This is a genomic window from Bradyrhizobium sp. CCBAU 25338, assembly GCF_028128965.1.
Classification (GTDB): domain Bacteria; phylum Pseudomonadota; class Alphaproteobacteria; order Rhizobiales; family Xanthobacteraceae; genus Bradyrhizobium; species Bradyrhizobium liaoningense.
Map to the genome: position 1 here is coordinate 56,788 of NZ_LFKY01000028.1, position 56,705 is coordinate 113,492.

52 protein-coding genes and 1 pseudogene (2 of these 53 only partly in view) are annotated in these 56,705 nt (G+C 66.0%); 25 read left to right on the forward strand and 28 right to left on the reverse strand.

What is annotated here, in order from left to right; genetic code table 11:
- Positions 1-41, forward strand: partial view of a CaiB/BaiF CoA transferase family protein gene (locus ACM42_RS09840; protein ID WP_271527731.1) — the end only. Its footprint begins 1,165 nt before the window's first position; 41 of the gene's 1,206 nt are visible here — the last part of the coding sequence; its start codon lies beyond the left edge, outside the window; it ends in the stop codon at positions 39-41.
- A 15-nt stretch (positions 42-56) separates the two neighbouring features.
- Here ACM42_RS09840 and ACM42_RS09845 read toward each other — a convergent pair whose 3' ends face one another.
- The gene (locus tag ACM42_RS09845; RefSeq protein WP_271527732.1) at positions 57-665 is read right to left on the reverse strand and encodes a TetR/AcrR family transcriptional regulator; all 609 of its coding nucleotides are present in this window, start codon (positions 663-665) and stop codon (positions 57-59) included.
- A 90-nt stretch (positions 666-755) separates the two neighbouring features.
- Between ACM42_RS09845 and ACM42_RS09850 the strand changes: the two genes are divergently transcribed.
- Entirely contained in the window at positions 756-1,403 is a 648-nt protein-coding gene (locus ACM42_RS09850) for a glutathione S-transferase family protein (RefSeq protein ID WP_271527733.1), read from the forward strand.
- 127 nt (positions 1,404-1,530) lie between these two features.
- On the opposite strand, the gene ACM42_RS09855 is transcribed toward ACM42_RS09850, so the two are convergent.
- The 6 genes from ACM42_RS09855 to ACM42_RS09880 form a co-directional block, all read right to left on the reverse strand.
- Positions 1,531-1,695, reverse strand: coding sequence for a hypothetical protein (locus tag ACM42_RS09855; protein ID WP_271527734.1), 165 nt, complete (start codon positions 1,693-1,695; stop codon positions 1,531-1,533).
- A gap of 24 nt (positions 1,696-1,719) precedes the next feature.
- Entirely contained in the window at positions 1,720-3,258 is a 1,539-nt protein-coding gene (locus ACM42_RS09860; protein ID WP_271527735.1) for a hypothetical protein, read from the reverse strand.
- Positions 3,259-3,350: 92 nt separating this feature from the next.
- Entirely contained in the window at positions 3,351-4,307 is a 957-nt protein-coding gene (locus ACM42_RS09865; RefSeq protein ID WP_271527785.1) for a hypothetical protein, read from the reverse strand.
- 326 nt (positions 4,308-4,633) lie between these two features.
- Positions 4,634-5,131 carry a TPM domain-containing protein gene (locus ACM42_RS09870; protein WP_271527736.1) on the reverse strand — a complete coding sequence of 166 codons (498 nt, stop codon included), beginning with the start codon at positions 5,129-5,131 and terminating at the stop codon, positions 4,634-4,636.
- Between the two features lie 5 nt (positions 5,132-5,136).
- On the reverse strand, positions 5,137-6,045 hold the full coding sequence (locus tag ACM42_RS09875; RefSeq protein WP_271527737.1) for a TPM domain-containing protein: 909 nt from the start codon (positions 6,043-6,045) through the stop codon (positions 5,137-5,139).
- A 138-nt stretch (positions 6,046-6,183) separates the two neighbouring features.
- A complete protein-coding gene (locus ACM42_RS09880) occupies positions 6,184-6,792 on the reverse strand; it encodes a LemA family protein (protein ID WP_271527738.1) in 609 nt (202 codons plus the stop codon).
- Positions 6,793-7,045: 253 nt separating this feature from the next.
- On the opposite strand from ACM42_RS09880, the gene ACM42_RS09885 reads away from it, so the two are divergent.
- The 3 genes and pseudogenes from ACM42_RS09885 to ACM42_RS09895 all read left to right on the forward strand — a co-directional run bounded on the left by ACM42_RS09885 (position 7,046) and on the right by ACM42_RS09895 (position 10,265).
- Positions 7,046-7,900, forward strand: coding sequence for an enoyl-CoA hydratase (locus tag ACM42_RS09885; protein ID WP_271527739.1), 855 nt, complete (start codon positions 7,046-7,048; stop codon positions 7,898-7,900).
- A gap of 5 nt (positions 7,901-7,905) precedes the next feature.
- Positions 7,906-9,054 (forward strand): acyl-CoA dehydrogenase family protein, encoded by a 1,149-nt coding sequence (locus ACM42_RS09890; protein WP_271527740.1) that lies wholly within the window; start codon positions 7,906-7,908, stop codon positions 9,052-9,054.
- Positions 9,055-9,069: 15 nt separating this feature from the next.
- A pseudogene (locus ACM42_RS09895) lies at positions 9,070-10,265 on the forward strand (acyl-CoA dehydrogenase family protein).
- A 96-nt stretch (positions 10,266-10,361) separates the two neighbouring features.
- Here ACM42_RS09895 and ACM42_RS09900 read toward each other — a convergent pair.
- The 3 genes from ACM42_RS09900 to ACM42_RS09910 all read right to left on the reverse strand — a co-directional run bounded on the left by ACM42_RS09900 (position 10,362) and on the right by ACM42_RS09910 (position 14,945).
- Positions 10,362-12,686, reverse strand: a complete 2,325-nt coding sequence (locus ACM42_RS09900; RefSeq protein WP_271527741.1) for a xanthine dehydrogenase family protein molybdopterin-binding subunit — start codon at positions 12,684-12,686, stop codon at positions 10,362-10,364.
- A 120-nt stretch (positions 12,687-12,806) separates the two neighbouring features.
- A complete protein-coding gene (locus ACM42_RS09905; RefSeq protein WP_271527786.1) occupies positions 12,807-13,898 on the reverse strand; it encodes a S1C family serine protease in 1,092 nt (363 codons plus the stop codon).
- Between the two features lie 171 nt (positions 13,899-14,069).
- Positions 14,070-14,945: a dihydrodipicolinate synthase family protein gene (locus ACM42_RS09910; RefSeq protein WP_271527742.1), complete on the reverse strand. Its 876-nt coding sequence runs from the start codon at positions 14,943-14,945 to the stop codon at positions 14,070-14,072.
- Between the two features lie 174 nt (positions 14,946-15,119).
- Between ACM42_RS09910 and ACM42_RS09915 the strand changes: the two genes are divergently transcribed.
- A complete protein-coding gene (locus ACM42_RS09915) occupies positions 15,120-16,256 on the forward strand; it encodes a GGDEF domain-containing protein (protein WP_271527743.1) in 1,137 nt (378 codons plus the stop codon).
- 15 nt (positions 16,257-16,271) lie between these two features.
- Here the strand turns inward: ACM42_RS09915 and ACM42_RS09920 are convergent, their stop codons facing one another.
- The gene (locus ACM42_RS09920) at positions 16,272-17,237 is read right to left on the reverse strand and encodes a VOC family protein (protein ID WP_271527744.1); all 966 of its coding nucleotides are present in this window, start codon (positions 17,235-17,237) and stop codon (positions 16,272-16,274) included.
- A 182-nt stretch (positions 17,238-17,419) separates the two neighbouring features.
- On the opposite strand from ACM42_RS09920, the gene ACM42_RS09925 reads away from it, so the two are divergent.
- Both ACM42_RS09925 and ACM42_RS09930 read left to right on the forward strand, forming a co-directional pair.
- Positions 17,420-18,286 carry a S1C family serine protease gene (locus ACM42_RS09925; RefSeq protein ID WP_271527745.1) on the forward strand — a complete coding sequence of 289 codons (867 nt, stop codon included), beginning with the start codon at positions 17,420-17,422 and terminating at the stop codon, positions 18,284-18,286.
- Positions 18,283-18,654, forward strand: a complete 372-nt coding sequence (locus tag ACM42_RS09930) for a response regulator transcription factor (RefSeq protein ID WP_271527746.1) — start codon at positions 18,283-18,285, stop codon at positions 18,652-18,654. Before ACM42_RS09925 ends, ACM42_RS09930 begins: the two co-directional genes overlap by 4 nt.
- A gap of 12 nt (positions 18,655-18,666) precedes the next feature.
- Here ACM42_RS09930 and ACM42_RS09935 read toward each other — a convergent pair whose 3' ends face one another.
- From ACM42_RS09935 to ACM42_RS09950, 4 genes are all read right to left on the reverse strand, one after another.
- A complete protein-coding gene (locus tag ACM42_RS09935) occupies positions 18,667-19,743 on the reverse strand; it encodes a sensor histidine kinase (protein ID WP_271527747.1) in 1,077 nt (358 codons plus the stop codon).
- A complete protein-coding gene (locus tag ACM42_RS09940; RefSeq protein WP_271527748.1) occupies positions 19,730-20,422 on the reverse strand; it encodes a response regulator transcription factor in 693 nt (230 codons plus the stop codon). The genes ACM42_RS09935 and ACM42_RS09940 overlap by 14 nt, the downstream gene beginning before the upstream one ends.
- A 100-nt stretch (positions 20,423-20,522) precedes the next feature.
- Positions 20,523-20,981, reverse strand: coding sequence for a hypothetical protein (locus tag ACM42_RS09945; RefSeq protein WP_271527749.1), 459 nt, complete (start codon positions 20,979-20,981; stop codon positions 20,523-20,525).
- 315 nt (positions 20,982-21,296) lie between these two features.
- Positions 21,297-23,633, reverse strand: coding sequence for a Tex family protein (locus ACM42_RS09950; protein WP_271527750.1), 2,337 nt, complete (start codon positions 23,631-23,633; stop codon positions 21,297-21,299).
- Positions 23,634-23,916: 283 nt separating this feature from the next.
- On the opposite strand from ACM42_RS09950, the gene ACM42_RS09955 reads away from it, so the two are divergent.
- Positions 23,917-25,029 (forward strand): ring-opening amidohydrolase, encoded by a 1,113-nt coding sequence (locus ACM42_RS09955; protein ID WP_271527751.1) that lies wholly within the window; start codon positions 23,917-23,919, stop codon positions 25,027-25,029.
- A 130-nt stretch (positions 25,030-25,159) separates the two neighbouring features.
- Positions 25,160-26,629: an amidase gene (locus tag ACM42_RS09960; protein WP_271527752.1), complete on the forward strand. Its 1,470-nt coding sequence runs from the start codon at positions 25,160-25,162 to the stop codon at positions 26,627-26,629.
- A 39-nt stretch (positions 26,630-26,668) separates the two neighbouring features.
- Here the strand turns inward: ACM42_RS09960 and ACM42_RS09965 are convergent, their stop codons facing one another.
- Positions 26,669-26,989 carry a hypothetical protein gene (locus ACM42_RS09965; RefSeq protein ID WP_028179329.1) on the reverse strand — a complete coding sequence of 107 codons (321 nt, stop codon included), beginning with the start codon at positions 26,987-26,989 and terminating at the stop codon, positions 26,669-26,671.
- Positions 26,990-27,138: 149 nt separating this feature from the next.
- Here ACM42_RS09965 and ACM42_RS09970 point away from each other — a divergent pair, with 149 nt between their 5' ends.
- A complete protein-coding gene (locus tag ACM42_RS09970; RefSeq protein ID WP_271527753.1) occupies positions 27,139-28,047 on the forward strand; it encodes a PaaI family thioesterase in 909 nt (302 codons plus the stop codon).
- A gap of 67 nt (positions 28,048-28,114) precedes the next feature.
- Entirely contained in the window at positions 28,115-28,480 is a 366-nt protein-coding gene (locus ACM42_RS09975; protein ID WP_271527754.1) for a hypothetical protein, read from the forward strand.
- Between the two features lie 205 nt (positions 28,481-28,685).
- Here ACM42_RS09975 and poxB read toward each other — a convergent pair whose 3' ends face one another.
- The 3 genes from poxB to ACM42_RS09990 all read right to left on the reverse strand — a co-directional run bounded on the left by poxB (position 28,686) and on the right by ACM42_RS09990 (position 32,091).
- On the reverse strand, positions 28,686-30,422 hold the full coding sequence (gene poxB, locus ACM42_RS09980; RefSeq protein ID WP_271527755.1) for a ubiquinone-dependent pyruvate dehydrogenase: 1,737 nt from the start codon (positions 30,420-30,422) through the stop codon (positions 28,686-28,688).
- A 108-nt stretch (positions 30,423-30,530) separates the two neighbouring features.
- Positions 30,531-31,163, reverse strand: a complete 633-nt coding sequence (locus tag ACM42_RS09985) for a 2-dehydro-3-deoxy-6-phosphogalactonate aldolase (protein ID WP_271527756.1) — start codon at positions 31,161-31,163, stop codon at positions 30,531-30,533.
- A gap of 1 nt (position 31,164) precedes the next feature.
- Positions 31,165-32,091, reverse strand: a complete 927-nt coding sequence (locus tag ACM42_RS09990; RefSeq protein ID WP_271527757.1) for a 2-dehydro-3-deoxygalactonokinase — start codon at positions 32,089-32,091, stop codon at positions 31,165-31,167.
- A gap of 217 nt (positions 32,092-32,308) precedes the next feature.
- Between ACM42_RS09990 and ACM42_RS09995 the strand changes: the two genes are divergently transcribed.
- Positions 32,309-33,406: an LLM class flavin-dependent oxidoreductase gene (locus tag ACM42_RS09995; protein ID WP_271527758.1), complete on the forward strand. Its 1,098-nt coding sequence runs from the start codon at positions 32,309-32,311 to the stop codon at positions 33,404-33,406.
- 57 nt (positions 33,407-33,463) lie between these two features.
- Positions 33,464-34,018 (forward strand): flavin reductase family protein, encoded by a 555-nt coding sequence (locus ACM42_RS10000; protein WP_271527759.1) that lies wholly within the window; start codon positions 33,464-33,466, stop codon positions 34,016-34,018.
- Between the two features lie 198 nt (positions 34,019-34,216).
- On the opposite strand, the gene ACM42_RS10005 is transcribed toward ACM42_RS10000, so the two are convergent.
- The 5 genes from ACM42_RS10005 to ACM42_RS10025 all read right to left on the reverse strand — a co-directional run bounded on the left by ACM42_RS10005 (position 34,217) and on the right by ACM42_RS10025 (position 42,937).
- Positions 34,217-36,079 (reverse strand): sigma-54-dependent Fis family transcriptional regulator, encoded by a 1,863-nt coding sequence (locus tag ACM42_RS10005; protein ID WP_271527760.1) that lies wholly within the window; start codon positions 36,077-36,079, stop codon positions 34,217-34,219.
- Between the two features lie 241 nt (positions 36,080-36,320).
- Entirely contained in the window at positions 36,321-39,626 is a 3,306-nt protein-coding gene (locus ACM42_RS10010; protein ID WP_271527761.1) for an acetyl-CoA carboxylase family protein, read from the reverse strand.
- A gap of 12 nt (positions 39,627-39,638) precedes the next feature.
- On the reverse strand, positions 39,639-41,360 hold the full coding sequence (locus ACM42_RS10015) for an AMP-binding protein (protein WP_271527762.1): 1,722 nt from the start codon (positions 41,358-41,360) through the stop codon (positions 39,639-39,641).
- A 148-nt stretch (positions 41,361-41,508) separates the two neighbouring features.
- On the reverse strand, positions 41,509-42,165 hold the full coding sequence (locus ACM42_RS10020) for an aspartate/glutamate racemase family protein (RefSeq protein ID WP_271527763.1): 657 nt from the start codon (positions 42,163-42,165) through the stop codon (positions 41,509-41,511).
- Between the two features lies 1 nt (position 42,166).
- A complete protein-coding gene (locus ACM42_RS10025; protein WP_028178463.1) occupies positions 42,167-42,937 on the reverse strand; it encodes a GntR family transcriptional regulator in 771 nt (256 codons plus the stop codon).
- A gap of 199 nt (positions 42,938-43,136) precedes the next feature.
- On the opposite strand from ACM42_RS10025, the gene ACM42_RS10030 reads away from it, so the two are divergent.
- The 8 genes from ACM42_RS10030 (at position 43,137) to ACM42_RS10065 (ending at position 49,855) form a co-directional block, all read left to right on the forward strand.
- On the forward strand, positions 43,137-44,258 hold the full coding sequence (locus ACM42_RS10030; protein WP_442868918.1) for an ABC transporter ATP-binding protein: 1,122 nt from the start codon (positions 43,137-43,139) through the stop codon (positions 44,256-44,258).
- Position 44,259: 1 nt separating this feature from the next.
- Positions 44,260-45,309 (forward strand): ABC transporter substrate-binding protein, encoded by a 1,050-nt coding sequence (locus tag ACM42_RS10035; protein WP_271527765.1) that lies wholly within the window; start codon positions 44,260-44,262, stop codon positions 45,307-45,309.
- Entirely contained in the window at positions 45,310-46,167 is an 858-nt protein-coding gene (locus tag ACM42_RS10040) for an ABC transporter permease (protein ID WP_271527766.1), read from the forward strand.
- A complete protein-coding gene (locus tag ACM42_RS10045; RefSeq protein ID WP_271527767.1) occupies positions 46,157-46,966 on the forward strand; it encodes an ABC transporter permease in 810 nt (269 codons plus the stop codon). The genes ACM42_RS10040 and ACM42_RS10045 overlap by 11 nt, the downstream gene beginning before the upstream one ends.
- Before the next feature lie 2 nt (positions 46,967-46,968).
- Positions 46,969-47,868, forward strand: a complete 900-nt coding sequence (locus tag ACM42_RS10050) for a polysaccharide deacetylase family protein (protein WP_271527768.1) — start codon at positions 46,969-46,971, stop codon at positions 47,866-47,868.
- A gap of 316 nt (positions 47,869-48,184) precedes the next feature.
- Entirely contained in the window at positions 48,185-48,685 is a 501-nt protein-coding gene (locus ACM42_RS10055) for a hypothetical protein (RefSeq protein ID WP_271527769.1), read from the forward strand.
- An 11-nt stretch (positions 48,686-48,696) separates the two neighbouring features.
- Positions 48,697-49,170 (forward strand): hypothetical protein, encoded by a 474-nt coding sequence (locus ACM42_RS10060; protein ID WP_271527770.1) that lies wholly within the window; start codon positions 48,697-48,699, stop codon positions 49,168-49,170.
- 289 nt (positions 49,171-49,459) lie between these two features.
- Positions 49,460-49,855 carry a GFA family protein gene (locus tag ACM42_RS10065; RefSeq protein WP_271527787.1) on the forward strand — a complete coding sequence of 132 codons (396 nt, stop codon included), beginning with the start codon at positions 49,460-49,462 and terminating at the stop codon, positions 49,853-49,855.
- Between the two features lie 48 nt (positions 49,856-49,903).
- On the opposite strand, the gene ACM42_RS10070 is transcribed toward ACM42_RS10065, so the two are convergent.
- A complete protein-coding gene (locus tag ACM42_RS10070; RefSeq protein ID WP_271527771.1) occupies positions 49,904-50,833 on the reverse strand; it encodes a CobW family GTP-binding protein in 930 nt (309 codons plus the stop codon).
- A gap of 3 nt (positions 50,834-50,836) precedes the next feature.
- The gene (locus ACM42_RS10075; protein WP_271527772.1) at positions 50,837-52,327 is read right to left on the reverse strand and encodes an amidohydrolase family protein; all 1,491 of its coding nucleotides are present in this window, start codon (positions 52,325-52,327) and stop codon (positions 50,837-50,839) included.
- A 398-nt stretch (positions 52,328-52,725) separates the two neighbouring features.
- Between ACM42_RS10075 and ACM42_RS10080 the strand changes: the two genes are divergently transcribed.
- The gene (locus tag ACM42_RS10080) at positions 52,726-53,922 is read left to right on the forward strand and encodes a hypothetical protein (protein ID WP_271527773.1); all 1,197 of its coding nucleotides are present in this window, start codon (positions 52,726-52,728) and stop codon (positions 53,920-53,922) included.
- Positions 53,923-54,634: 712 nt separating this feature from the next.
- On the opposite strand, the gene ACM42_RS10085 is transcribed toward ACM42_RS10080, so the two are convergent.
- The gene (locus tag ACM42_RS10085) at positions 54,635-54,856 is read right to left on the reverse strand and encodes a glutathione S-transferase N-terminal domain-containing protein (protein WP_271527774.1); all 222 of its coding nucleotides are present in this window, start codon (positions 54,854-54,856) and stop codon (positions 54,635-54,637) included.
- Positions 54,857-54,887: 31 nt separating this feature from the next.
- Positions 54,888-55,652 carry an NIPSNAP family protein gene (locus tag ACM42_RS10090; RefSeq protein WP_271527775.1) on the reverse strand — a complete coding sequence of 255 codons (765 nt, stop codon included), beginning with the start codon at positions 55,650-55,652 and terminating at the stop codon, positions 54,888-54,890.
- 116 nt (positions 55,653-55,768) lie between these two features.
- Here ACM42_RS10090 and ACM42_RS10095 point away from each other — a divergent pair, with 116 nt between their 5' ends.
- Positions 55,769-56,404, forward strand: a complete 636-nt coding sequence (locus tag ACM42_RS10095; protein ID WP_271527776.1) for a TetR/AcrR family transcriptional regulator — start codon at positions 55,769-55,771, stop codon at positions 56,402-56,404.
- A gap of 150 nt (positions 56,405-56,554) precedes the next feature.
- Positions 56,555-56,705, forward strand: partial view of an alpha/beta hydrolase gene (locus ACM42_RS10100; protein ID WP_442868919.1) — the 5' portion only. Its footprint extends 875 nt past the window's final position; only the first 151 of its 1,026 coding nucleotides appear in the window; the start codon lies at positions 56,555-56,557; the stop codon falls past the right edge of the window.

A 56,705-nucleotide genomic window follows, 5' to 3' on the forward strand; every position in this document is an offset into this window, starting at 1 on the left:
CGGCGATCAAGCAACTGCGGTCGAACGGGGCGGTGGGATAGGCCGGCGCGCCGGCGCTACTTCCGCGCGATCAAGCCGCTCACCAGCTCCAACAGCTCCGCCTTCGCCTCACGGCGGAAGCCGGCTCTGGGCGTGGCGAGCTGGCGAAAGAGCAAGCCAATCAGCGCCGAGACGAACAACTCGGCGTGGCGGCGTGGGTTTCGTGACTTCGCAGCTTTCAGCGCAAGCTCCGCACTCTGCCGCCACGTGTCAAACCAGTCGGCGACCACGGGCCGATAGTGCTCTTGCCGCGCGGCGGCCAGGAAGGCCTCATAGCAGGCGATATGCGTCTCGGCTTCTGTGCTGAGCTCGCGGACGTAGAAATCGACCAGCGCGTCGATCCAGGCCTCAACCTCGAACGCCTTGTCCTGAAGGCTGAGAGCCAACGCACGCAGCCTGCCGACTTCGCGCGCCAGAGCGAACTGCAGGGCCGCCTCAACCAGCGCATCACGGGTTCCGAAATGATGCGTGACCGCACCGAGCGAAACCCTGGCCTCGGCCGCGACCGCCCGGTGGGTCACGCCGTCAAGTCCATGTCGCCCGATGATGCGCAGCGTTGCCTGCATCAGGGGCCGCTCGCGCTCGCCCGACTCTGTTTTTGAATCCCTGCTCATCCGGCCCAGCATCCAGCTCTTGACCCGCGACAGAACAAATGTTCTGTTGTACGGATCATATGTAATATGATTGTCCAGGCCCCCGAAGGCAAGGAGCGTTCAATGCCCAGCTACCGCCTCCACTATTTCCCCGAGTCAGGCAACAGCTACAAGCTCGCGCTGATGCTGACGATGTGCGGCGAGCGGTTCGAACCGGTCTGGACCGATTTTGCCGGCGGCATCACACGCACGGCGGAGTGGCGCAAAGCCGTGAACGAAATGGGCGAGATTCCCGTGCTCGAGATCGACGGCGTGAAGATGACGCAGACGGCGCCACTCCTGCTGCAGCTTGCGGAGCGGTATGGCCGCTTCGGCGCCGAGAGCGCCGACGAAGAGTTCGAGCTCTTGCGCTGGCTGTTCTGGGACAACCACAAGCTCACCGGCTACATGGCGACCTATCGCTTCATGCGCGCCTTCACCGAGAAAAACGATCCGCAGGTGCTGAAGCATTTCCGCCGGCGGCTCGAGGATTTCCTCGGCATCCTCGATGGACACCTCCAGCACAATGACTTCGCGATCGGGGCGAAGCCGACGGTCGCCGACATCTCGATGATGGCCTATCTGCACTATCCGAGCGATGAGCACGGCTTCGATTTCGCGGCGAGCCATCCCGCCATCCACGCCTGGCTCGGCCGCATGGCCGCGCTGCCCGGCTGGAAGCCGGCCTATGAGCTGCTGCCGGGCAAGCGGATGACGAACTACGCGAAGTGAGAGCGCTAGCGCCAAAGCCTCAGCGCCGTCATGGCCGGGCTTGTCCCGGCCCATCCACGATCTTGAGCGTGGATACGAGAACGTGGATGCCCGGGACAAGCCCGGGCATGACGAAAGAAAGCGGAAGTTACCGCAGCGACAGCCAGCCGAGCGTGAACAGAATCCCGCCGATGATGACGGCCGCCGCGACCGCCCAGGTGCTGACGCGGACGCTGCCGGTGACCTGCTTGGCTTCCTCATTGCGCGCGATCTCGCGATTGCGCTCCTTGTTCGCCTCGCTGGTATTCGTCATGAATCATCCAAATCGCTTGTTGGTTTAACGCGTCTTGATGAAGCACATGCCGATGCGGCGCGAGGCCGCGGCAGCCTGACAGGTGAGACCGTTAGCACAGCTCCATGACGGAAAACTCTTGTCCGGCGTTCCCGATCCCTCATCTTGCAGGGAACAATGCGCGCCCCAGCCGTCCTGATATTCGGTGCCGGCGAGTTCCTTACCTCCGCGGGTCTGCGGCCGGCTGGCAAATCCGCGTGAGAAATCAGGCCGCTTGCCGGCGGCGAACGCGGTCAGAATGTCGCGGCGGCGGAGCTGGTCGCCGAAAAAATGCGGCGAGGCCGGCACGATGGCGGAATTGGACGGCCTGTCCGCGAGCCAATCGACGCCAGGGAAATGAAAGCCGCCGATGCCGCGGGTCTGGTGGCAGCCGGCGCAGGTGACGTCGTTGAGGCGGCGCTGGAAACCGGCGACCGAGCGGACGTTCTGCATGTCGATGCCGCGTGCCGCCGCCTGCTTCAGCGCGCTGACCACGTCGCCATCGGTGAAGACTGGATCTTCGCTACCCTCTCCTTGCATCATGCCGAACTCGGGCTGCAGCGCCGAGGCATCGAGGCCGGCGGGGGTCGGCACCACCGCGGCCCTGGCCAGGAATTTCTCCGGGATCAGCACGGTGCCGCGATCGAACTCGCGCAAATGATCAGGCGCGAGCAGCCAGGCCTTGAAGTCGCGCCGGAGCGCATCGTCAACGAGAATCCTGTCGCGGTCGATCTGGTTCTCCAGCGTCGATTCCTCGAACGTCTTCGTGGCGGCGTCGTACTTGAACACCTTGAGCAGATAGTCGGAGCGGAAATCGTGCAGCGCCGATTTCGGCGCGACCGAGACCTGGATGTTGGTCTCGATCCGGTCGAGCATGGCGTCGTCAGGCGAGAAGCGACTGCCGATCAGCCCTTGCCAGTCGCCATTGTCCAGCCAGCGCCGCGCGACCTCGGCGCAGGTGATCGGCCTGCCGTTTCCATCCGTCTGGCGCGCGTCGCGCGCCTTCATCACGAGGTTGAGCGTCATCGGCAGGCGCGTTGCGGTCTTGCCGCCATCCGGCCTGCTGTCGAAACGCGCGAGACGGTAGACCAGCCGGATCTCGCCGCAGGACTCCTCCGACACATAGGCGCGGTCCATGCGGTTGACGATCCCGGCCAGCACGAACCGCGTGTCGCGGGACTTCAGATTGGCCCGATCGAACAATTGCACGTCGAAGCCCTCGCCGACGCCGATGGTCTCGGTTGGATATGTCGCCATGTACCGCGCGATGTAGCGATCGAATTCAGCATCGATCGCCGGCGGAATCTCTTTCAGCTGCGGCAGCGACGCGAACATCAGGTCGGTCGTGAGCGGGGCGTCCGCGTTCCGCTCCGGCGAGAGCAGACGCGAGATCGTCAGCGTATTGTTCTGGTCGAGCTTGCGCAGGAGATCGGGATCGGTGATCACCGTACCGCGCGTCAGCGCAGTATCCTCCGCTGCGAATAGCGAAACGACGCCGCCTAGCAATACGGCGGCAGCAATGAGAATTCGCAACACGCGGCTCATGCCTCAGGTAACACCGCGCAGGGACGCCTATTCAAGTAAAAAGGCGCCTCACATGGTAGTGAAGCGCCTTTTCGAAAGTCGATATCGAACGCTCAGCGCGACACGATCAGGCCCCTGCTGGTGACGACCACCCAGCGGCCGTCCTGACGGCGGATCGCATCGACGCGGCCGACGCCGGGGATGGGATCGCCGGGGTAGACCTCGTAGAGCCCGTCGCGGCCCTCGATCAGCGCACCGCCATTGCCGGCATTGCGCAGCCTCCAGCCTTCGATCGTCGGCAGACGTCCGACCTCGGTCTTGGGCGCGGCAGGCGCCGGTGCCGCTGCGGCGGTCGCAACCTGGGTCGGCGCGATCGAGCCGGTGGTCTCCCTGGCGGGAGCTGCTGCAGCCTGCGCGGAAGCTGCGGGCGGCGTGGCGCGGAGCTTGTCGACGGTCTCGGACAGTTTTGCGATCTTGGCCAACGGCTCGGCCTGCGCCTTCTCGAGCTTGTCGAGGCGGTCGTTGGTCCGGTTGAACTGGCTGACGCCGGTTTTCGAGCTCTGCTCGACATTGGCCTTCAGCGCGACAAGGTCGGCATCGATCCGGGCGACCGAAGCATCCAGCGCGCTGGTGTCGGCGACCTGCACCGGCGCCTGGGCCGGGGCGGCGAAACGCATCATGCCGGCGGTCGCAAGCGCCCCGCTGATCGCGCCGACGCAGGCGGCGATCGCCACCACCGCGGCCATCGCGGACAAGCGGCGCTTGCCGCCGGTCTCGCGCGGCTCGTCCGCCTTCACATGGGGGGCGAAGTCCTCGCGGTCCCAGGACCGGTCCGAGGGCGCCATGACGATCAGCTTGCCCGGCTTTGGCTCGGGTTCGGCTTTCGCTTCGAGTTTCGGCACGTCGATCCGCGGCGGCTCGACTTTGGGAGCATCCGCCTTGACCGGATCCGGCTTGGGCGGCGCCTCGTGGTCGGGGGCGATCGAGGGGGCGTCGATACCGGCGGCAGCCTCGACGGTCTGCGGCGCTGCGTCAACAGCACCGGAATCCTGGGCAGCCTGGTCGGGCATTGATTCGCTCACGGCTCAAATACTCCAGTCTGGATTGACCTTTTGGTAACTTTCATTGCTTGCGAAATCCTTACCTTCGGACCCGCTTACCGAAACTTTAGGAATTGATCCGGGGCCGAATTGGGCCGGGAAAATGGAACCGGCGTGGCGGGTGTGAAACAATTTGTAACCAGGGGAAGATGAACGGCGGCGCAACGCCCGGCTGTCGCCCTTCGAGCCTCGTCCCGCTTGAGCCTCAGGGTAATTGTGATGGAGCGAATGCCCGCTGCCTCCACATCGTCACTACGACGGAGGGGCCGCCACCTGCAGTCCCACATCACAGTCCGTCACATCACCACCGGCGCATCCGGCAGCTCGTTCGATGGCGGGCCCTGCGGCGGGAAATGCCGCGCCAGCTCGCGCGACACCGCCTCGATGCCGCCGATCACGCCGCGCTCGAACCGGCCCGACCTGAACTCGGCCTCCATTGCGCGGCAGATGCTCTCCCACCCCTCTGCGCCAACCTTCGAATCGATGCCGCGATCGGCGACGATCTCGACGTCGCGGTCGGCGAGCAGCAGATAGATCAGGACGCCGTTGTTGTGCGCGGTGTCCCAGATACGCAAGAGCGAGAACACGTCGAGTGCGCGCTCGCGCGCCGGCTGGTTGCGGAACAGCGGCGCGCCGTCAAGCGCGCCTTCGACGACGAAGCGGACCTGACCGGAATGGGTCGCCTCGCCGCGCTTGATCGCCTGCTCGATGCGCTCGAGTACGGCTTGCGGGAAGATCTGCTTCGCCCGCCAATGATGCTGCACGAGATGCCTGGCAATGCGCTTGATGCTCATGATCGCTACCAGCTCCCCGAGGCGCCGCCGCCGCCGAAACTGCCCCCGCCGCCGCTGAAGCCGCCGCTACTCGACGATCCGCTGCTCCATCCGCCCGAAGAGCCGCTCGACCACGAGCTGCCGCGCGAGCGGCCCGTGCTCGGCGTCATCGCCGAAAACAGATCGGCGACAAATCCGATGATGAAGCCGAGGGCGCCGAGGGCCGCGGCGAGCGCGGCGGAGCCGAGAATGAGCCAGGTCAGCGCGGCAATGATGCCTCCGGTCACCAAGGATCCGAGCAGCCGCCCCAGCACGGCCCGGAAGAACCCGCCGACCCCGATCGAGGCGAACAGCGTCACGATGAATAGCGGCGCGAGGTCGTCCAGATTGCCGAAATGGACGGTCGGCGAGGGAACCGGCAGCGGCTCGCCGTCAATCACCCGGATCATCCGATCGACGCCGTCGGAGATGCCGCCGGCAAAATCGCCTGTCCTGAATTTCGGTGTGATGACCTCGTCGATGATGCGCCTCGACGTGACGTCGGTCAGCGCGCCTTCGAGGCCATAGCCGACCTCGATGCGCAAGTGCCGGTCGCTCTTGGCCACGACGAGGATCGCACCGTCGTCGACCTTCTTGCGGCCGATCTTCCAGGCCTCCGCGACCCGGATCGAGAATTGCTCGATCGTCTCCGGCTGCGTGGTCGGGACGATCAGGACCGCGATCTGACTGCCCTTGCGGTTCTCGAAGTCAAGCAGCTTCTGCGACAGCGCCGCGATGTCGCCGCTCGAGAGCGTGCCGGTCTGATCGACGACGCGGCCGGTGAGTTGGGGCACGGCGACGTCGGCGCGGGTGGGGAGCGCGAAGGCAAGGAAGAGTGCGATAGCGAGGACGCATGAGGCCACCACTGAATACGCCCGCCACACACTCGGTGTCATCGCCCGCGAAGGCGGGCGATCCAGTATTCCAGAGGTCGCCCTGCTTGAACCGTGAAGCCGCGGCGTACTGGATTCCCCGCCTGCGCGGGGAATGACGGCGGTGATTGAGGCTTGTCGCATTCGCAAAACGGCGCGCGCTTACTTCGATGGCGCCGGGGCCGGGTTGAAGTCCACCTTCGGCGCGGTCGAGATCGCCTTCTCGTTCTCGACCGAGAAGTTCGGCTTCTCCTTGTAGCCGAACGCCATCGCGGTGAGGTTGCTCGGGAATGAGCGGATGGTGACGTTATACTCCTGCACCGACTTGATGTAGCGGTTGCGCGCCACCGTGATCCGGTTCTCGGTGCCCTCCAACTGCGACATCAGATCCTTGAACAGCGCGTCGGACTTCAGTTGCGGATAGTTCTCGGTGACGACCAGCAGCCGCGACAGCGCGCTGGAGAGTTCGCCCTGGGCCGCCTGGAACTTCTGGAACGCGGCGGGATCGTTCAGCACCTCGGGCGTCGCCTGGATGCTGCCGACCTTGGCCCGGGCGTTGGTGACGCCGAGCAGCACGTCCTTTTCCTGCTGGGCAAAACCCTTCACCGAGTTGACGAGGTTGGGCACGAGATCGGCGCGGCGCTGATACTGGTTCACGACCTCGGACCAGGCAGACTTGATCTGCTCGTCCTCACTCTGGATCGCGTTGTAGCCGCAATTGGTCAGGCTCAGCGAGGCCAGCGCCGCCAGCACGGTCAGGATCTTGCGCATCAAATTTCTCCCGGTGGAATCTGACGCAAACTACCAGATCGAGCACGCGACGCCAGCTTCCCAACGTCATTCCGGGGCGATGCGCAGCATCGAACCCGGAATCTCGAGATTCCGGGTTCGCTTCGCGCCCCGGAATGACAGCGACAAACAGTTGCGACGGCAGCTCCAGCCGGCTGACGCAAGCCTCTTGCCTATCGCAGGCCGACATAGTCAACTCCGGCAAAACAAAAGCGGAAACGCCGGAGGAAACGCCATGTCCTCGTTCGAGACCATCCTCGTGGAGAGGCCGGATCCGGCGATCACCCGGGTCGTGATGAACCGGCCCGAGGCGCGCAATGCGCAGAACCTGCAAATGACCTATGACCTCAATGCCGCTTTCGACGCAGCGGTGCAGGACGATGCAGTCAAGGTGATCATCCTGGCCGGCAATGGGCCGCACTTCTCGTCCGGCCATGACCTGCGCCCCGGCGCGAAGAATGCCGCAGGCGTCGATTTTCCTCCGATCGGACATTGGGGCGGCTTTGGCGAGGCGGGCGCCCATGGCCGCTTCGCGCGCGAGCAGGAAATATATCTCCAGATCACGCGGCGCTGGCGCAACCTCGCCAAGCCGACCATTGCCGAGGTACATGGCAGGTGCATCGCCGGCGGGCTGATGCTGGCCTGGGCCTGCGACCTCATCGTCGCCAGCGACGACGCGCAGTTCTGCGACCCCGTCGTCACCATGGGCGTCTGCGGCGTTGAATGGTTCGTGCATCCCTGGGAACTCGGCCCGCGCAAAGCCAAGGAGTTCCTGTTCACCGCCGACAGCTGGAGCGCGCAAGAGGCGCACCAGCTCGGCATGGTCAACCAGGTCGTGCCGCGCGCGGACTTGTCATTGCGCGTGCTCGAGCTGGCGCGCCGGATCGCGGCAAAACCGTCCTTCGCGCTGAAGCTGACCAAGGAAGCGGTGAACCGTTCGGTCGACGTGATGGGCCAGCCGGCCGCGATCGACCAGGCTTTTGCGCTGCACCAGCTCTGCCACGCCCATAATCTCCAGGAGTTCGGCATGATCGTCGATCCCTCCGGACTGCATCCCTCCGTGCGCAAGCCGCCGGCGGCCGCGGAGTAAATACGATGGACCTCAACCTCAGTGACGAGCAAAGATTGCTGCGTGAAAGCGCGGATCGCTTCGTGGCCGAGAGCTATGATGCCGATCACCGCCGCAAGATGGCGAACGACCCACTCGGCTTCAGCCCTTCGGTGTGGAAGCAATTCGCCGAGCTCGGCTGGCTGGCGCTGCCGCTTCCCGAAGAGTTCGACGGGCTCGGCGGTGGCGCGGTCGAGATCGGCATCTTGATGGAAGCCTTCGGTCGCGGGCTGGTGTCGGAGCCCTATGTCGCAACCGCGGTGCTAGGCGCGGCGCTGATCGCGAGATGCGGCACCATCGAGCAGAGACAGGCGAGCCTGCCCAAGGTCGCGGATGGATCACTGAAGCTTGCCTTTGCGCATTCCGAGCGCGCGGCACGGTTCGATCTTGCCAAGGTCACGACCAGCGCCAACAAGACGGCGCAAGGCTGGCGCCTCGCCGGCAGCAAGGTCGCCGTGCTCGACGGACACGCCGCCGACCAGATCATCGTCTCCGCGCACATCCATGACCATCGGGGGCCGTCGGGGCGGATCGGCCTGTTCCTCGTGCAGGCGACGACGCCGGGCCTCGTCATCAGCGATTATCCGCGTCTTGGCGGCGGACGTGCCTGCAACATCGAGCTGTTCGACGTGCATCTGCCGGAAGACGTCCTGCTCGGCGACGGCAGCGATGCTCTGCCGGCGATCGAATGGGCCGTCGACCGCGCCATGGCGGCACTGGGTGCGGAAGCCGTCGGCATCATGCAGACGCTGCTGGACACGACGCTGGAATACACCAAGATCCGAAAGCAATTCGGCCGGCCGCTCTCCGCCAATCAGGTGATCCGCCACCGCCTCGCCGACATGGCGATGCAGGTCGACGAGGCCCGCTCGATGGCGCTGCGGGCCGCGTTGAAGGTGGATGCTGCGCCGATCGAGCGTGCCCGGGCGGCGTCGGGCGCGAAGGCAAAAATCGGCAGATGCGCGCGCTTCGTCGGCGAGCAGTCGATCCAGCTCCATGGCGGCATGGGCGTCACCGAGGAGCTCGAGGTCGGCGCCTATTTCAAGCGGCTCGTCGCCTTCGACACGCTGTTCGGCGGCAGCGCGCATCATTATGGCCGCCACGCCCAGCTGAGCCGCAGGGCCGTCTCGGCCTGACACAAGGAGCGCATCATGGACCTCTCGTTCAATGCCGAGGAGCGTGCCTTCCAGGACGAGGTGCGCGGCTTCATTGCGAAGAACCTCACCGAGGAGATGAAGCGCGCGACCGCGCTGACGCCGTCGGTGTTCTCGGACCCCGACATCGGCATGGCCTGGCAGCGCGCGTTGCACCGCCAGGGCTGGGGCGCGCCTGGCTGGCCGGTCGAATATGGCGGGCCGGACTGGACGCCGGCACAGCGCTGGATTTTCGAGACCGAATGCGCACGCGCCGGCGTGCCAATGTCAACGTGATGGGCGTGAAGATGGTCGGGCCCGTCATCATCGGCTTCGGCAGCCCCGAGCAGAAGGACTTCTACCTGCCGCGCATTCTCTCCGGCGAGGACTATTGGTGCCAGGGCTATTCCGAGCCGGGCTCCGGCTCCGACCTCGCCTCGCTGAAGACCCGCGCGGTGCGCGACGGCGACGACTACATCATCAACGGCACCAAGATCTGGACCACGCATGCCCACCACGCCAACCGCATGTTCGCGCTGGTGCGCACCAGCGACGGCCCGCGGCAGCAGGACGGCATCAGCTTCATCCTGATCGACATGAAGACGCCGGGCATCACCACGCGCCCGATCCTCACCATCGGCGGCGACCACGAGGTCAACCAGGTGTTCTTCGACGACGTGCGCGTGCCGGTCGCCAACCGCGTCGGCGAGGAAGGCAAGGGCTGGACCTACGGCAAGTATCTGCTCGAATTCGAGCGCGGCTCTGGCATTGCCTCGGCCAAGCTGCGCGAAGGGTTGAAGGCGATCGCGGATCTTGCCGAGTCGGATCTCACGGGCCGCGCGATCGACAGCCCCGATATCGCGACGCGCATCTCCGAGGTCGAGGTCGACATCGACGCGCTGGAGATGACCGAGCTGCGCGTGCTCTCGGCACTGCAGACCGGGCAAAATCCCGGCGCGGTGTCGTCGATCCTGAAGCTGCGCAACAGCGAGATCCGCCAAGCCGTGACGCGGCTGGGCGCCGACGTGATCGGCCACGACGCCCTCGCCGTCGAGCCGATGCGCCCGCTGTACAAGCTCAACCACGAGCCGGCGACTCCCGAGGAGATGCTGACGGTGATCCCAGAATATCTCAACGGCCGCGCCTACACGATCTTCGGCGGCACGTCAGAGATCCAGCGCGACATCATCGCGAAGATGATGCTGGGGATCTAGCTGGGCTGGCGCTCCACCCTCCGCCGTCGTCCCGGACAAGCGCAGCGAAGCGGAGCGCAGATCCGGGACGACAGCGGAGATTGGAACGACAAGGAGTTAACCCGCCGCCTTCGCGTCCCGGATCGCCTTCCAGATCTTCTGCGGGGTCAGCGGCGTGTTGAGCTGGGTGATGCCGAGCTCGGCGAGCGCGTCCATCACGCCGTTGGTGACGCAGGGCGGGCCGCCGATGGCGCCGGATTCGCCGCAGCCCTTGGCGCCGAGCGGGTTGGTGCGGCAGGGCGCGGAACCGTCCAGCGTCACCTCGATCGGCGGAACGTCGTCGGCGCGCGGGATGCAGTAGTCCTGGTAGCTCGCGGTGAGGAGCTGGCCGTCGGCATCGTAGGACACGCCTTCGTATAGCGCCTGGCCGATACCCTGCGCCACGCCGCCGTGGATCTGCCCCGTCACCAGCATCGGGTTCACGGCGACGCCGACATCGTCGACCGTGGTGTAGCGCACCACCCTGGACACACCGGTCTCGGGGTCGATCTCGACCTCGCAGATATGCGTGCCGTTCGGCCAGCTCGGACCGTCGACCTCACCTTCGGAATCGACGCTGAGCTTGGCGCCGCTCTCCTTTTCGGCGAGATCGAACAGGCTGATGCGACGGTCGGTGCCGACCACGGTGAGCATGCCGCCCTGGTACTCGATGTCCTCGACCGAGGTCTCCAGCACGTTGGCCGCCTTCTCGCGCGCCTTCTGGATCAGATCATTGGAGGAGACCGCGACCGCTGTGCCGCCGACGAACAGCGAACGCGAGCCGACGCTGCCGAAGCCCATGGCGAGATCGGTGTCACCCTGGACCACGTCGATCTTGTCCATGGGAATGCCGAGCGTGTCGGAGATCATCTGGGTGTAGGTGGTCTGCAGCCCCTGCCCCATCGCCATGGTGCCGGAATGCAGCACGACGCGACCTTGCGAGGTCGCGTGCAGGCTGACCTTCTCGGTGTGCGCGCGACCGCCGGTCCACTCGATGTAAGAGGTGAGTCCGCGGCCGTAGAGCAGGCCCTTCTTCTTCGCCGCCTTCTTGCGCGCGGCAAAGCCGTCCCAGTCGGCGAGCTTCACGGCGCGGTCGAGCATGTGGGCGAAGGCGCCGGAGTCGTAAACCTGGCCCGCCGCATTCGTGTACGGCAGCTGCGCCGGCTTGATGTAATTGGCCTTGCGGATCGCGCGCGGATCCATGCCGATCTTTCGCGCAGCCGCGTCGAACAGACGCTCGACGATGAAGACAGCCTCGGGACGGCCCGCGCCACGATAGGCGCCCACCGGGGCGGTGTGGGTCATCACCGACTTCACCTCGAAGTGCACCAGCGGCAGATCGTAGACGCCGGTCTGCACGAAGGGCCCGAGCACCAGCGGGATGATGTTCGCCGCACCCGAGGAATAGGCGCCGGTGCAGCCGATCGACTTGACGCGATAGGCCAGCACCTTGCCCTTCTCGTCCAGAGCGAAGGACGCCGTGGACGTGAGATCGCGGCCGTGCGTGCCGCCGACGAATTCGTCGGTGCGGTCGCCGCGCCAGCGGATCTTCTTGTTCAGCTTGGTCGCGGCGTAGGCGACGATGCCGTCCTCCGGATAGAGGTTGGTCTTCTGGCCAAAACCGCCGCCGATGTCGCCGACCAGCACGCGCACACTGTCCTTCGGACGTTTCAGCACGGCTTCCGCCAGCACGTCGCGGGTCGAGGCCGGGGTCTGCGACTGCACATGCAGCAGGAGACGGCCGGACTTCTTGTCGATCTCGGCAATAGTCGAACGCGGCTCCATCGCGGAAGGCACGAGGCGTTGGCTGACGAGATCGAGCTCGACGGTATGCGCGGCCTTGGCGAAGGCCTCGTCCACCTTGGCCGCATCGCCGTAGCTCATGGCACCGACGATGTTGTCGGGCGCCTCCGGCCACACCACGGGCGCGCCGGGCTTCACGGCCTCGACGGGATCGACCACCGCGGGCTGAACGTCGTACTCGACGACGATCGCTTCGGCGGCGCTCTGCGCCTCCACGCGCGATGAAGCCACCACTGCCGCCACGGCCTCGCCAGCATAGCGCACGATCTCGTGGGCCAGCAGCCGGCGCGGCGGCACGGTCATCGGCTTGCCGTCGGGGCGCTTGAAGATGTTGAGCGTCGGGATGCTGCCGATGTCGTCCTTGACGAGGTCGGCGCCGGTGTAGATTGCGGTGACGCCGGGCATTCCGGCCGCGGCGCTGGTGTCGATCGAGACGATCTTCGCGTGGGCGTGCGGCGAGCGCAGCACGTGCAACCACAGCGCGTCGTCCGCCGGCTTGTCGTCGATGAACTGCCCCTTCCCGGTGAGCAGCCTCTGGTCTTCCAAACGCTTGACGGGCTGGCCCGCTCCGAAACGCAAATTGCCGGGAAGAATGTTCATTATGTCCTCGATATCCGGAAAACGACCGCGGCGGTTTTAACCGATTTTGCGGGCCAGACAACCGAGCCGCGGCACATCTGCAATGCGTGCCGCGCCGCTTTTAGCCGGGCAAATCGCGGGTTAGGAACGTTCGATGTCGATGATGCCCACATTCACGTCACGGGTGTCCGAGCCCCGCTTGACCGTGAGGCGAACGGTCTTCCCGGCGCCGGCCTGCTCCAGCGCATCGGTCAGGTCGGAAAGGCGCCGCACCGGCTTGCCTTCGACAGCGGTGATGATGTCTTCAACCGCTCCAGTCGAAAGGTTGACACCGCGAATCCCCGCCCGCTCGGCAGGACTACCGGGGGCCGTCCGCACCACGATCACCCCTTCGACGCCAAGCCGGGTCGAAACATCCTCGCCGGCGGCTACGATGCCGATGCCGGGTGTCGGCACGCGCCCGTTGCGAATGAGCTCGGGCACAATCCGGTTCACGACGTCGACCGGGACCGCGAAGCCGATGCCGGCGTTCGAACCGGACGGCGATATGATCGCCGTCGTAACGCCGATCAGCCGGCCGGCGGAGTCCAGCAACGGTCCGCCCGAATTGCCCGGGTTGATCGCGGCATCCGTCTGAATGACGTTGGCAATCTCACGGCCGCCATGGGTCGGAAGCCTGCGCTTGAGCGCGCTGATGATGCCGCTCGTCATCGATTGGTCCAGTCCGAACGGATTGCCGATCGCGAAGGCGGATTGCCCGACCTTCAGGTCGCTCGAACTGCCGAGAGCCACCGGCGGCGGAAGCTCGCGCACGCTGCGGATCCGCAGCACCGCAAGATCGTAATTGGGAGCCGTGCCGACGAGGTCGACCTGGGCCACCTCTCCCGAGGCAAAGCGCACGGCGATCTCGCCGCCACTGGCGACGACGTGATTGTTCGTCACGAGATGCCCGTCGCGATCCCACACGAATCCCGTGCCGGAAGAGCCGCCCTGGCCTTCCTCACCCATGAGAGGATTGGCCGCGGATTTCACCGCCACCTGGACGACCGAAGGAGACACGCGCTCGAAGATTTCGATGGTCGCCTTTTCGCCATCGGACAGCGGACCGCGCTGCTCGACCGCGCGTGCGGAGGGCGCCGCCCATGGGACAGGGACATGCAGGATCTTCGCGGCAGTGACGGCAAGCAGCAGGGCGGCGAAGGCTGCCGCGGCAATCGCGTAGCGACGATTCATCGGTGACCACCGTCTCCAGTGCTGAATGCGGCCTTGGGATGCATATGCATGGGGTGACAGATCCGGCTTACGCTGCAACGTCGCAAACGAACGGAAGTTTCCCGGTTGGGCAGGTAAGGGCTTTTCTGGCTCATGCACGGGTGCCGGGGCATATTGCCGCGTAGTAAACAGCTAGGTCAGCTCGCGCAGCGCCATTTCCACGACCTTCCTTGCCTCGGCCGTGAGCGGCACCTGCGGCGAGACGGGATCGCCGACGTCGTAGCCCTGGATCGAAAGGCCCGCCTTGATGCAAGCGGCGAGGTTGAAGCGGGCGAAAGCTTCGTTGATGCGCCACAGCCGGCGCTGCAGCGCCATGGCCTCGTCCCACCGTCCGGCCTTGCAGAACTCGTAGAGTGCGACGCTCTGGCGCGGAATGATGCAGGCCGGTCCCGCCATCCAGCCGCGGCCGCCGATCAGCATCACTGCGGCGGGGATATGGGCCGAGGCGGAGAAGACCCGCAAGGCATCGCCGCAGCGGTTCATGATCGAGAGCAGCCGGCCGGTGTTGGTCGAGGCATCCTTGATGTAGCCGATGCGCGGATGTTCGGCGAGGCGCGCAATGACGTCGAGGGTGAGATCGGAACGCTGAAATTGCGGATTGGTGTAAATGACAACGGGGATGTCCACGGCATCGGCGATGGCGCGGAAGTAAGATTCGACCTGGGCGTCGGCGAGTGGGAAATAGGCTTCCAGGATCGCCAGGATGCCGTCGGCGCCGAGCCTCTGGCAGGCTTTCGCCTGCGCCACCGCATCCGCCGTCGAGGTGGACGCAACGCCTGCGATGACCGGCACGCGGCCCTGCGCGGCTTCGATCGTGGTCTGCACGATCGCCGTGCGTTGCTCGGCGTTGAGATAGGCGAATTCTCCGGTCGAGCCCAGCGGCGTCAGGCCGTGCACGCCGGCGCCGATCAGGTCGTCGCAGAGCTTTGCGAGCACGTTGGTCCGCACCGTGCCGTCGGCATCGATGGGCGAGACGAGATAGGGAAAGACACCGTGGAATTCGGACATGTAAGGTGCATTCGGGACATCAGGCCGCCATGGCGCCCCTCAATCGCTGCTAACACGGGGCAAAATCGCCAGCAAGCCTGTGCATTGACGACTTTTTAAGGACGTTGCGCAGCAACGATCGTCTCGTGTCCCTTCCCTACCCCTTATTAGGAACAAGCAGAGATGGTGCCGGCCATGACTCTGACAATGTTGTCCAGATTCCTGCATCCCGATCCGCGCATCCGGCGCGAGCTCGTGGATCTCCTGTACACGTCGCTTCCGCAGGTGTCCGCCATTGGCGTCACGTCGGTGACGGGCGCGGCCGCGCTGACGCTCATGAGCGGCGATACCGGCTATGCCGTGATCTCGGTCTTCATCTTCATCACGGCCGCAGCCCGCATCGCTTCCCTGTTCCGCTACAAGTCGCGCGCTGCGCAATTCTCCGATGCCGACGTGATCCGCTGGGAAGGGCTCTACGGCGCCGGCGCGTCCGCCTTCGGTCTTGCGCTGGGCATGTTGTCTTATCGCGCGCTCCAGCTCGACGACGGACCCGGCGCCTGGATCGCATTCGGGCTTTCGATGTCCTTCTGCGTCGGCATGGTCTCGCGCGCGGCGATCCGACCCTGGATCATCCTGACCACCGCCGCGGTGCTGTTGATGCCGACCATCCTGGCCGGCCTGCTCCGCCCCGAGCTCGCCTACAAGCTCGGCGCGGTCATGCTGGTGTTCTTCTGGCTCACATTGCGCGAGGCGTCCAAGCATCTCAGCGCCGCCTTCGTCGAGCGGCTCGAAGCAAAGCACCGGCTGGCGCGCCAGGCGACCCACGATTTCCTGACGGGATTGCCGAATCGCGCCGCGTTCTTCCAGGCGCTGGCGGAGACGCGCGGAAACTTCGCCATCATCGCCATCGACCTCGACGGCTTCAAGCCGGTCAACGACCGCCACGGCCATCACGTCGGCGACGATCTGTTGCGCCAAGTGGCGGAGCGGCTGTCGTTCTGCATCGGCGGGACCGGACTTGCCGCGCGCTTCGGCGGCGACGAGTTCATGATGCTCAAGCCGGTTGCCGCAGGCGAGGACGGCCGCGAGGAAGCACTCGCCCTGGCGCGCCGGGCCATTCTCGATCTTTCGATCCCGTTCCTGCTGACCGACATTCCGGTCCGCATCGGCGCGAGCGCAGGAATTCTCGTCAGCGCTGGCGCCGCAACCGCCGGTGCGACGGCGCAGCTTCTCGAGCAGGTCGACCGCGCCCTCTACGCAGCGAAACGTGCCGGAGGCAGCCGCTGCGCATGGGCGGATGAGGACATCCGCCTCGAACGCGCAGCAGGCTGAAGCTGCCGCCTTCGATCACGCCTTGAGCAGCCGCACCCGCGTGCCCCATGGATCGATCGCCTCCACACCATTCGCAAGCGTGGTGAGCTGCGCACCGCCCTTGCGCAGGCGTTCCTCCTGCGCGGCGAGAATGTCCTGCTTCGCCGTCACCAGCGAGAACCATGCAAGGCCCGTGGTGGCATCATCGCGCCGGCCCGCGCCCTGGCTCTGCCAGACATTCAGGCCGAGATGATGGTGATAACGGCCCGACGACAGGAACGCGGCGCCGCTGCGCTTGCGCGTCGGATCAAGGCCGATCGTGCCGTGATAGAAGCTCTCGGCCTGCGCGAGATCGCCGACGCGCAGATGCATGTGGCCGACGCGCAAGCCGTCCGGCGCCTTGGCATAGTCGGCGACGCGTGTATTGGTCAGCGACAGCAGGTCGGGGATGTTGAGCTCGTCGGTCGCCATCTTGACGCTGCCCTCGCTCCATTGCCATTGCGAGGGATCGCGGTCGGCATAGACCTCGATGCCGTTGCCCTCGGGGTCGTCGAGATAGACGGACTCGCTGACGAGGTGATCGGCAAAACCCGACAGCGGCACGCGGTGCGAGGCGGCATGCACCAGCCAGCGCGCGAGGTCTTTTCGCGTCGGCATCAGGAAGGCGGTGTGGTAGAGGCCGGCGGCATTGCGCGGCTCGATTCCCGCATCGGGACGGGCCTCCAGCACCAGCAGCGCCATGCCGGCCGTGCCGAGCTTCGCGGCGGTCGCCGAACGCTCCATCACGGCAAGCCCGATCACGTCGCGGTAGTAGTCCGCAACCTTGTCGAGATTCTTCACCCGCAGCGTCACCATCCCGACCCGCATCGGCGTGCGGCTGGCAAAGGTCGGCCCGCCGCCTTGAGGAACGCCCTCGGCGCGCGCCGCGGCTGCGGCCGCCATCGCGAGCGAGGTTGCGCCGGCGAGTTGCAGCAGAGTGCGGCGGGTGAGATCGATGGTCATCGGTCAGGGCCCGTTCAAAATGGTTGAGGCCATGCGGCGCATGTCGGCCGATTGCTACACGTTCCCGTGAGCGGGTCCCAATCACATGTTCGTCGGCCGCGCGGAGGGAAGTCCTGGCCACCCGGCCAGTTTCGCACGCGCCTGCGATATCCCAGATTGAGGGCAGCTTACAGGAGCTTGCCATGACCGCCCCTACTCCCCTGTCCTCCCTGTCGTTCGCGCTTGCGGACGTGGTGACGCGCACGGCGCCGTCCGTCGTCTCCGTGCGTTCGCACCGCTCCCGCGCCACCGGCTTCGCCTGGAAACCCGGCCTGATCGTCACTGCCGACGAGGCGCTGGCGGACGAGGGCGCGGTCGAGATCGGCCTTGCCGACGGAAGCACCGCGGCCGCCACGATCGCCGGCCGCGACCATACCTCTGACATCGCACTGCTGCGCGTCGATGCCGCCGTCGCGCCGGTCAAGCTCGCCGCGACAGTCCCGCCGCTCGGCGCCTTGTCGGTGGTGGTCGCCACCAATCGCGAGACGCCGAGCGCCGCGCTCGGGATGGTGTCGGCATCCGGCAAGAGCTGGCGCTCCTTACGCGGCGGCGACATCGATGCCCGGATCGAGCTCGACGTCCGCCTGCGCGGCAGCCAGCAGGGCGGTCTCGCGCTCGATGCATCGGGCGAGGCCTTCGGCATGGCCGTGCTCGGACCGCGGCGCGTCCTGGTGATCCCGACGGCGACGATCGAGCGCGTCGCGGCGCAATTGGAGGCGCGCGGTCGCATCGCGCGGGGATATCTCGGCCTCGGGCTCCAGCCGGTACGGCTCGACGACGGCATCGGCGCCATGGTGATGAATGTCGACAAGGCCGGCCCCTCGGCCGCGGCCGGCATCCGTCAGGGCGACGTGATTGTGGCAGTCAACGGCCAGAAGCTGTCCGGCGTGCGGGCGCTGGCGCAAACGCTCGGACCTTCGAGCGTCGGCGCGGTGGTCGACGTCGCAGTGCGCCGCGGCGGCGAGCCGGCCAGCTTCAGGGTCACGGTCGCCGAGAGGCCGGAGGCGTGAGCGAGGACAAGACGGCCGAGATCGTGCTCGCGCTGGAGATCGACGACCCCGCCCTCGCCGATCGCCTGACGGCGCTGCTCGGCAATATCCCCGGGCTTCGTCTCGCCGCGCCCGGCGAGCAGGCCGCTGCGACGATCGTCGCGCGCGATCCGCGCATCATGCCCGAGGACATCGCGCTAACGCAGCGCGAGCTCGACGTGCTGGCGCTGATGGCGGAAGGTGCCTCGAACAAGATGATCGCGCGTCAGCTCGGCATCTCCGTGCACACCGTGAAATTCCATGTCGGCTCGTTGCTGGACAAGCTGGACGCGACCGGCCGCACCGATGCAGTCGCGCACGCCGCGCGTCGCGGCGTGATCGAGCTTTGACGCCGCCCAGCCTCACGGCGCTGACGCCGCCGGGAAGCTGAGCTTGACCGTGAGGCCCGGCGCATTGTCATGCAGCGCGATCTCGGCGCCATGAAGGTGCGCGACCGCGGCGACGAGGCTGAGGCCGAGGCCATTGCCCGGCGTGTAGCGGCTCCGTTCGAGCCGGTAGAAGCGCTTGAAGACGTGATCGCGCTGCCCGGCGGGAATGCCCGGACCGTCGTCGGCAATCGTGATCACCGCAGCGCCATCGGCTCTGCGGCAGGTCACGGTCACCTGCCCGCCCTTGCAGCCATGCTTGATCGCGTTATCGACGAGATTGGCAATGGCGTCGAACAGCAGGTCGCGGTCGCCCGTGATCGCCACGTCGCGTTCTCCGGCAAGGGTGAGCTTTGTAGTAACCTGCTCGGCGGCGGCATCGTAGAGCTCGACGACCTCGCCGGCGATCTCGGCGAGATCAAGGGCGCGGAAGGCGCCGGTGCGGGCGCGGGTCTCGATCTCGGAGATCCGGGTGATGGAAGTGAACATGCCGAGCACGGCATCGAGATCGGCGATGGTGTCCCCGATCAGCGCGGCGTCGGTCTCGCTGTTGCGCGGGGCGTGATAGGCCTTTTCCAGCCGGCCGCGCATGCGCGTCAGCGGCGTCCGCAGATCGTGCGCGACGTTGTCGCTGACCTGCTTCACCTCGCCCATCAGTGTCTCGATGCGGTCGAGCATCTGGTTGAGGTTTTCGGCGACGCGGTCCCACTCGTCGTTGCTGCCGCGCAAGGGGATACGCTGGTCGAGGCCGGAGAGCATGATGGCGCGGCTGGTGGCGTTGATCTGTTCGATCCGTCCGACCGTGCGCCGCGTCACCAGCACGGCCGCGAGCCCGGCGAGCACGAGCAGCAGCATGGCGACCGCGACCATCGCGAGCTCGATCATGCCGGTGAAGCCGTCATGATCGACGACCGTGCCGAGCCGGCGCTCTACGTAAGCAAGCGTCCCGAAATAGACATAGGCCATGATCGCCGCGACGATCAACCCGAACGCCGCGATCGCGATCAGCGCGAGGCGAAAGGTCGAGGAGCGAAGGGTCTTAGCCAGGAGCACGGAGGCAATATCCGATGCCGCGGATGGTGTGGATCAGCGGATAGTCCTGGGCATCGTCGACCTTGCGACGAACACGCCCCACATAGACGTCGATGATATTGGTCGACGGATCGAAATGCAGGTCCCAGACGTGCTGAAGCAGCATCGCGCGAGATACGACGCGGCCCTCGTTGCGGACGAGATATTCGAGCAGCTGGAATTCGCGCGGCAGCAGCGGAATCTTGCGGCCGCGGCGGGAGGCAGCCCGTGCGATCAGGTCGATCGCGAGATCGCCGACGCGCAGCAGCGTCTCCTTGGCGATGGTCTCGCTGCGGCGGCCGAGTGCTTCGAGCCGCGCCAGCAATTCGGTGAAGGAGAACGGCTTGACGAGATAATCGTCGCCGCCGGCGCGCAGGCCGCGCACGCGGTCGTCGACTTCGCCGAGCGCGGAGATGATCAGGAAGGGCGCGACGATGCCGTCGTCGCGCAACTGGCGCATCACGCTGATGCCGTCGATATCGGGCAGCATGCGGTCGATGGTGATCACGGCATAGTCACGCGCGGCGCCGTGGCTCAGGGCTTCGCGGCCATTGGCTGCGAGGTCGACGTCGTAGCCCGAGACGGTCAGCTCCTCGACGAGCTGGCCTGCGGTTTCCGGATCGTCCTCGACGACCAGGATGCGACGGTGACCTCCGCTCATGACAAGCTCCGCGCGACGATCGCCACCAGACTATCCCGTTCCGGGGCTGAGCGGAACCGCCCGGTGGCGATCGCGACAATGGTGCGGTACGGCGATGCGACTACCAGTAGTCTCCGCACACATTGACCCATTGCCACCCATAGGGCGTCCAGCTCCTGCTCCAGCAGCCGTCATTGTAGCCGCCGTAGAAATAGGGCGCACCGAAGACGCCGAAACGACGGAAATGGTGATGATGGAAGCCATGGCGGCCGTGCCATCCCGCGCCGGCGAAGCGCGGCCCGATCGCCGCGTGCGCGAAGCGCGCCCCGCCGAAGGCAGGCCCGCCGGCGTGAGCAAAGCGTGCGCCGCCCATGCCGCCGGCACGCATGCCGCCGAAGCCGCCGGCGTGCATGCCACCACCGAAATGTCCGCCACCACCGAAATGGCCCCCGCCACCGAAATGGCCGCCACCGCCAAAGCCGCCATGACCTCCGCCGCCGCGCGCGAGCACCGGTGAAGCGACTGCCATCGTTGCTGCGATCAAGATCGCCGTGAGGCTCTTGAGAAGCCTGTTGTTCATCGAAACGTCCTCCTTGCAGCGCGGCAGTCCCCATGCCGCGCGAGGAGGATTAGATGAGAAGAAGGAGCAGGCGCCTTCAACTTACAAATGCGCCAGATTCTGACTCACAAGTTAGGGAGGTCCGGGCCGCTGCCGCGACGGAGCCGCGCTCGCTTGCGGGAGTGGGCTGGGAGAGGGTACTTCCGCGGGCAAGAGCCCGACCGTGGAGAGAGCCCTCACCCGCGGGACGATGCTTCGTATCGCCCGGCGCGCGTCGACCTCTCCCGCAAGCGTGAGAGGTGAAGCAAGCGGCGAGACAGTCGCTCTCGAATTACCTCACACCCGCTTGCCGCCACTCTTCTCGGCCGCACGGCGCAGTGCCTCCGCAAGCGCACCGCCGCCCGAAGACTCCTGCTTGCGCGGAGCCGATGAGGTCATGCGGGCGGGATTGCGCGAGCTGTTGTCGCGCTGCATGCCGGGAGCGTCCTTCTTGGCGCCGACCTCGTCGTCGAGGCGCAGCGTCAGCGAGATGCGCTTGCGGGCGACCTCGAAGTCCAGCACCTTCACCTTGACGATATCGCCCGGCTTCACCACCTCGCGCGGATCCTTGATATAGGTCTTGGACATCGCCGAGATGTGCACGAGACCGTCCTGGTGCACCCCGATGTCGACGAAGGCGCCGAAGGCGGCGACGTTGGTGACGGTGCCCTCGAGGATCATGCCCTTCTTGAGGTCCTTGATCTCCTCGACGCCCTCCTTGAACACCGCGGCCTTGAACGCGGGGCGCGGGTCGCGGCCCGGCTTTTCCAGCTCGCGCAGGATGTCGGTGACGGTGGGCAGACCGAAGGTCTCGTCGACGAAATCCTTCGGCTTGAGGGTACGCACGATCTCGCTGCTGCCGATCAGCGCCTTGATGTCGCTCTTGGTCGCCGCGAGAATCCGGCGCACCACCGGATAGGCTTCCGGATGCACGCCGGAGGCGTCGAGCGGGTCCTCGCCGCCGAGGATGCGCAGGAAGCCCGCGCACTGCTCGAACGCCTTGGGCCCGAGCCGCGGCACGTCCTTCAGCGCCTTGCGCGACTTGAACGGGCCGTTGGCGTCGCGGTGCGCCACGATGCTCTGCGCAAGACCTGCGCCGACGCCGGACACGCGCGCAAGCAGCGGCGCGGAGGCGGTGTTGACGTCGACGCCGACGGCGTTCACGCAGTCTTCGACCACCGCGTCGAGCGATTTTGCGAGCTTGGCCTGGCCGAGGTCGTGCTGATACTGGCCGACGCCAATCGCCTTGGGCTCGATCTTGACGAGCTCGGCCAGCGGGTCCTGGAGCCGCCGCGCGATCGAGACGGCGCCGCGCAGGGTGACGTCGAGGCCGGGCAATTCCTCCGAGGCGAAAGCCGAGGCCGAATAGACCGACGCGCCGGCTTCCGACACGACGATCTTGGTCATCTTCAATTCGGGCAGGCCCTTGACGAGGTCCGCGGCGAGCTTGTCGGTCTCGCGCGAGGCGGTGCCGTTGCCGATCGCGATCAGCTCGACACGATGCTTCAGGGCGAGCCTGCCGAGGGTCGCCAGCGACTCGTTCCACTGCCGCTGCGGCTCGTGCGGATAGATCGCGGTGGTGTCGACCACCTTGCCGGTGGCGTCGACGACCGCGACCTTGACGCCGGTGCGGTAGCCGGGATCGAGCCCCATGGTGACGCGGGTGCCGGCTGGGGCGGCCAGCAAGAGGTCGCGCAAGTTCGAGGCGAACACGCGCACGGCCTCGGTCTCGGCCGAATTCCACAGCCGCATGCGCAGGTCGATGTTGAGATGCACCTGGATCTTGGTGCGCCAGGCCCAGCGCACGGTGTCGATCAGCCAGCGGTCGCCGAGTCGCTTGAGGTCGGCGATGCCGAACCGCTTCATGATCTTCAGTTCATAGGCGCTCGGCACGCCCGGCGGCGGCGCCTCCGCCTCGGCCAGGATCTGCAGATCGAGGATCTCTTCCTTCTCGCCACGGAACATCGCGAGAATGCGGTGCGATGGCAGCTTGGTCAGCGGCTCGGAGAAATCGAAATAGTCGGCGAACTTCTCGCCCTCGGTCTTCTTGCCGTCGCGCACCTTGGAGGCCATGCGCGCGTTGGTCCACATCTCCTCGCGCAATGCGCCGATCAGGTCGGCGTCCTCGTCGAAGCGCTCGACCAGGATGGCGCGGGCGCCGTCGAGCGCGGCGGCGGCATCCGCAACGCCCTTCTCCGCGTTGACGAAGCCTTCTGCCACGACCTTCGGATCGTTGCCGGGCTCCGCCAGCAACTGATTGGCGAGCGGCTCGAGGCCCGCTTCCTTGGCAACTTCCGCCTTGGTGCGGCGCTTCGGCTTGAAAGGGAGATAAATGTCTTCGAGGCGTGCCTTGCTGTCGGCGGCCATGATCGTGGCTTCGAGGGCTGCATCGAGCTTGCCCTGCTCGCGGACCGATTCGAGAATGGCCTTGCGGCGGTCTTCGAGCTCGCGCAAGTAAACCAGGCGCTCCTCCAGGGTGCGCAATTGCGCGTCGTCGAGCGCACCGGTCGCTTCCTTGCGGTAGCGGGCGATGAAGGGAACCGTGGCGCCGCCGTCGAGCAGCGTCACCGCCGCCTCGACCTGCTCGGCGCGAACCCCAAGCTCCTGCGCAATTTTGTGGTTGATATTTGCCACGCGAGATTCCCTCTATCAAAGCACGCGACGCAGGGCGAAAAGCACCGGCCGCGGGACGCCGCTTATGGACCAACCGAGGTTGATTCATCAAGGTGGGGTGCGCAACCGTCGACAGAGGATTTTTTGCCGGATCGATGCGATCTCGCCACATTCGTGGGGGCGCGCGGCTTCTCTCCTGCGTCGCGGCAGACCAGGATAGCCGATCCGTCATCCTGCTTGACAGGAGCCGCCGTTCAGCGGCTGTTTGCTCCGCCGGGCCCCCGAACTCCACACAAGGACAGTCATGCGTACAACATCGGTCGGCGTCTTCAAGGTCGCCACCACGGGCCCCGGCGATGTCTCCGGTCTCATGGCCATGATCGGTTCGGGCGCGATCGACCCGCGCGAGATCCTGGCGATCCTCGGCAAGACCGAGGGCAATGGCGGCGTCAACGATTTCACGCGGGAATACGCCGTCAGAGCGCTGTGCGCGGCGCTGGCGCCACACCTCGACCTGCCGCCGCACGAGGTCGAGCAGCGCATCGCCTTCGTGATGTCCGGCGGCACCGAGGGCGTGCTCAGCCCGCACATCACGGTGTTCACACGCCGAACCGTCGACGCCCCTCCGGTAGGCCTCTCCGGCAAGCGGCTGAGCATCGGCATGGCGCAGACACGGGATTTCCTGCCTGAGGAGCTCGGCCGCTCCGCGCAGATCACGGAGACGGCGACCGCCGTGAAGGCCGCCATGGCGGATGCCGGCATCAGCGATCCCGCCGACATCCATTTCGTGCAGATCAAGTGCCCGCTGCTTACCAGCGATCGCGTCGAGGCGGCAGCGGCGCGCGGCTGCAAGACAGCGACGACCAGCGCCTACGCCTCGATGGCCTATTCCCGCGGCGCCTCCGCGCTCGGCGTCGCCGTCGCGCTCGGCGAGATTGCAGCCGATCTCCGCGATGAGGACGTGCTGCGGCGCTACGATCTGTTCTCGTCCGTTGCCTCCACCTCATCAGGCATCGAGCTGATGCACAACGTCGTCATCGTGCTCGGCAACTCGGCGGCATCAGCAAGCGAATTCGAGATCGGTCATGCCGTGATGAGCGACGCCATCGACGCCGTCGCGGTGACCGCGGCGCTGCAAAGCGTCGGACTCCGCATCGCGCCGCAGGCAACGAAGGGCCGCGAGCTCGTCAACATCTTCGCCAAGGCGGAGGCCTCGCCTGATGGCAGCGTGCGCGGCTTTCGCCACACCATGCAGGAAGACACCGACATCAGCTCGACACGCCACGCCCGCGCAGCGGTCGGCGGCCTGATCGCTGGCCTTGCCGGCACCGGGGCGGTCTACGTGTCCGGCGGCGCCGAGCACCAGGGTCCCCCGGGCGGCGGGCCGGTTGCAGCGATTGCGCGACTGTCGGATTGATACGACCCGGCATCTTCCGGGGCTTGCGACCTGTCCGCCCCACGCAACCCTGCCCCTCGCGCCGGCTCGCTTGATTCGGACCGTTCCTTGCGAAAGGAAGATAGCCGCTATCCAAGAGGATTTTGACGTCATGACTTTGCCGATGAGCTGGAATGAATGGGCGCAGCACGACGGAGTCGCGCTGGCAGGGCGCGTCCGCAAGGGCGAGCTGACGGCGAAGGAATTGGCGCGGCAGGCCGCGGCCGGCGTTGCCAAGGTCAATCCGGCACTGTCGGGCGTGGTCGAGCTGTTCGAGGACGTGATCGCCGACCCCGCCAAGGATGGCGCCAATCTCGCCGGCCCGTTCGCCGGCCTGCCTTTCCTGATGAAGGACCTCGGGCCGACCATGAAGGGACGGCTCCAGGAGATGGGCTCGCTGCTGATGCGCGGCAATCGCGCCGGCGCGGACACGTTCCTGACCGGAAAATTCCGCCAGGCCGGGCTGAACCTGATCGGACGCACCACGACGCCGGAATTCGGCGTGTGCAGTTCCGCCGACAATCCCGCCGTCTACGTCACGCGCAATCCCTGGAATACCGACTACACCACCTGCGGCTCGTCCGCGGGCAGCGCGGCGATGGTCGCCGCGGGCGTGGTGCCGATCGCGCATGCCACCGACGGTGGCGGCTCGATCCGCATTCCCGCCGGCGTCAATGGCAATATCGGGCTGAAGGTCTCGCGCGGCGTGTTCTCGCTCGCCCCGCATATGTCCGACCTCACCGGCCTCGTCTCGATCCAGGGCTGCCAATCGCGCTCGGTGCGCGACACCGCCGCCTTCGTCGACCATGCGCGCGGGCCTGCGCCCGGCGAGTTCATGCCGTTCTGGACCACGGCGCAGCCCTATTCCGAGATGATCAAGCGCGATCCCGGCAAGCTCCGCATTGCGCTCTCACACACATGGGGCGACTATACCGCCACGCCTGAGATCGCCGCCGAGTTGGAGAAGGCCGGCCGCTTCCTCGAAGGCCTCGGCCATCACGTCGACTACGCCCTGCCCGAGGTCGATTTCCGTGCCGCGTTCGCGGCGCAGACCACCTGCTACATCTCGAATTTCGCGGTGGTGATCTCCAACATGCTCGCTGCGCGCGGGCTGGAAAAACCGCCGGAAGATCTGATCGAACCCATGAACATCCGCATCTGGGAAGCCGGCCGGCACACGAGCTTCGCCGAGCGGGCGAAGATGCAGGGCGTGTTCAACACGACCTCGCGCGGCTTCGGCGCCTTCTTCGAGCAGTGGGACGTGATCCTGACGCCGATCACGGCGCTGCCGACGCCGAAGGTCGGCACCAGGGAATACCTCACCATCTCCGATAATCCCGACGTGCTCGACTGGTTCGGCAATCTCTGGCGCAACTTCGCCTTCACGCCGCTCGCCAATCTCTGCGGCATGCCGGCGATATCGATGCCGATGGCAACCCAGGATCACGGCCTGCCGCTCGGCATCCAGGCCATCGCCAAGCAGGCAAATGACGGCCTGCTGCTGCAACTCGCCGCCCAGATCGAGCGCGCGCTCGACGGCAAGTGGAACGGCGGCAAGAAGCCGAAGGAGCATGTGAGCTGACGGGCTGCGATCGCAGCAACATGCGATCGCGCTCCTGCCTCAGTTCTTTACGGTCGGAATTTCCTCCGGGCGCGGCTGCTGCTGGCCCTGCTGGTACATCGCGAGCGCCTTGTCGAGCGCTTCGCGCAATGCCAGCGCCGCGGCCACGCTGCAACGCAAATGCGCGGTCTGGACAACGTCGACCCTGACGGCGGCGCCGACCGGCATCAGGAGGTTTGCGGCGAGCTCGATCTGGATCGCGCCGTTGTGGTGACCGAAGCAGGATGCACCGTCGAAATAGATGATCGGCGCCCGCTCCGAGCTCGAGGTGGAAATCGTGACGGGCCCCTGATTGGTGCCGGGTGTTTCGGGGTCGGTCATGGGCGCTCCTTGCGGGCATTGGACGAACGAAGCGCCCACCATCGTTGCTTTGGCCCGCCCTGTCGAGGCCAAACCGCCCCCGGCAGGGGTCCCGAGCAAGGCACAATCGGGGTTTTGCGCGGCGGCGGGCACTGGTCTAGAACATCGCCATGTCCACTGAACCTGTCACGCTCCCATTCGAGGAACTCGCCGAAGCCATCAAGGGCCGCCGCTCTGATTACGGCCATATCAGCGGGCTCCAGCTCGACCGCTTCGCGCCCGCCGAGGCATGGTCCAGCCTGCCCTACCGGCCCGTCTTCGTCGGCGACACCGAGACCGGCGTGCTGCACGGCGGCGTCGTCACGGCGATGCTGGACGAGAGCTGCGGCATGGCCGTGCAACTGGCGCTTGACGGCACGCGCGCGATCGCAACCCTGGACTTGCGCATCGACTACCAGAAGCCGGCGACGCCGGGCCTCGACATCAAGGCGCATTCGGTCTGCTACCGCACCACACGCTCGATCGCCTTCGTGCGCTCCACCGCCTATCAGGAGTCGGAGGACGATCCGGTCGCGACCGCCACCGCCTGCTTCATGATCGGCGCCAACCGCACCAACATGCTGGCGGACCGCAGGATGGATTCGCGCAGCATTCCGACGCTGGAGGCGCCGGAGGATCCAAACGGTCCGTTTGCCCGCAGCCCGTTCGCGCGCTGCCTCGGCATTCGCGTCAACGACGACGGCACGCTGACGATGCCGTTCTCGCCGAAGATCATCGGCAATCCGATCCTGCCCGCGATCCATGGCGGCATGACTGGCGCTTTCCTGGAGACCACCGCGATCGTCGGCGTGGCGCGCGAGCTCGGCGCTGCCGCGCCGCCCAAGCCGATCGGCCTCACCGTCAACTATCTCCGCTCCGGCCGTGCCCTCGACACGTTCGCCGACGTCTCGATCGTGAAGCAGGGCCGGCGTATCGTTGCCTTCGAGGCGCGGGCCTGGCAGGACGATGCGACCAAGCCGATCGCCACCGCTTTCGGTCACTTCATGCTGCGCCCGACGCCGGGAAGTGATGAGGAATAAGCGCATTTTGACTTGACGGCCGAAGTTCCGGCCACAACGATAGCGCGTCCCCGCGAGAGGTATTGAATTGCGGCATCCGCTCGACATCGTCGCCATGTTCGCCGCGCTCTGGCTGCTGGCATCGATGGTGCTCGACGCGCTGACGCCGAAGGAGTTGACGGCGGTCATGATCGCGGTCGCCATCGGTCCCGCCATCATCGTCACCGCCGTGTTCTATTACCTGCGCTGCCCGCGCACGGACTTTGCGGTCATGTTCGCAGCGCTATGGCTGATCTCGGATATTGCAATTGCTTTCGTCTCAGCGAAGGCGCTGCCGCATTTCCTGATCGCGCTCGGCTTTGTGCCGGCGCTGCTGGTCGGCATCGCGCTGCACTGGCAGCGCTTCCAGCGCCGCCATGAGCAGATGCCCGTGCCATCGGTGAAGCGGGGCTAGCGCGAATGACTCAAGGTTGAATCGGTCGCCGCGGCTCCTTCACCTCTCCCGCAAGCGGGAGAGGTCGGCGCGAAGCGCCGGGTGAGGGCTTCTCCTCTTGGGGATTATCCCATTGCAGAAAGACCCTCTCCCCGACCCTCTCCCGCAGGCGGGAGAGGGAGCGCACCTGCGTCGTTGCAACGATCAAGCCTCATCTCGTCACGCTTTAGCGCGGCAGCAGGTTCGTCTTCGCAAGATCCAACACTTCGTCGCCGCGGCCGTTCATCACCGCGCGCAGGACCCAGAGGCTGAAACCCTTGACCTGCTCGGTCGTGATGGTCGGCGGCATCGACAGCTCCTGCTTAGCGGTGACGACGTCGAGCAACGCCGGCCCATTGTGCGCCAGCATCTCCTTCATCGCGCCCGGGAGCTCGCCGGGATCCTCGACGCGTTTCGCGAAGATACCCATCGCGCGCGCCATCGCGGCGAAGTCGGGGTTCTCCAGATCGACACCGGTGTCGACGAAGCCCGCCGCCTTCATCTCCAGCGCGACGAAGCCCAGCACGCCGTTGTTGAACACGACGACCTTCACCGGCAGCTTCATCTGCGTCAGCGTGATCAGATCGCCCATCAGCATGGTGAAGCCGCCGTCGCCGGAGAGCGAGATGACCTGGCGGCCGGGCTGCGCGGCCTGCGCGCCGATCGCCTGCGGCATCGCGTTGGCCATCGATCCGTGCACGAAAGAGCCGATCAGCCGGCGGCGGCCATTCATATCGAGATAGCGCGCGGCCCACACGGTCGGCGTGCCGACGTCGGCGGTGAACACGGCATCCTCGGACGCATGGTCGCTGATGACCTTGGCGAGATATTGCGGATGGATCGGCTTGGTTCCCGGCGTGCCCCTGGCGAGCGAATCGAGCCCTTCGCGAGCCTTCTTGTAGTGCGCGACAGCATCGTCGAGATGCTTGCGCTGCGTCTTGGTCTCGAGCAGCGGCAGCAGCGCCTCGATGGTGAGCTTGACGTCGCCGACGAGGCCGAGATCGATCTTGCAACGCCGGCCGAGATTTTCCGGGCGGATGTCGATCTGCGCGATCTGGCAGTTGGTCGGGAAGAACTGCTTGTAGGGAAAATCGGTGCCGAGCATCACCAGCGCGTCGCAGGCGTGCATGGCGGCATAGCCCGAAGAGAAGCCGATGAATCCGGTCATGCCGACGTCGTAAGGGTTGTCGTACTCGACATGCTCCTTGCCGCCGAGCGCATGCACGATCGGGCTCTTCAGAGCTTCCGCCAGTTGCATCAGCGGCGCATGCGCGCCGGCGCAGCCTCGGCCGCAGAACAGGGTGATGCGCTCGGCGGCGTTGAGGAGGTCCGCCAGCGCCTTCAGCTCATCGGCCTCCGGCACGACTTTTGGCGCCGACAAGGCAAGGCCGCGCGCCGTCGACAGCTCACGCTTCGGGGGACTGCGGAAGGCGACGTCGCCGGGCATGGCAACGACGGCAACGCCGCGCAGGCCGACGGCGGCGCGAATTGCATTCTCGAGCACGTAGGGAAGCTGGCTCGAATCCGAGACCAGCTCGCAATAATGACTGCATTCGCGGAACAGATTCTGCGGATGGGTCTCCTGGAAATAGCCGCCGCCGATCTCGGCGGTGGGGATCTGCGCCGCAATCGCCAGCACCGGAACGCGGCTGCGGTGAGCATCGAACAGCCCGTTGATCAGATGCAGATTGCCCGGGCCGCAGGAACCGGCGCAGACTGCGAGGCTCCCGGTCATCTCCGCTTCGCCGGCCGCTGCAAACGCTGCAACCTCCTCGTGCCGGACGTGGATCCACTCGATGGTGCCGCGACGGCGCAGCGCTTCGGTCAGCGCATTCAGACTGTCGCCGACGATGCCGTAGATGCGCTTGACGCCTGCCTGTTCGAGCGTTGCCACGAAAAGATCGGCTACGTTGTTGATCGCCATTGTCGGTCTCCTGCTTCAGCCAGTCGCATGTCTACGATGCGCAAACATCGGTTGCGACACCGCGAGGGACAATAAGCTATGACACGATCATGGCTTGTCTGTTCCGGCTCAATTTTTCGCAATTGCCCGATCGTAGGCCGCGACTGTGACCTTCGCGCGAGCTGCGACATCCGCCGCCGTCATGCCGGGCTTGTAGAGGCTGGAGCCGAGGCCGAACGCCGTCGCGCCGCCCTTGATGTACTCCGCAAAGTTCTGGTCGGAGACGCCGCCGACGGCCGCGATCATCACGCCTGATGGCAGCACGGCCCTGATCGCGGCGATGCCGGAGGCGCCGAGCACGCTCGCCGGAAAGAACTTCAGGCTCGACGCGCCCGAGCGCGCGGCGAGCAGCGCCTCGGTCGGCGAGAACACGCCGGGCATCGTCACCATGCCATGCTGATGCGCGCGCGCGAGCACCTCGGTGTCGACATTGGGCGAGACCATGAGCTTGCCGCCGACGTCGTTGAGACGATCGACATCCGCCGTGGTCAGCACCGTGCCGGCGCCGATCAACACGCCTGATGGCGCCTGCTTCACCGCCATCGCGATGGAGCGGAACGGATCGGGCGAGTTCAGGGGAATCTCGATCGCGGTCATGCCGGCTTCGATCAGCACGCCGACAATGGCCTCGGTCTCCTCGGGCTTGACGCCGCGCAAGATCGCGACCAGCGGCCGCTTCATCGGCGGAAAAGGAACGCTCATCTCAAGAATCCTTCTGCTTCGTCCAGATCGCGGCAGCCGCCATCGACAAACCGCGGCGAACGGCTTCATCCGCATCGACCGGCCTTGCGGTCATCGATAACGCCTCGAAAGCCAGCCGGTACAACACCGCGAGCCGTCCCGAGGCAATCAGCATGACACCCGCCTGCGGCACGGTGCCGGAGAGCCCTGCCGCCAGCTCGACACCGATCAACGTGCCCGACAGCGTCTCGCGCGCGGCGGCCGGCGTGCCGCCGAACAGAAGCTGTCGCGACCGCGCGCCGAACAGGAGATTGGCCGCGAAAGCCGGCGCCTCGTACGCGGCGTTCACTGCCGCCTTGAAGCTCGCGACATCCTCGGCATCGTCTGCGCCGGCGACCGCGAGCGACAGGATCGTCTCGCGCGAGACAGCACTGAACAGCTCGCCGGTCATGAAGGTGGAGAAATGCGCGACCGTGCCGTCCTTCACGCGAACCCATTTCGAATGCGTGCCGGGCATGCAGACCAGCGCCTCGCCCGCGGTATCGAGGCCGAGGGCGCCGAGCAGTTGCGTCTCCTCGCCGCGCATGACATCCGGCGCCTTCGGGTCGCGCTGCGCGATGCCCGGCAGGATCCGGATATCGCGCGCCTCGCCCGGCACACGCACGGCCTGCTTCAGAACGGCAGAGAGCGGCGCCGGCGTGTCGACATAGCCGGCCTCGACCCAGCCGGTGCGGGCACCGGCCATGCCGCAAACGAGCACCGGCAGATGATCCGGCGCTTCGACCGCCGCAAGATGCGATCGCAGCACCGCCGGGAAGCCGGCCTTCGCCGCGGCCAGCATGCCCTCGCCGCTGCGGCGCTCGGCCAGCACCTGGCCGGCGCCATCGATCAGCCAGAGCCGGAAGCTGCTGGTGCCCCAGTCCACCGCGACATAAGCGGGTTCGGTCATGTCAGGTCTCGTCCTCGTCTCACGGCTGAGACGCCGTCTCGCGACAAATGAGACGATGTCTTGCAGGCTCCCGTCGAGATACCGGCTATTGCGCGGGCAAACCAGCGCTTTCTCTTCAATTTGCGGCTCCGCCATGCTGGCACACCGCTTGCTGAAGCTTGGTCGTTCAACGCCGTCAACGCGCGAGAAGACGCGTCAACATCAGAAGAGGAAACCCATGGAGATCGGCTATTTCACGATGCCTTCGCATCCGCCGGAGTGCGGGTTGAAGGAAGGACACGATTGGGATCTGCAGGTCCTGCGCTGGCTCGACGAGCTCGGCTATCAGGAAGCCTGGATAGGCGAGCATCACACCGCGCCCTGGGAACCCAATCCCACGCCGGACCTGCTGATCGCGCAGGCGCTGATGCAGACCAAGAAGCTTCGCATCGGACCGGGCGGCTTCCTGCTGCCCTATCACCACCCGGCCGAGCTCGCCAACCGCGTCGCCATGCTCGACCATCTCTCCGAGGGCCGGCTCAATTTCGGCGTCGCCGCATCCGGCCTGCCGAGCGACTGGGCGATGTTCAACGTCGACGGCATGAGCGGGCAGAACCGCGACATGACCCGCGAGGCGCTGGAGATCATCCTGAAGATGTGGAGCGATCCCGCGCCCTGGACCTACAAAGGCAAGTTCTGGACGGTCTCCAAGCCGGACACGATGTTCGACTTCCTCAAGCCGCACATCAAGCCGCTGCAGGCGCCGCATCCGCCGATCGGCGTCGCCGGCCTGTCGAAGAACTCGGACACGCTGAAGCTTGCGGGCGAGCGCGGCTTCATCCCGATGAGCCTCAACCTCAACCCGGCCTATGTTGGCAGCCACTGGGACTCGGTCGAGATCGGGGCCGCCAAGACCGGGCGCAAGCCGAACCGGCAGGACTGGCGGCTGGTGCGCGAGGTGTTCGTTGCCGACACCGACGAGGAGGCCTGGAAGCTCTCGACCGGCGACATGATGGGCCGGATGATGGGTGAGTACTTCCTGCCGCTGCTCGGCCATTTCGGCTTCAAGGACTATCTGAAGCACGCGCCCGACGTGCCCGACAGCGACGTCACCGTCGAATATTGCGCCAAGCGGAACTGGATCGTCGGCTCGCCGGCGACGGTCGCCGAGAAGATCGAGAAGATCTACGACGAGGTCGGCGGCTTCGGCGTGCTCTGCGTGTTCGGCTTCGACTACAAGCACAAGCCGGAAGCCTGGCACCACTCGCTCTCGCTGCTCAAGAACGAGGTGATGCCGCGCCTGAAGCATCTCGGCTCCGCGAAGAAGGCGGCTTGACCGACAGCGGGTGCGGCGCGATCGTGGCGCACCCGCATTCATTTCGGAGATCTCGGCGTGAGCGTGGACGCAAAGGATTTCAAGCAGGCGATGCGCCAATGCGCCGGCGCCGTGGCGCTCGTCACCGTGGGCGCCGAGCACGGCAAGCGCACGGGATTGACGGTAACCTCGGCCTGCTCACTGTCGGATAACCCGCCCTCGCTGATCGTCTGCGTCAATCGCAACGCCAGCGCCCATGCACGCATCCGCGAGGAAGGCGCCTTTGCGATCAACTTCCTGCACGAGGATCACGCGGTGCTGGCGCTGACCTTCAGCGGCCAGAAGGGCGTCAATGGCGACGATCGTTTCGCCTTTGGCCAGTGGACGCGCGGGGAGACCGGCGCGCCGGTACTGACCGATGCAGTCGCCGCGTTCGATTGCGTTCTGGCGCAGGAATTCGAGACCAGGACGCATTCGATCTTCGTGGGCGAGGTGCGTGACGTCTCGCATTCGGCCATGGCGACGCCGCTCGTGTACTTGCGCAGCAACTTCCATACGCCGCGGGAGATGCGCGAGGGCGTGACGATCGGCGACCTCGACGCGCGGCATCTGAGCTGGACGGATTTCTCGTAGTGGCGGCCCTCTTCCCTTCTCCCCTTGTGGGGAGAAGGTGGCGCGAAGCGCCGGATGAGGGGTATCTCTCCGCGTATTGAAACGAGAATTGGACTCGCGGAGAGAGACCCCTCACCCGTCTCACCGCTGCGCGTCGAGCCACCCTCTCCCACAAGGGGAGAGGGGAAGAAAGACGCCCCTTCGCGAACTGATAGCGACCTACTGCGCCGTCGCGATCTTCAACTGCTTGATCTTGCGATACAGCGTGGCGCGGCTGAGCTTCAGCGCACGCGCCGCCTCCGTCACGCGGCCGCCGTGCTTGCGCAGGGCTTCGGCGATCGTGGCGCGTTCGGCGGCCGCGAGATCGGGCTCCGCCGCCCGTCCGCCGAACGGCGGCAGATCGAGATCGGCATCCGTGATGACACCGTCTTCCGCGGTGCAGCCGGCGAGCCGCAGCACGTGGCGGAGCTGGCGCATGTTGCCGGGGAACGGATAGGCCGCGAGCTGCGACCAGGCCTCGTCCGACAGGCGACAATTCGGCGCTTCCTCACGCGCGATCTGGCGAATGACATCGTCCCTGTCGGCGCGCTCGCGCAGCGCCGGCAGCCGCACCTCGATGCCGCGCAGGCGGAAGTAGAGATCGGCGCGGAACGCGCCCTGCTCCGCCATGCGGCCGAGGTCGCGATGTGTGGCGCTGATCAGGCGGATGTCGACGGCGACAGGCTTGAGCGCGCCCAGCGGCCAAACTTCGCGGTTTTCCAGAACGCGCAACAGGCGCGTCTGCAAGCCGATCGGCATGTCGCCGATCTCGTCAAGGAACAGCGTGCCGCGGTCGGCCTGCACGATCAGGCCCTTCGAACCGTCGCGCCGGGCGCCGGTGAAGGCGCCGGCCTCATAGCCGAACAGTTCGGCGTCGATCAGACTCTCCGGCATCGCCGCGCAATTCAGCGCGACATAGTTGTGACGCGCCCGATTGCTGGCGGCGTGAATGGCGCGCGCGAACACGTCCTTGCCGACACCGGTCTCGCCATGCAGCAGGACCGGCAGATTGTGATCCCCGATGCGCCTGAGCCGGTTCACACTTTTGATCAGGCCGGGATCGCGGCCGGCGAGCCGGTGCAGCGCGTCGAAGCGATCGACTGGCGCATCGCGGCGCGGCGCGAGCGGACGCGCCCTCCCGCGCAGCGGCGGCGCGACATGGCCCTGGCCCAGGGCGCTGCCGTCGGCACGGCGCAGCCGGACGACATCCTCCGCGCCACCTTCGGCCCGATGGTCGAACTCGATGTAGCGCGACAGATCAATGCCGGAGGCGATCATGCCGTCGGTTAGGCCCAGCAATAGACGCGCGGAACGGCAGGCGCCGATGATGCGACGGTCGTCGTCATAGGCGATGAGGCCGCTGCCGCCGTCGCCGGGCACGGTGGCGATCCAGGCGTTGTGGAAATGGCCACGGAAGATCGCGCCCTCCATCCGCCGCGTCGCCTCCATGGTCACAGCCAGCGCAAGCTGGTGCGCGGTACGTTCGAGATCCTCCCGGCAGGAGGTGATGTTCACCGCACCTGCGAGACGTCCGGCCTGGTCGAACAGCGGGGCCACGGCACAGGAGAACATGTGCCACTGCGCGCGAAAATGCTCGTCGCGATGCACCAGGATCGGCTTCTCCTCCGCGAGCGCGGTCCCCAGCCCATTGGTGCCCTCGAAGGTCTCGGCGAAGTTCGAGCCGGTGTAGATCTTCCAGTCCAGAAACATCTTTGCATCGGCTTCGCCCGGCAGGCGGCTGAACAGCATGGTCGCGTTCGCATCCGCGAGATTGACGCAGTAACCGGCGTCGCGCAGCACACGGGCGAGATCGTCGAGCTCGGGCATTGCGAGCCTGATCGTCTGCTCCATCGGCTCGGCGGCGTGCCGGATCTCGGCTTCGGTCAGCGTCTGCGGCGGCCCCTGGCGGGCCGGATCGAGCTTGTGACTGACCAGGCAGCGCCGCCAGGAACTGGCGATCCGCGACGAGGCATCGACGTCGGCCACGTGATTGGCGACGGACAAGACACGGGCGACATGGTTCGAGGCCGAAAGGCTGGCCATCGCGGACGTCTCCACCCTGTATTATTGTGCAAAGTCTGGCACCACGGGCGGGGATGTCAATCGGGAACCGGGAACGGAGGCATGGCGAGCTATCTCCGTGTCGTCATGGCCGGGCTCGTTCCGGCCATCCACGTATTGCCGCGACTGCGAAAGAACGTGGATGCCCGGGACAAGCCCGGGCATGACGGTGTCGAAGCAGAATGCCTGGATGCTCAGACAGAGCCGATTTGCTGCACCGCCCTCACCACGTGTCGATGCACGGCCGCTTCTTCGCCGTCCTCGGCTCGGGCTTCGGCACCGAGCGCAGGCCCGCCATGATCCAGCGCCGGGTCTCGGCGGGGTCGATGACGTTGTCGATCTCGAACACGGAGGCGATCGAGACCGCCTTGCCGTTGGCGTAGAGCTCGGCGACCTTGTTGCGGTAGTAGGTCTCGCGCTCCCCGGGATCGGCGATCGCCTCCATCTCCTTGCGGAAGCCGAGGCGGACATAGCCCTCGAGCCCCATGCCGCCGAACTCGCCGGTCGGCCAGGCCGCGGTGAAGAACGAGGCGTGGAAGCCGCCACCGATCATGGACTGCGCCCCGAGACCGTAGCCCTTGCGCAGCACGATGCCGAACAGCGGGACGGTGAGGCTCGCGCCTGTGACGAACATGCGCGAGACGTGGCGCACGATCGCGGTCTTCTCGGCCTCCGGGCCGACCATGAAGCCGGGCGTGTCGCAGAGCGAGACGATCGGCAGATCGAAGGCGTCGCAGAGCTGGAGGAATCGCGCGGCCTTGTCGCCGGCATCGGCATCGATCGCGCCGCCGAGATGGCGCGGATTGTTGGCGATCAGGCCGAACGGCTTGCCCTCGATGCGGATCAGCGCGGTGATCATGCCGACGCCGTAGTCGCGGCGCAGCTCCAGCACGCTGTCCTGGTCCGCGACGAGGTCGATCACGCTGCGGATGTCGTAGACGCGCAGCCGGTTCTCAGGGATCGCGCGGCGGAGCAGGCGCTGGTCGGCGGCCTCCCAATTCGTAACCGCCCCCTGGAAATAGGACAGGTATTTCTGCGCGACGGACGTCGCCTCCTCCTCGTCCTCGACCAGGATGTCGATGACCCCGTTCGGCGCCTGGAACGAGGCCGGGCCAACCTCGGCCGGGTGATAGACGCCGAGCCCCCCGCCCTCGATCATTGCCGGACCGCCCATGCCGATCGAGGCGTTCTTGGTGGCGATGATGACGTCGCAGCAGCCGAGCATCGCAGCGTTGCCGGCGAAGCAATAGCCGGAGACCACGCCAACCACCGGCACGAGGCCCGAGAGCCTTGCGAACTGCACGAAGGACGGACCGTCGAGCCCGGTCATGCCGAGCCGGTCGGTGTCTCCGGGCCGGCCGCCGCCGCCCTCGGCGTAGAACACCAGCGGCACGCGCCAATCCTCCGCGAGCGTCAGCATGCGGTCGATCTTCTTGTGGTTCATATGGCCCTGCGTGCCCGCGAGCACGGTGTAATCATAGGCCAGGACGATGCAGCGCCCGCCCTCGGGGCCGAATTTCTCGGCATTCACGGTGGCGACGCCCATGACGAGGCCGTCGGCCGGCGTGTTCTTGATGAGATCGTCGAGCTTGCGCCGGCGGCGCTGTGCCGCGATCGCAAGGCTGCCGTACTCCATGAACGAGCCTTCGTCGACGAGCTGGGCGACGTTCTCGCGCACGGTGCGCTGATTGGTGTTGCGGCGGCGCTCGACGGAGGCCGGGCGGTTCTCGTCGAGCGTATTGGCCTGGCGCGCGATCAGCTCCGCGAGATCGGGGCGGATGTGGTCCAGATCGATGTCGGCTTCCGCTGCGGTGCTATCAGCCGCAACATCAAGCGGTTCGAGATACAGGATCGGCTCGCCATGCATCAGCGTGACCCCGTCGCTGGCAAGGAGCTTCATGACCCGGCCGCCCTGCTCGGCCATGACGAGATGCTCCATCTTCATGGACTCGATCACGGCAAGCTGCTGGCCGGGGCGCACGATCTCACCTTCCTTGACTTGGATGGTGACGATGGTTCCTTGCAGGGGCGCTGCGACCATCACCGCGCCTTCGGGCACCACTTGCGCGACGTGCGCCTCCGTGCCGTGAGCACCGCTTCGCTCGGTCGCAGCGAAGTAGAGCGGCTTTGCCGCGCCCTCGGCCGCCCCGACGAGCCTGCCGATATTGCGATCGATGAAATCGGTCGCGATGCGGTTGATCCTGAAATCGGGATGCGCGAGCACCGCCTGGAGGAAAGCGATGTTGGTGACGACGCCGTCGATCCGGAACTCGCGCAAGGCGCGGGAGGCCTTTGCGACCACGTCATGCCAGGCCTCGCCCGGCGTATGCACGATGACCTTGGCCAGCAGCGAATCAAAGGCGGCACTGGTCTTGTAGCCGGCATAGCCAAAACTATCGACGCGCACGCCCGGGCCCGACGGCGGCTCGAACACGGCAAGCACGCCGCCGGTCGGATGGGTCGCCCCCGTCTCGTCCAGCGTCTCCATGTTGACACGAAGCTGCATGGCATAGCCGCGCGGCTTCGGGATCGATCCCTGCGCAAGGCCGAGCGCGGCCAGCGTGCTGCCTGCAGCCACCGCGAGCTGGGCGCGGACGAGGTCGAGCCCGAGCACCTCTTCGGTCACGGTGTGCTCGACCTGGAGCCGCGGGTTGGCCTCGATGAAGGCAAAGCTGTCCTCGGCCGTGCCGTCGACCAGGAACTCGAAGGTACCGAGATTGTCGTAAGATGCCGCCGCAGCAAGCTGCTTCGCCGCCTCGATGATGCGGCCGCGCAAGGCGTCGCTCAGCGAGGGGCTCGGCGCCACCTCGATCAGCTTCTGGTGACGGCGCTGGATGGTGCATTCGCGCTCCCAGAGATGGGAAATCGCACCATGGTGGTCGCCGATGATCTGCACCTCGATGTGGCGTGCCTGCCGGATCAGCCGCTCGGCATAGACGCCGTCAAAGCCGAACGCCGCCCTGGCCTCGGACTGGCAGCGCGCATAGGCTTCCGCGAGATCGGGCGCGTTCTCCACCACGCGCATGCCGCGACCGCCGCCGCCGGCCATCGCCTTGATCACGATTGCCGCGTTGCTGCCGAGCGACGCGAAAAAGGCCGTGATCTCCTCGAGACTCGACGGCCCGCTGGTGCCGGCGATGATCGGCACGCCGCAGCGCTTTGCCAGTTGCCGCGCCGCGACCTTGTCGCCGAACAGTTCGAGCGCCGTCGCCTTGGGGCCAACGAACGTGATCCCTGCGTCGGAGCAGGCCTTTGCGAAGGCCGCGTTCTCGCTGAGAAAGCCATAGCCGGGATGCACGGCGTCACAGCCCACCGCTTTGGCCGCCTTCACCACGGCGTCGATGTCGAGATAGGCCCGCGCGCCGCGGCCGGGGATTTCGACCGCCTCGTCCGCAACGCGCACATGCAGCGACAGCGCATCGTCCGCAGGATGGATCGCGACCGTCGCGATGCCGGCATCGGCTGCCGCGCGCGCGATGCGAATGGCGATCTCGCCGCGATTGGCAATCAGGAGCTTCTTGAACGACATGATCTCTCTCACTCAGACAGCAGCAGGCAGGCTTGGATTGAGGTCCTGCTTCTTCACTTTGCCCGTGGCCGTCAGCGGCAGGGCTTCGATGATGCGGATCTCCGGGACCTTGTAGACGGCCATGCGCTCGGCGCACCAGCTGCGCAGGTCTTCCGCAGAGACGGTGCCGACCGCGTCCGGCTTGAGCTGGACAAAGGCAACCGGCACCTGCCCCTTGTCGGGATCGTCACGGCCGACCACGCCCGAGCCCAGCACCTTCGGATGCTGCCCGAGCAGTGCCTCGATCTCCGGCGGAAACACGCTCATGCCCTTGACCTTCAGCATTTCCTTGCGGCGGCCGAGGAAGTGCAGGAAACCATCCTTATCGATGGTGCCGATGTCGCCGGTGCGCAACCAGCCATCGATCAGAGACTCCGCGGTCGCCTCCGGCTTGTTCCAGTAGCTCTTGAGCAGCGACGGCGTGCGTACGCGGATCTCGCCTTCTGCACCAAGGGGCTGCAGCGCGCCGGTCTCGAAATCGGTGATCTTGAACTCGGCACCGGGGACCGGCAGCCCGACGAAGATCGGTTGGTTGTTGAGGTCGAAATCGTCGTCCTGGAAGCCGGCCGTGAAGGTGTTGGAGGTGTGGGTTTCCGTCATGCCCCAGGCCGCCTCCATCAGGATCGTGCCGGTCAGATCCTTCCAGCGCTTGCGATAGTCGGCGTTGAGCTTCTTGACGAAGGAGACCACCCGCACCTGCTTCAAGGACGACAGGTCGAACTCGCTCCAGCGCGGATGGTCCATCAGCTCGACCGCGCCGTCGACCGGCATCGCGATGATCGTGACCTTGTATTTGTCGATCGCGGCCATCGCGCCGACGGCATCCCAGCGTGCGAGCAGGACCAGCGTCGCGCCGGAGAACAGCGGGAAGATCAGGCCGAAATTCTCGCCCGCGATCCAGAATTCCGGAAAGAACGACAGGAACACGCTGCTCTCGTCCGACAGGACCGAGATGCCGTAATTGGCGGCGGCCGTGTAGACCATGTCGCGATGGGTGTGGACGCAGCCCTTGGGCATGCCGGTCGTGCCGCCCGTGTAGTTGAGAGCTGCGACATCATCGAGCCCAGGCGGCGGTAGCGGCACAGGTGTCGGCATCGCAGCGAGCGCCGGCAAAAGATCGGTCGCGCCTGGAACCGCGACGCGCGGCGCACGGATCGAGTCTGGCGCTGGAAATGCCGGCCGTGCAGGCACGACATCGGCGAAGCTGGTGACGATGATCTCACGCAGCCGCACCTCGCCCCTGACCTGCTCGACGACCGGCATGAGCTGGTCCAACGCGACGATCACCTCGGCCTGGGTATCGTTCAGCTCGTAGGACAGCTCGAACGCGCGCGAGAGCGGGCTGACGGGAACGTGGATCGCGCCGAGCTTCAGGATACCGAAAAACACGATGTGGAACTGCGGGCAGTTCGGCAGGAAGACGGCGACTCGGTCGCCCTTGCGCACGCCTTTGGCCTGCAACAACGCCGCGAAGCGGTCGCTCTGCCGGTCGAGCTCCGCGTAGGTGGTGACGTGACCGTAGAAGATCACTGCTGGACGCTCCGGACTCCGCTTCGCCCAGGCGCGCAGATATTCCGTCAGGGGAACTTCGCCGTGCAGATAGTTCGGCGAGCGCGGCATGCCCTTCGGCCAAGCCTTATCCCACAACCCGCGCAAGGCAACGAGGTAGTCTTTTTCGTTGAGGCCTGCACTCATGGCGTCTTTCCCGTGCTGCTTTTTCTTATCGCGAGAGACGCAACGTGCCGTCACGCGACCGCGTTACACGTCGAGCACGGCAGAGTTCATGTCAAGGAAAACAGTTTTCCGCAGCACGGCCGATGCCGCGGCGCGGAAAAACCAGACGTTACGCCCCGACGAGGCGAATGATCCGCCGCACGGCTGACGGGATCGGCGCAATGACGGGCACGGTGAAGATCGGCTGAAGCGCGCCTGCTGCTTCACCCAGCGGACCGCCGCCGATGATCACCGCCTCCGCACCGTCCTGCGCAATGCAAGCCTCGACCGCGCCGGCAAGCGCAGTGCGCAACAGCGATGGATCACGCATCAACTCGTGCGGATCGCCTTCGGTGAAGCGTGTGCCGGTGTAGTGCGATCGCAATCCCAGCGCGTCCGGCAGTGCATCGATCTTCGCTTTCAGCAGCGGCGTCGTGGTCGCCACGCCGAAGCGTCGGCCGTTCTCCGCGGCTTCCAGCATCGAGGACTCGCCGATGCCGACGGCGGGCAATTTCGTCGCCACCTTGATCCCGGCGAGACCGGGATCGCCGAATGCCGCGACGATGATGCCGTCGCACTCGCCGCTGCGGGCACGCGCGATCTCCTCGACCTCCGGCGCTGCTGCTTCCAATGCATCCGCCGAGACGATCATCGTGGGCGCACGCGTTGCCGTGGCACCGGCAATGTCGAAGCCATCCGCGGCTGCAGACTTGGCAATCGCCACCATCATCGCGGTGGTCGCCTCGAGGCTGTTCGGATTAATCAGGAGGATACGGCGGCCGGCCATGCTAGCCGCCCGCCCGCGCCCGTGCGCCGATCTCCTGGAAGATCGCGGTGAGCTCGTCGACCTCATCCTCGCCTTCCTTCGGCCGGATCCGCTGCTCCATCTCCTCGATGTGATGACGCATGGCATGGACCGCGCCGGCCTTGTCGCGGGCGAGGATCAACGCGCCGATGTCGGGATGGGCGTCGGGCGAGCAATCCGGCTCTCCCGGCTGCTCGAAGGTCGCAATCGCCAGCGACGTTCGCAGCATCAGCTCGCGCGACATTTCCAGCAACACGCGGTTGCCGGCGAGCTTGGCGACCAGGATGTGGAACTCGGCCGTCAGCGACAGCGAGGCCCAGCGGTCATTGCGATCGTGACGCGCCTCGCGCTCCATATGCGCCTTCAGCTCGGCCTTGCCGGCTTTGTCCAGCCGGTCGACCGCGGCGCTCACAGCTGCGGTCTCGATGATCCGGCGCGCGGCAAAGATGTCCTGCGCCTCCTCCCAGCTCGGCCGGTACACGAAGGCGCCGCGGTTGGGGATCTGCATCACCACCTTGCGCGAGGCGAGATGGGACAACGCCTGGCGGATGTGAATCCGCGTGGTACCGAAGGCCGCGGCGAGCTTGTCCTCGCCGAGCTTGGCACCCGGCTTGAGCCGCTTCTGGCTGATCGCGGTCAGGATGCCCTGGACCACCGGATCGTCGTCGATGCTGCGCGGATCGACGGCCTCCGGCTCCCTATGTTTCGGCTCGGAGCGCTTCGGCTTGCGCTTGAGGGGACGGGTTCGCTTCATGCGTTGCTTCTACAGGATTCTGGAATGCTGCCGGAGCCCATTTTTTATACAAACTGGCCGCTCGACTGTTTACAATATAGTCACAATATTGGCGCCAATATTTGGCGCCTAAAAATTGTCGCAATGATCACAGGACTTTAGCGGACGAGCCGCGCTGGCACGGCGATTGCTAACCCCCTCGCGCAGGACAACGCGAAGGATGGAGCTGGCGTTGAGCGATGTACGCGGACTCTCGCTGGATCTGAAAGGCATCGGCCACGCCTTCGGCGCGACCGTTGCGCTGGACGAGATCGATCTCACCGTTGCGGCCGGTGAGTTGATCGCCCTCCTCGGTCCGTCCGGCTGCGGCAAGACCACGATGCTCCAGATCATCGCGGGCTTCCTGCGTCCGTCTCGGGGCGAGGTGCGCTTCGACGGCGCGCGGGTCGAGCATATTCCGGCCAATCGCCGCCGCATCGGCATGGTGTTTCAGAACTATGCGCTGTTTCCGCATCTGACTGTGTTCGAAAACGTTGCCTATGGCCTGCGGGCGCGCAAGACGGCAAAGGACGTGGTCGCGGCGAAGGTCGAACAGATGCTCGGCCTCGCCCAGATGGCGTCGTTCGCGCGAAGGCTGCCCGGAGAGCTCTCCGGCGGACAGCAGCAGCGCGTCGCGCTGGCGCGGGCGCTTGCGATTGATCCGGGCCTCGTCCTGCTCGACGAACCGTTCTCGGCGCTCGACAAGAATCTGCGCCTCGACATGCAGATCGAGATCAAGAGCCTGCTGAAGACCTTTGGCGTCACCTCCATCATCGTCACGCACGACCAGGAGGAGGCGCTGTCGATGGCCGACCGCATCGTCGTACTGAACAAGGGACGCATCGAGCAGATCGACAGCCCGGACACGCTCTACGACCGCCCGGCGAGCCTGTTCATCTCGAGCTTCATCGGCCACACCAATCTCCTGCGCGGCACCGTCACCGACGCCGACCGCGTGCAGCTGGACGCCGGGCCCGAGATCGATCTCGGCCGTTCGGCTCGGCGCCGGCGCGGCACGCCGGTGACGATCTCGGTCCGGCCTGAAAACATCACGTTCGGCGCCGAACGGCCCGGCGCCATCCCCGTCACGATCCGCGCCACCGTGCCGCTCGGCGCCGTCAGCGTCACCGAGGGCGTCACGGCGAGCGGCGAAGCCGTGAAGGTCAGCCAGGCCCGCGCCGCCGGCCTCGCAAAAGCGCAGGCCGGGGAGACAGCCTGGCTCGCGATCTCCGATGTCTCGCGCGTCAGCATCTTCAGCACGCCGGTCGACGACGTTTCCAAGCATCAGCAAAGGAGTGTTTGACATGAGCCTATCCCGGAGATCGCTGCTCACCACAGGCTCGGCCGCGCTGGCGGCAGCCAGTCTCGGATGGCCGACATCATCACGCGCGGCCCCCTCGATCGTGGCAACGACCTATCCCGGCAGTTTCGACGAAGCCTTCCGCTCGGTGGTCGGGCCGGCCTTCAAGAAGTCCAGCGACGGCGGTGTGACCTTTACGCCCCTGCTCGGCGTCGACCAGATCGGCAAGATCCAGGCATCGCGCAACACGCCCCCCTTCGACGTCGTGCTGTTCGACGAGGGACCGCTGATCCCGGCGATCGCGAGCGGCGTGCTGGAGAAATTTCCGGTCGAGCAGTCGAAGTCATATGCCGACATCCCCAGCGTATTCCGCCATCCCGACGGCTACGCCCCTGTCATCACCGCGCAATTGATCGGCATCGCCTACAATCCGAAGAAGATCACGACGCCGCCGACCTCGTGGGAGGATCTCTGGAGACCGGAATACAAGGGCCGCGTCGGCATCACCGGGCTCGGCTCGAGCCTCGGCACCGCCTTCATGGTCGAGATCGCGAAGCTGAACGGCGGCTCCGAGACCAATATCGAGCCGGCCTTCGAGGCCATGAAGAAGCTGCTGCCCAACGTCGGTGCGATCGCGGCGTCGCCCGGCGCTCTGGCTGCGCTGTTCCAGCAGGGCGAGATCGATATCGCCTTCAATTTCTGGAACAACGTGGCACTGCTCGCCGCCAAGGGCGTCGACATCGCCTTCGCCAAGCCGAAGTCCGGCGCGGTCGTGATCCGCACCAGCGCCCAGATCGTCAAGAACAACCAGGATCCGAAGGCGGTGCTGGACTATCTCGACACGGTCATGTCGGTCGAAACGCAGAAAGGCCTCGAGGCGGCGCCCTGGATGATGATGCCGACCAACAGCAAGGTGGCGCTGACCGGCGCCAATCTCACGGTCGCCAAGAGCCTCGACGATCTCATTGCCAGCAATGTGCTGCTCGACTGGACCAAGTTCCAGCCGCTGCGCGGCGAATGGATCACCCGCTTCAGCAAGGAAGTGAAGATCTAAATGACGCCGGCAAGCACGATTGCATCACGACAAATGCTGCCGGTGATCCCACTGGCGGCGTTGTTCCTGGCCGCCTTCGTGCTGCCACTGATCGCGCTTGTCGCGATCAGCCTGTTCCGTACGCCACAATTCGCAGAGCTGTCGCTGGCGCAGTATCTGCGCTTCTTGTCGGACCCGTTCAGCATCAAGGTGCTGACGGACACGCTTTGGCTGGGGGCGGAGGTCGCACTGGCGACGCTGATCCTCGCCTACCCGCTCGCACTCGTTTACGCCGCGAGCGGCCAGCTCATGCGTACCTTGATCACGTTCCTGATCATGCTGCCGCTCCTGACCAGCACGGTGGTGCGCACCTTCGCCTGGATCGTTCTCCTCGGCCGCGACGGCATCATCAACACGGCGATGCTGTCGCTCGGGCTGTGGCAGGCCCCGGCTCGCTTGCTTTACACCTGGGAGGGCATGGTTCTGGCGCTGACCCAGATCCAGCTTCCCCTGATGGCGCTGCCTGTCATCAACAGCCTGCTGCGGCTCGACGGCAATCTCACGCGCGCGGCGGAAGGGTTGGGCGCAAGCCGCGCCCGCGTCTTCATCACCATCATCCTGCCGCTGACGCTGCCGGGCGCCATCGCCGGCTGGCTGCTCGTCTTCGCTGCCGCTGCGACCGCCTTCATCACCCAGACGCTGGTCGGCGGCGGGCGCATTATCCTGATGCCATCCTATATTTACCAACAGGCGGTCGGCGTGCAGGACTGGCCGTTCTCGGCGTCACTGTCGCTGATTTTCACGCTGGCCGTGACCGGCATCGTCTTTGCCATCGGCGCGCTGTCGCGCCGCTACGTGCGAGGCGTCGATGCAGCGTAGCCTCATTGATCGCGTCTACTCCGGCATCATTGGCGCCATCACCGGCTTCGGGTTGCTGCTGCTGCTGGCACCGACGCTTGTCGTGCTGATCATTTCCTTCACCGGTGGCGTCACGCTGAAATTCCCGCCGCCGAGCTGGTCACTGCGCTGGTATGTCGAGCTGCTGCAATCGCAGGAAATCGTCGAGCCCGCGTTAACGAGTCTCAAGGTCGCAGCGGCGGCGACAGTCCTTTCCGCAGTGCTGGGCGGCGCGGCGGCACTCGGACTGGCACGGAGCCGGTTGAAGATCGCGCGCGTCCTTGACGCCCTGTTCATGTCGCCGATGGTGCTGCCGGCGATGGCCTTCGGCCTGTCGCTGCTGCTGGTCTTCAACCTGCTCGGCATCCGCCTGTCGGCGGCGACGCTGGTGCTCGGCCACACCATCATCTGCGTGCCCTTCGTCATCCGGATGGTCGGCGCCTCGGTGCAGCAGCTCAATCCGGTGCTGATCACCTGCTCGCTCAGCCTGGGTGCCAGCCGCTGGTACACCTTCCGGCGCGTCACGCTGCCGCTGATCCGCCGCGGCATCGTCGCGAGCTGCTTCGTCGCGTTCCTCACCTCCTTCGACAATGTTCCGGTGTCGCTGTTCCTCGCCGATGCACGGACCGAGGTCCTGCCGATCAAGCTCTGGGCGATCCTCGAAGGCAGCCTCGACGTGCGCGTCGCCGCCGTCTCCGGCGTGATCGTGCTGCTGACCCTGGCCGGCCTCGTCTGCGCCGAGATCTTCGGAGGCGTCAGCCGCCAGATCGGGAGCCGCTGATCATGCCGATCGAACGCGATCTTCGCGGATATGGCCGGGCCCGTCCCGATATCGTCTGGCCGAACGGCGCCCGCGTCGCGGTCTCGCTGGTGGTGAATTTCGAGGAAGGCGCCGAGCTCGCGATCGAGCAAGGCGATGCGGAGACGGAGCACTACGGCGAGGTCGCCTCGACATCGCCGCCGGGCGTGCGCGATCTCGTGCAGGAACAGGTGTTCGACTATGGCATGCGCGCCGGCCTGTGGCGATTCCTCGACGCCTTCACTGAGGCCAAGATCCGTTCCACCTTCATGATGTGCGGCCGCGCCGTCGAGCGCGTACCGGACCTTGCCCGCGCCGTGGTCGAGGCCGGGCACGAGCCGGCGGTGCATGGCTGGCGCTGGCTGCCGCACGCGCTCTATGGGCATGCCGAGACGGAACGTCGTGACATTGAGAAGGCGCGCGACGTCATCGCCCGCGCGACCGGTCTCACACCGGTCGGCTTCATGTCGCGCGGCAGTCAGAGCGCATGGACGCGCGATATCCTGATCGGGCTCGACTTCGCCTACGATTCCAACGCGCTCGACGACGATTTGCCCTATTGGAGCCTGTCGCCACAGGGAGCGATGCTGGTTCTGCCCTATGGCTTCGACACCAACGACATGAAGTTCTTCCACCCGAATGGCTTTGTGCAGCCGGAGGATTTTTCAAACTATGTCAGCGCCGCACTCACCACGCTGGTCGAGGAGGCAGAGCGCGGCCGCTCCGCGATGCTGTCGGTCGGATTTCATCTGCGCATTTGCGGCCGCCCGGCGCGCTTCCGCGCCGTGAAGACCATTCTGGCCGAACTGGCGCGGCTGGAGGGTCGGGTCTGGGTCGCAACACGCGCCGACATCGCGGCGCATTTTCGCAAAGTCGCGCGCTAGGCCGCCCGCACGCCGCAACGAGCGTGCTGACCCCGTCCAGCGATTGCAGCTTCTGCGTCAGCCGGCTGCTCAATTGCAGCACGAGGCCGGCGGCGTGGCCGGTCTCCGCGGTTGCACCAGTGACGCCGGAGATGTTCTGCCCGCAATTCCGCGGGAGATCTGCCTGCAAGCTCCTTCCGAGATACGAGTGCTTCCAATCTAGAACACCTCGACATCGCCTCTCCGAGCGTTGACTTGGAAGGGTCTCTGGCGGAACGATCGGCGCAGATCATCCGCGCCAGCTCTGCCGCGCGCGCAGCCAAAGGCCAGAGGCTCAATGCATCAATCGACACATACCAGGCCCCTCGACCTTCCTGCGCTGAGCGCAGCGGAGCGGCTCTTCATCTGGGGTTTCAGGGCGAAGGCACGCCGCGGAGGCGCCGTTCCGACCGCGGCCGACGTCAAGGAGGTATACGACCATTTCCGCGTGGGCGACGCCGTGCCCTCGCTGGAGTCCATCATCGAGATCTTCGCCTGCACGGCCCATACGGCCATCGAAGTGCATTGCCCGACTTGTCCACGCATGTCGGACAGCGAGCACGGACTTCTGCGTGCCATCGCCGCTGCGCAGCAGGAACGGATCGAGGTCGCCCGCGAGCAGTTCGAGTGCTGGCTGCCGCCCGTCGGCGCCGATTGGGCGCTTGCGCCGGTCCAGGGGCTTGCAACGATCTTCCGCATGGCCGGTCTCATCCTGCCCGACCGGCAGGTACGGTCTTTCGACCAAGATCGGATGATGGCGATGAAGAGCTGGCTGGTCGGAAGCCCCACGCTGCACTGACGAGTACATTCATGATGCAGGATGCATGCGATTCCGTTGCAGTCCCGGACGCCGGCCGGTCGCAGGTCTGTCCGCTCAAGGCTGCGCTTGCGGCGCCACGAAGCGTCGAAGGCTACGATGACTTCTGCCGCATCGCGCTGTCGCTGTGCCGGTTCATCGGAGCGGCCTACGCCACCGGCGCTTCCGATTGCTGGGAAGCGGCCTATCGCTTCGCGGACGAGGCACCCGGCGTTGCCGACAGCCCGCTGCTGGTCGCACGGGCTGCCGCACTCGTCAGAATCCTGCGCAGCGGCCGACCGTGCGAGCTGTGCTTCATGCCGCCGTCCTGCCGGCGCCTGTCGAAGGACGAAACCGAGTTGATGCGGCTGCTGGCGGCAGCGCGCCGCAAGCAGCCGGGCGAGCTCGAATCCGCCGTCTGCCAATTCGTCGGCAATGAGAACGAGATTGCGACCACGCGGGCAGTCAACGCGCTGGCGTTCTGTTGACGCTTTGACGGGTTCCAGTCGCATCTGGAGCGGCCTTGCGCTAGCATGTCGCCATGGAGGCGCAGTGCTCGATGCCCTCCATGAAACCTCCAGACGATCCCAGCGCAACCACCGCTGGGATCGTCGTTCTGGATGGCGCCGCGACGGTCCCCTCTTGAGAATTGACCGCCGGAAAGGTCTGATGGGGTGCGGGAGAGGACTCCCGCCAATGCAGCTGCGCGGCGCGCATGGTGCTCCGCCGGTCCATGAAGAGACGGCCGAGAAGCCGGTCGAGCCGGAGGGGAGTGACATGGCCGTATTCCGCGGGAGCTGCCTGTGCGGCGAGATCGCCTTCGAGGTCGAGGGACCGTTCGAGCGCTTCCTCAATTGCCATTGCTCGCGCTGCCGCAAGGCAACTGGGACGGCGCATTCCTGCGAGGTGATCGTGAAGGCGCAAGCACTGCGATGGCTGCGCGGTGAAGCATCCGTCATTCGCTTCGACCTGCCCAACGCCCGGAGCTTTGCCACCGCATTCTGCAAGATCTGCGGCAGCCCGATGCCGCACCTCACGCGCAGCGGGCGCGAGGCGATCATCCATGCCGGCGCGTTCGACGAGAAGCTGGACGCGACACCCGACCGGCATGTGCACTGGACCTCCCGTGCGGATTGGTATGCGCACGGGGATGCGCTGCCGGTCGAGGATTGAGGGGTCGCCCGATTTGAGCTGATACGTGTGCGATAGCGGCGGATCGCGCTAGTTGCCCGCAACGCACGCCTCCATGATGCCGTCGAGCTCCTTCTTCGAGAGCACCCCAAGCTCGGCGATGAAGACGATCCGCGTCCGTGCCGCGCCCGCTGCAGGCGCATCGCCCGGTGCGAGCGTGGCGCGACCGCCGGCGAACTGAAACACCATCGGGCGTCCGGGCTGCTCGATGCTCTCGAACAATCCCTTGGCGCGCGCCAGCTTCGGCGCCAGTCGGTTGATGGCCTGCTGCAAGCGGGGCAGCGAGACCGGCTTGTCCGAGGTCCAGCTCAGCGTCTCGAAGCGCTCCTCTGCCGGTCGCCGCGGGCCCACTTCGCGCGGCACGGGCGGGCGATCGATTTCCGCGGGAAACAGCAGCGCGGCAGGAATCTCGCCATGCTGCGCATCGACCACGACGGCGGGAATACGCAGCGCGCGGATGGCCGCGCGCATGCGCGCTCCCGCGTCTGCGTCGGCCAGATCCAGCTTGCTGAGCGCCACGATATCGGCGACCCGCAATTGCGAACGCTGGAGCGCATCGTCGAGGGCCGAGGGCGGTGCCGTCGCGTCCATCACGCAGAGCACCGTCTCCAGCCGCGCCTCGCGCAGGATCACCGGGTCCATCAGATTGCGGACGATGTCGGCGGGATCGGCGACGCCGCTGGTCTCGATGACGATATACTCAGGCTTGGGATCACGCCGCAGCAGCGTCGAGAGCGTGCGCAACAGATCACCCTCGAGCGAGCAGCAGATGCAGCCATTGGCAAGGCTGACCACGCCGTCGCTGGCGCCCGCGATCAGCTCCGCATCGATGTTGATCGCGCCGAAATCGTTGACCACGGCGGCGATCCGCCGCCCCTCCGCATGCGCCAGCAGATGGTTGACGACCGTGGTCTTGCCGGCCCCCAAAAAACCCGTCACCAGGAGAATGGGGACCGGCATGGGTCAGCCCTCCACGACGGGGCGGCGCACCGGCTTACCGGGCCGTGCCGCCACATCCAGCACGCCGTCGGAGATCAGCGGCTGGCCGCTGACCACGAGATGCCGCACGCCTTCCGACGGTCGGTTCATCGCGGTGAAGATCGCACGGTCCGAGAGCTTCTCGTAATCGAACACGACGATGTCGGCATCCGCGTCCTTCGCGAGCCGGCCCTTGGCGCGCATCGCGGGCGTGCTCTGCGACAAGATCTCCGCCGGGATAAGCGCGCATTTGCGCACGCCTTCCAGCAGCGACACGGTCTTGCGCTCGCGCACCCATTCGCGGATGAATTTCGTGAAGCAGCCGGCCGAGCGCGGATGCGAGGTGGCATCATCCGGCAGCGGCCAGGCATCGCCGGTATAGGCGCTGCCGTCGGACAGCGTCCACGGCATCGCATCGGAGGCGATGGCGCCGCCGGGATACAGTACCGACATGTCAAGCAGGTCGCGATGATGCGCATTGTTCTCGGTGTCGAGGATGTGCCAGAGCACCAGCGACGACGGCTCCTCGGCCTGCGCCTTGAGCAATTCCTCGCGATCGTGGAAGCGATAGCCATCGGTGACGCGCTGCACGGAATCGTAGCCGGTGCCGTTGCGCTCTACGAACTCGGGATCGCTGAAAAAGGCGGCGGCCAGCACGGTCGAGCCGGTGCCGTAAGGATAGGCCTCGACCGTGATCGGCAGACCCTGCGCCTGCGCCTTCTCGATCAGCACGCGGCAACGCTCGACGTCGGTCTTGCTCGACGAGTTGAAATGGCAGATGTGCATGTGTGCGCCGGTGGCGCCGGCATAGCCGATCAGGCGGATATAGGCTTCCGCCGCGCTCTCGGGGTCGATGCGCGACATGAAGGCGACGTGGGTGAAGGTCGGCACGTCCTTGGCGGCAGCCAACTGGCACACCGCGGTCAATTCCTGCACGCCGGCGCCCGGCGCGTAGGCGTTCAGGATGCCGATACCGATGCCGCCTTCGTCGAGGCCGCGGGCGAGGCGCTCGAGAACACCGGCGACCTCCGCATCGGTCGCGACGTTGTCGATCCAGCGCCGGTCGCGCATGGCGTTGCCGAATGCCTCCAGCGAACTCTCCGCATTGGAGCCCGTCATCGCGCCGATGCGGGCAAAGGCCCAATTGGTGGCGGCGCCGTAGTTCAGCACGCGGCCCTTCCGCGCCTGGCGCTCGTACCACGACCCGACCGGCAGCACGCCGGCCTCGAGATCGAGCGTCGTCGTCACGCCGTCGAACGCCTGCATGCGGTCGGCCGGGATCGATTGGCCGTGGGCATGCAGGTCGATGAAGCCGGGCGCGACCACGAGGCCGGTCGCGTCGATCACCCGCTCGGCGCCGCCGAGGCCCGTGCCGACGGCGGCGATCCTGCCGTCCACCACCGCCACATCCCCGATGGCATCCATCCCGCTCGCGGGATCCACCACCCGGCCGCCAGAGATCACCAAGCCGCTCATGTCAAAACTCCAAGAAGTTGAAAGCCAGAGCCCCCGAAGGCCCGGCAGCTTCGGAGGACGAGAGCGGCCGCATCGCGCACCGTCCCGACGCGCATGATGCAGATTTTTGCGGGAACGACCACCGCCGCGGATGCCGATGCTGCATGCGTGTTGGCTGCGCGGCAATGCCGGATCGCGCGGCTGGATGCAGTCTCGGGTTGCATGCCGGGCGATGCCGAGCTATGGGATGCGGACAAATTCATTTTCTGGAGGCGATCATGTCTACGACTGCACGCTTCCCGGGTTCGCCGCGCGATATTTAGCGCGTCCATCCGGGATCGATTCCCGGATGAGATCACAAGACCTCATATCAGATCGAATCAACGCGGCCTGTTGGCGCGCGATTGTGAACCTGTGTCATGACAATCAATGTCCTGCCGGCCCCCTACCAGGTGGCCGGGCGTTCCGAGCTGCTCGAACGGCGGCTTCGGCGCTATCATTCGCGCGTCCAGGACGCGGTGCGCGCGCTGGTCATGCGGCACCCGCGCCTGGCTGACCTTGCCGCGAGCTTTCCTGCGTTGCTGTTCGCGCTCGCCGTTCCGCGGGCACGGCTCGATCCCGCACGCGCGATCGCGGGCGTGATCGATGGCGTCGCCCTCGCGCAAGCCGCGGTGTTCGCCGATCTGCCCCTCTGGCTGCGCAAGCTGCCGCCCGAGGCATTCGTGCGTCCGATCCCGCGCTTGCCTGACGGTGAGCTGTTTCGCCGGCAGATCGCCAACCACCTTCCGCGCTCTCCGAAAATGGCACCGACATGGCTTCAGCTCGTGTCCGAGGCCGCCGAACTCGCGCACGAGCCGATGGCCGCGTGGATCGCGCGCGAGTATGTGCGCGCGCCGCGGCGGGTGAATCCTGCGCGATTGCGGCGCCTCTGTCTTTGGGTGTGGTTTTCCAGCGAACCCGCGACGTCCGGACATCGGTTGATCGAAAGACCGTGGAGCCCGGACATGCGGATCGATGCCGCCCATTCGGCCGCGCACGATTGGCGGACAATCGCGACCTTACATGTGAACCTCGGCCGTCTGCCGATCGCCGACATGTGGCTGCGAGCCGGCCATGTCGCGGGCTACGAATTCGTGCCGCTGGATTCCATGGCTGCCATCGCTGAAGAGGCGAAAGCGATGAGAAATTGCCTCAACTCCTATGGCCCGAACCTCGTACACAACCGTTCTCGAATCTGGAGCATGCGAAAGGACGGCGAACGGGTCGCAACGCTGCGAATCGCTCGTCACTATCGCGATCCGCTGCCGAACATCGTCGAGCTCAAGGCAGCCGGCAACGGCGATGTCTCGCGCGAGCAGTGGTGGGCGGCGCGTCAATGGCTGCACATGCATGCCCTTCCGGAGATCGACATGGGACAACGCGAGTGGGGAGCGACACCGCTCGACCGCGAAAGCTGGGTGTCGCTGTGGCGGCCATACTGGCTCGCCAAGCGCCGGATCCCGGACTGGCTGCCGATGGCCCCATCGCGCGACGCGCTCGAGCGCTGTGAGTTGAAATGGTGCGTGGCGAAATCCATCGCTGTCAGATCGACATGCGTTCGCATCCTCGCGGCGTGATCTGCCCGAGTCATGTGGTTCGCCTCACCCTCGCGGAAAGAAAGGGCGCAGGGAAGACCGGGCGCCGGCCGGCACCCATAAGACCCCCGTGCTGAACGAATGCACGCGCAATGCACAGGGGAGACACAGGGCAGCCGAAACCAGGCCTTCCCTGCGCGATGGTTTGACGGCGTATGCCGCGCTCTCCCGGGAGCCGAGTTCCTTCTGGCCTCCCTCGCCTCGACGAAATTCACGGCACCGCGCCGGTTGACGCGAGCGACGCCTTCGCCGGGGCTTGACCGTAGCAACGACGGCCAGGACCACACGGTTTCGCCGTACGCAGGCCATCCGGCTTCGCCGAGAGGCTCCGCCGGACATGGGCGCCGTCCGTCTTCGCGGTCCGCGCCATGCTCACGAGGTTCATCCCGCCCTGCACGCAACAAACCGCCTTTAACGCCGCCCGCGTCCACCGCAACCCGGCCCGCGTTCGTGACGACGTACGACCGCCCCTTTCGTGGGCTGGGATGGCCGACACATACGACAAATCCGAATTTCGGTAAAGTGGAATATTTTCGCAAGGAGGGATTGACAGCGGTTCCGGCTGGTTTGCCCGACGAGGCAGGGCAAGAATTATTCCCTCGACATCGCCGGTAGCGAGCAGCTTCTCGTAATCTCCCAGCGCGGCTTGGACGGCATCGTCGGTTGGCTCAAGAAGCTGCATGTCACCCTCCCATCAATGCAAGCGACCTTCCTTTTCGCAGCCTGCCCGCACCGGCACCTGCTGCTTCGGATTGACCCTCACGACCTCGGGATGCTTGGGCTCGTAAGCCGAAACAAAGGGGACCATGATCAGTCCGAAATCAAGCCCCTTCTCCCGAGCTGCGATTTCGGCCTTGGCCCCGAACATGCTGAGCGGACCGGAATAGATGCGCATGGTCGGCTCGACGCTTTTCATCGCAGTCTGCCTTCGATTGGGGAGCTTGCGGTTACGGCCGCAACAGCGAGCGCGAGGTTGGCGACAGCCGCAAGACTTGCGGCCTGCCGTACAGCCTGCGGACCAAGGCAGGGTAGACGTCCGACCTCCAATGCCCGTCCTGGCCAATCGCCGTCAGATATCGATGATACGCATCAATGCTGTCGTAGGCGGCAAATGACACCACCACATGCTCATTCTCACGCAGCGGCAACCGCGGGAAACCGTTGGCACTGTATTCGCGCGTGAAAAGGCCGACGATTCTGGCGCCCGCCCGCGCCTGCGACGGCTCTACGGCGTTGCGGAGAAAGTCGAGGAAATCCGGCTCCGGGCGGTCGGGGAGATAATACAGCGTCACCACGATCAGGCCCGGGGCAAGTGGCGATTCGAGCGCCGGGCGTAGCGCTGGATTGTGCAGGCGAAATGCGCGCTCGGGGCAGATCGGCTTCAGCATCAACGCGTCGGTACTGTCGATCATGTTTGACCTGGCTTGCTCGCCGCAACGCGCCCATGCCTCACTGTGAAAATAGAATTCATTCAGCGCCTGCATCCTCGAGGTCAGGCTATCGAAGCCGCGCATCCATACGAACTTGTTGGGATCGCCGAGGTCCCTGAACTGCCCGATCAGCGTCATGCCGCAGGCCTCCTGCGTCTCCACGAACTGACCGTCGAACAGGTTGATGAAATCGTCGCGCGTTCCCGGATAGAGCGTGTATTGCCGGAGATCGATAATCGGACTGGCGAACGCCTCCGTCAGGCTCTCTGATGCCCGCGTCATGCAACTCTCCATGACATCTCCCGAAACAGACCGGTTGATCTGTTTGTAATACAGACCGGTTGACCTGTTCTGTCAAGGTGCTATTTTCCGGAACTGAAGCCTTGAGGATTACGTTGATGCCGGCGCCGGCGCGCAGCCGATCGAACACCCCCGACGAGACCAAGCGCCGCGTGCTGGACGCCGCTGCCGCGGCCTTCCAGTCGCGCGGCTATCATTCGACCACGACTCACGAGATCATGCGCGATGCGGGGGTGACGGCCGGGGCCATGCATCATCATTTCCCGACCAAGAAGAGCATTGGACTCGCGGTCATCCGCGAGCGGGTGTCGTCCGCGGTCGAGCAAACCTGGATCGAGCCTGTGCGGTTGGCTCGAACCGGCGCCGAAGGAATCAGGCAGACGTTCGCCGCCATCGCCACCACACTGGACAAGCGCGGCAGCGTGATTGGATGCCCGCTCGGCAACCTCGCCATTGAGCTGTCGTTGGCTGACCCTGACTTCCGCAGGGAGATCCAGGACGTCTTTGACGGCTGGCAGCGGGCGATCGCCGACAAGTTCAGGGCCGATCGCAAGTCTGGCGAACTGAGGCACGATAGCCCCGACGAACTTGCGACCTTTGTGGTGGCTTCCTACTCGGGCGCGATGGCGATCGCAAAAGCCCGGCAGGATTCGCTGCCGCTCAAGAGCTGTGCAAAGCAACTCGCCGCCCTGTTCGAGGATCACGCGCGGCGGCAGCGATCGAAGAGAAGATAGAGTCTCGAACCAAAAGCTCACCGGATGCCGGCCGTGAGCGCGATGCAGTCCGTCCGACCACAAAGCGGCTCTGCCGTCTTCTCGCCCCCATTGTCATTCAGGGAGTTGGGCGGGGCGGCTTACGGTGGGCAAAGTTCCCAAAGGTTCCGTGTGATCGTCCGACGTCTTCTGCAACGCGACTCCCGTCATGCCGTTTCGCGCCGCGCCCTCCTCGGCGGACTGGTGTCGGCCGGGAGTGCCCTTGCGCTCGGTGGATGCGCCGGCCTGGGCGCCACCGGCGCGCGCTTTGACGCATCGTCCC

Excerpts from the sequence above, each read along its gene's own strand:
- ACM42_RS10055 (WP_271527769.1), top strand. The coding sequence starts at position 48,185 with ATGCATCAATCGACACATACCAGGCCCCTCGACCTTCCTGCGCTGAGC.
- ACM42_RS10070 (WP_271527771.1), bottom strand. The coding sequence starts at position 50,833 with ATGCCGGTCCCCATTCTCCTGGTGACGGGTTTTTTGGGGGCCGGCAAG.
- ACM42_RS09850 (WP_271527733.1), top strand. The coding sequence starts at position 756 with ATGCCCAGCTACCGCCTCCACTATTTCCCCGAGTCAGGCAACAGCTAC.
- ACM42_RS09900 (WP_271527741.1), bottom strand. The coding sequence starts at position 12,686 with ATGAACATTCTTCCCGGCAATTTGCGTTTCGGAGCGGGCCAGCCCGTC.
- ACM42_RS10050 (WP_271527768.1), top strand. The coding sequence starts at position 46,969 with ATGCCGATCGAACGCGATCTTCGCGGATATGGCCGGGCCCGTCCCGAT.
- ACM42_RS09990 (WP_271527757.1), bottom strand. The coding sequence starts at position 32,091 with ATGACCGAACCCGCTTATGTCGCGGTGGACTGGGGCACCAGCAGCTTC.
- ACM42_RS10025 (WP_028178463.1), bottom strand. The coding sequence starts at position 42,937 with ATGAAGCGAACCCGTCCCCTCAAGCGCAAGCCGAAGCGCTCCGAGCCG.
- ACM42_RS10085 (WP_271527774.1), bottom strand. The coding sequence starts at position 54,856 with ATGAAAAGCGTCGAGCCGACCATGCGCATCTATTCCGGTCCGCTCAGC.
- ACM42_RS09915 (WP_271527743.1), top strand. The coding sequence starts at position 15,120 with ATGACTCTGACAATGTTGTCCAGATTCCTGCATCCCGATCCGCGCATC.
- ACM42_RS09875 (WP_271527737.1), bottom strand. The coding sequence starts at position 6,045 with ATGACACCGAGTGTGTGGCGGGCGTATTCAGTGGTGGCCTCATGCGTC.
- ACM42_RS09880 (WP_271527738.1), bottom strand. The coding sequence starts at position 6,792 with ATGCGCAAGATCCTGACCGTGCTGGCGGCGCTGGCCTCGCTGAGCCTG.
- ACM42_RS10010 (WP_271527761.1), bottom strand. The coding sequence starts at position 39,626 with ATGTCGTTCAAGAAGCTCCTGATTGCCAATCGCGGCGAGATCGCCATT.
- ACM42_RS10080 (WP_271527773.1), top strand. The coding sequence starts at position 52,726 with ATGACAATCAATGTCCTGCCGGCCCCCTACCAGGTGGCCGGGCGTTCC.
- ACM42_RS10075 (WP_271527772.1), bottom strand. The coding sequence starts at position 52,327 with ATGAGCGGCTTGGTGATCTCTGGCGGCCGGGTGGTGGATCCCGCGAGC.
- ACM42_RS09970 (WP_271527753.1), top strand. The coding sequence starts at position 27,139 with ATGTCCACTGAACCTGTCACGCTCCCATTCGAGGAACTCGCCGAAGCC.
- ACM42_RS09845 (WP_271527732.1), bottom strand. The coding sequence starts at position 665 with ATGCTGGGCCGGATGAGCAGGGATTCAAAAACAGAGTCGGGCGAGCGC.
- ACM42_RS10020 (WP_271527763.1), bottom strand. The coding sequence starts at position 42,165 with ATGGCCGGCCGCCGTATCCTCCTGATTAATCCGAACAGCCTCGAGGCG.
- ACM42_RS09995 (WP_271527758.1), top strand. The coding sequence starts at position 32,309 with ATGGAGATCGGCTATTTCACGATGCCTTCGCATCCGCCGGAGTGCGGG.
- ACM42_RS09985 (WP_271527756.1), bottom strand. The coding sequence starts at position 31,163 with ATGAGCGTTCCTTTTCCGCCGATGAAGCGGCCGCTGGTCGCGATCTTG.
- ACM42_RS09870 (WP_271527736.1), bottom strand. The coding sequence starts at position 5,131 with ATGAGCATCAAGCGCATTGCCAGGCATCTCGTGCAGCATCATTGGCGG.
- ACM42_RS09940 (WP_271527748.1), bottom strand. The coding sequence starts at position 20,422 with ATGAGCGGAGGTCACCGTCGCATCCTGGTCGTCGAGGACGATCCGGAA.
- ACM42_RS10065 (WP_271527787.1), top strand. The coding sequence starts at position 49,460 with ATGGCCGTATTCCGCGGGAGCTGCCTGTGCGGCGAGATCGCCTTCGAG.
- ACM42_RS10015 (WP_271527762.1), bottom strand. The coding sequence starts at position 41,360 with ATGAGTGCAGGCCTCAACGAAAAAGACTACCTCGTTGCCTTGCGCGGG.
- ACM42_RS09920 (WP_271527744.1), bottom strand. The coding sequence starts at position 17,237 with ATGACCATCGATCTCACCCGCCGCACTCTGCTGCAACTCGCCGGCGCA.
- ACM42_RS10060 (WP_271527770.1), top strand. The coding sequence starts at position 48,697 with ATGATGCAGGATGCATGCGATTCCGTTGCAGTCCCGGACGCCGGCCGG.
- ACM42_RS10005 (WP_271527760.1), bottom strand. The coding sequence starts at position 36,079 with ATGGCCAGCCTTTCGGCCTCGAACCATGTCGCCCGTGTCTTGTCCGTC.
- ACM42_RS09885 (WP_271527739.1), top strand. The coding sequence starts at position 7,046 with ATGTCCTCGTTCGAGACCATCCTCGTGGAGAGGCCGGATCCGGCGATC.
- ACM42_RS09960 (WP_271527752.1), top strand. The coding sequence starts at position 25,160 with ATGACTTTGCCGATGAGCTGGAATGAATGGGCGCAGCACGACGGAGTC.
- ACM42_RS09925 (WP_271527745.1), top strand. The coding sequence starts at position 17,420 with ATGACCGCCCCTACTCCCCTGTCCTCCCTGTCGTTCGCGCTTGCGGAC.
- ACM42_RS10095 (WP_271527776.1), top strand. The coding sequence starts at position 55,769 with ATGCCGGCGCCGGCGCGCAGCCGATCGAACACCCCCGACGAGACCAAG.
- ACM42_RS10040 (WP_271527766.1), top strand. The coding sequence starts at position 45,310 with ATGACGCCGGCAAGCACGATTGCATCACGACAAATGCTGCCGGTGATC.
- ACM42_RS10035 (WP_271527765.1), top strand. The coding sequence starts at position 44,260 with ATGAGCCTATCCCGGAGATCGCTGCTCACCACAGGCTCGGCCGCGCTG.
- ACM42_RS09860 (WP_271527735.1), bottom strand. The coding sequence starts at position 3,258 with ATGAGCCGCGTGTTGCGAATTCTCATTGCTGCCGCCGTATTGCTAGGC.
- ACM42_RS10045 (WP_271527767.1), top strand. The coding sequence starts at position 46,157 with ATGCAGCGTAGCCTCATTGATCGCGTCTACTCCGGCATCATTGGCGCC.
- ACM42_RS09855 (WP_271527734.1), bottom strand. The coding sequence starts at position 1,695 with ATGACGAATACCAGCGAGGCGAACAAGGAGCGCAATCGCGAGATCGCG.
- ACM42_RS09865 (WP_271527785.1), bottom strand. The coding sequence starts at position 4,307 with ATGCCCGACCAGGCTGCCCAGGATTCCGGTGCTGTTGACGCAGCGCCG.
- ACM42_RS10030 (WP_442868918.1), top strand. The coding sequence starts at position 43,137 with ATGGAGCTGGCGTTGAGCGATGTACGCGGACTCTCGCTGGATCTGAAA.
- ACM42_RS09965 (WP_028179329.1), bottom strand. The coding sequence starts at position 26,989 with ATGACCGACCCCGAAACACCCGGCACCAATCAGGGGCCCGTCACGATT.
- ACM42_RS10090 (WP_271527775.1), bottom strand. The coding sequence starts at position 55,652 with ATGACGCGGGCATCAGAGAGCCTGACGGAGGCGTTCGCCAGTCCGATT.
- ACM42_RS09945 (WP_271527749.1), bottom strand. The coding sequence starts at position 20,981 with ATGAACAACAGGCTTCTCAAGAGCCTCACGGCGATCTTGATCGCAGCA.
- ACM42_RS09905 (WP_271527786.1), bottom strand. The coding sequence starts at position 13,898 with ATGAATCGTCGCTACGCGATTGCCGCGGCAGCCTTCGCCGCCCTGCTG.
- ACM42_RS09890 (WP_271527740.1), top strand. The coding sequence starts at position 7,906 with ATGGACCTCAACCTCAGTGACGAGCAAAGATTGCTGCGTGAAAGCGCG.
- ACM42_RS09955 (WP_271527751.1), top strand. The coding sequence starts at position 23,917 with ATGCGTACAACATCGGTCGGCGTCTTCAAGGTCGCCACCACGGGCCCC.
- ACM42_RS09910 (WP_271527742.1), bottom strand. The coding sequence starts at position 14,945 with ATGTCCGAATTCCACGGTGTCTTTCCCTATCTCGTCTCGCCCATCGAT.
- poxB (WP_271527755.1), bottom strand. The coding sequence starts at position 30,422 with ATGGCGATCAACAACGTAGCCGATCTTTTCGTGGCAACGCTCGAACAG.